We start from the raw sequence: 57,671 nt of genomic DNA, 5'->3' as shown, positions 1-57,671 counted from the left end.
GAACTTGCAACCCGCTTTCCGCATCGCCACCGGCGAACAGGTTTTCCGCGTGCTCCAAACGGAGCAGCGGTATTGCGTTTTCGTCTACAGCCCAGAAAGCCAGGAGTTCGTCTACATTTGGGTACTCTGTGAGCTCGACCGAAGCCCGAGCAAGGCAGTACCGCAAGTGCTCTGTGACCTCTTCGAGATCAGCCTCGTGAGGAGAATGACGATTTTCGTGCTGCAGCCCCGTCAGGTAGTCCTTCAGGGTTGTGACAAGCGAGGAACGATCCATGAAGCGCACGGCTCGTCGCGCCCACTCTAATGCGGCTCGGTCTTCGCCTCGGGTATGCACATTCAAACTGGCGAATGCTCCCCCGAAAAGGTCAGCCTCTTCGAACAAATCCCTTGCTTGATCGAGCCGCCCTTGTTCGAGGAGGGCATCCACCACCAGCCATTCCTTCCCTGCCGGATGGGTGTGACGCAACTGCTCAATCGCCGTATCAAAAAGCCCCGCCGCAAGGTAGGCATCGATCAGCGGGTCGACGCCCTCAAAAACTTCAGACCGGCGAGATACCTCATCGTCGGCAAGCATGAGATCAAAGAGTTTTTCCGGATCACGGTCATTCTCGACCAACCGATAGGCATCAGAGATATCCCCGTGAACATCGTATGGAGACCGTCCATCCAGATACTGTTGGACAAAAAATTGCCGCCCCGACATCGCCAGTGCTCGCCCATGTTCACCGGCAAGAAAAAGATATCGAAATGCGAGCCATCTCTGTGGGCTGGATTTCATTGCTCTCCCAGAGAGTTCCGCGAGAGTTGAGTAGACCTTTGGAGCGCGGAAGGCTTCGTCCGGTTTTCCAAAACGGAGTACAGCCTTTCCTCTCAAGAAAAGGCGAAAACTGTTGTGGAATACGTCCCAATCATCGCGACTTTTCTGAAGCAGGTGACCCGCGTATTTGAGCGCCGTTTCCACGGCTTCGTCGCAGGTGGCTGATGCAAGAAGGTCTGGCTCGATCCCTCCCTGGGCAAAAGCGATCAAGAGCAAGACTTGCTGAACGAGCGTGGCACCGTCGGAAGACGACGCGCCAAGCCAAGCGGTTTCGTAGACCTTTTCGAGATCGCCGTCGAACACGAAGGCCCCGCCTAGCAGCTCATCCGCTTTGGTGGGGTCTTGTCGGAGAAGTTCGACCAAATATCGAGTGACCAAGGGGTGCCCTTGCCCGACGTCATGAACCGATCGTCGGTCTATTTCAATTGGAAGACCGAGTTGATCGGACATACGTTTTGTAGCGCCGAAGTTCAGAGGCTGCACGCTGACTTGCCGCCCTTTTTTGCTAGCTTGGTTCCTCACCGCTACGGGCATGTCTGATAGATCGATCCGCTGCGTTCCCAACACAAACACGACACCATCCGGCACAGTATCGGGTAACGGCAACGCGGAGAGAAGAGACCTATCGGGCATCTCTTCCCTTGGAATGTGATCCAATCCGTCGACCACAACAATGAATCTGGTGCCGTTCTCGCTGAACTCCTTGCCCGCACGGAGCAAAGAACCTTCAAAGGCACGTTGGCGTCCGAGCCGACTAGTTTCAAACAGCCGTTTACTCCCGCCGAGGATTTCCGAAAACTGAGCGTTCAGGTCGTCAAAAAAGTTGTCTGCTTCCCCGCGTCCCTGCCCCTGAGCGCTACCGGGTACGAATGCGAGGTAACGAAGCACTTGAACGCCAGGTTTTCCTTTGAGGGCTCGCTGAAGTAACGTCGATTTCCCAGAGCCGGGCGGGCCAACTAACCCAAGATACCCGGACGAACAGTTATCAATTGCCGTTTGCAGTTCGGCTTCCGTTTGTTCGTTCTTTTGGACAAAATTCCCTAGCGGAAACCGGTGGTCAAAACGAAGCCGGTAGCTATCAGGCCAGTTGAGTGCTTGAAGGAGCTCTTGCCGCGACCATCGGCTCTTGTGATCGTTTTCCACGATCAATGCCGGAATTCTGTCACGCAGATCTAGGATTTGTTGCTCGACCTGAACATCGTCAGAAGATGGGACCAAACGCGAAACGGAATTTCCGGCGACCACTTCAAAACAGGTGAAGAAGTCGACAAACTCCGATTCATTTAGTTCCGAAACCTGACGCAGCTGATCAAGTAGCGGTTTCCATTTGGTGTTTTTTAATTTCTCAAATAGGAAACGGTTGGCATTCCAGTCTCGCATGAACTGCTCAGTGGATGCTTCGTCCTCATCCTTCAACAAGCAATCATTTTTGGTGAGAGGATCGTCGGTTACATAGATCAGCCGCAGTTTTTCATCTGGAAATTGCTTTCGAAGCATTAGAAAGGATGATGCGAGCCGCTTGACCTCTTCACCTCTTCCCAAGAGCAGTGCCGTTACGCCTATACCTTGAGGGTTCTTTGAACTCTTAATCTGGTGCGCCAAAACGCCGTCAGTAGTACCTAGGACAAGATCATCCAGAACACCTGCATCTCGATCCGCCCATCCAACCCAGGCGAACGAGCGTTCAAGAAGCAATGAGTAGATGCGGCGCGCGGAAAAATCATCTTGACGCAAGTAGCCACGACGGGCGGCGCGTTCGCCTTCGCTTGGAGGTTTTTGCGGATCAATGCTCAATTTTAGCAAACCTAAATCACTCCTCGGCGTCAGGTTGAACGTAAACGTCCGTTGAACCCTACCTAACCCCTGCGTTTGGCGGAGGCTCAGTGTCCACCATCGATAGTGGTACTATGCGGCACTCCTTGAGAGGGCGGAAGAAGCGTTTTTGGGCGGATGAGGAGAAATGGGAGATCTAGAGACCGTCTATGGCTAGCCGTCTCGGCATCGCTGAAGTCAGAGTGAACGACTGCTTTCAGCGTTACGCCATGCGGTCATCGCACCCGCAGCGAATGGCTGTTTCCCGCCCCTTGTATCAAAGCCTGATAATGTCGTCAGCCCAGTACCATCTCATTCGTCTGTCCTTTTTAGACTAGCGAACGGCCCCGGAAGAAATCCGAGGCCGTATTCTCATATCACCAGCCAAAATGATCTATTGAAACGTTTAGGTCATGTCCTATGAAACGCCACAACAACAAAGATACATTTTATACCAGCTAACCACACTTCGAATGACCACAACTGCGACAGGTCATGCAACCTTCGATCATCACCATGTCGAACTGGCCACAGGACGGGCACGCCTTGCCGCGTGGAGTGTCCAAGTTTACCACCTGCGCCTGAGGGTCCGATTTCAGACCCATCCCTTCGCCTTCAAGAAATCCTATGGCAACCATGTGTTGCTCTATCACTCCGCCGATCGCAGCAAGAATGGATGGTATGTATTTGCCCTTAACCCAGGCCCCGCCGCGCGGATCGAATACAGCCTTGAGCTCTTCGACCACGAAGGACACATCTCCACCACGCCGGAACACAGCCGAGATCATCCGTGTCAGGGCCAAGGTCCACGCGTAGTGTTCCATGTTCTTCGAGTTGATGAATACTTCAAAGGGACGACGCCGACCGCCTATCACGATATCATTGATCGTCAGATAGATTGCGTGCTCGCTATCGGGCCATTTCAGCTTGTAGGTTGACCCCTCCAGCGATTGCGGGCGGTCCAGCGGTTCGGACATGTAGACCACCTCGCCACCATCCACTTCGTGCGGGGCGTCAGCGCTTTCGCCCGGCGCGGTATCCGCACTTTCAGAAACCGAAAGAACCGACCCGGTCACGTCATTCGGGCGATAGGTTGTACATCCTTTGCAGCCCTGATCCCAAGCCTGCATGTAAACATCTTTGAACTCCGCAAAGCTAATGTCCTCGGGGCAGTTGATCGTCTTCGAGATCGAACTGTCGATCCATTTCTGCGCCGCAGCCTGCATTCTGACGTGATCCGACGGGGCTAATGTCTGTGCATTGACAAAATAATCCGGCAGTTCCTTATCGCCAAACTTGTCGCGCCACATCTGAACGGCGTAATCAACCACCTCTTCTTCGGTGCGAGAGCCGTCTTTCTGCAACACTTTGCGCGTGTAAGCATAGGCGAAGACGGGCTCGATCCCCGAAGACACGTTGCCTGCGTAAAGAGAAATCGTTCCCGTCGGTGCGATCGAAGTCAGCAGCGCATTGCGGATGCCGTGATCACGGATCGCGTCGCGCACATCGTCATCCATCTGCAGCATGGTACCGCTGGCCAGGAATTTCTCGGCATCAAACAGTGGGAACGCCCCCTTCTCCTTTGCCAAATCCACCGACGCCAGATACGCGGCGCGGGCAATACTATGCAACCAGCGCTCGGTTTGACGCGCCGCCTCGTCCGAACCATAGCGCAGGCCCAGCATGAGCAAAGCATCGGCAAGCCCTGTCACGCCCAGCCCAATGCGTCGCTTGGCCTGCGCTTCCGCGGCCTGCTCTGGCAATGGGAACTTGGATGCGTCAACGACGTTATCCATCATGCGAACCGCCGTGGCGACAAGGTCCTGCAATGCGGCCTCATCCAGATGAGCTGCATCTTCGAATGGTTCTGCCACCAGACGTGCAAGGTTAATCGAGCCCAGCAAGCAGGCACCGTAGGGCGGCAGAGGTTGTTCTCCGCATGGATTCGTCGCGGCAATAGTTTCGACGTAGCTCAGGTTGTTGGCCTTGTTGATACGGTCGATGAAGATCACACCCGGCTCGGCATAATCATAGGTCGCCTGCATGATCTTGTTCCAAAGATCGCGTGCCTGAACGGTTTGAAAGACTTTGTTCCCGAAAACCAAATCCCACGATCCATCCGCCTTGACCGCTTCCATGAATGGATCAGTCACCAGCACAGACATATTGAACATGCGCAGGCGGGCCGGATCGGATTTTGCAGTGATAAACTGCTCAATATCTGGGTGATCACAGCGCATCGTCGCCATCATCGCACCACGACGCGACCCGGCCGACATGATCGTCCGGCACATCGCATCCCACACATCCATAAAACTCAGGGGGCCCGAGGCATCCGCCGCAACACCCTTCACATCCGCCCCACGAGGGCGAATGGTCGAGAAGTCATAGCCGATCCCTCCCCCCTGTTGCATGGTCAGCGCGGCCTCTTTCAGCATGTCAAAAATGCCGCCCATGCTGTCGGGGACCGTGCCCATCACAAAGCAGTTGAACAGGGTCACCTGGCGTGCCGTCCCGGCCCCGGCCGTTATGCGGCCTGCGGGCAGGTATCTGAAATCCTCCAGCGCCCCATAGAATTTTTCTTCCCAATGCCCCGGATCTTCTTCAACACGTGCCAAATCACGGGCGATCCGCCGCCAGCTGTCTTCGATTGTCTGGTCGATGGGCGTACCATCCGCCTGTTTGAAACGGTATTTCATGTCCCAGATCTGCTCGGCGATGGGGGCGGCAAAGCGGCTCATTGGTGATTCCCTGTGCTGAAAGAGGCACCCAGATTACCTCAAATCACATCTTAACCACAACACCTTGATAGCGATTGTACGAAAGCTACAATATAAAGACCTGCCTCGGGACGACTCTGTGGGAAAGCTGTGGATAAGTACATAAACCTCATAAAACTCTCTGTCGGAACAGACAGTGTCGACGATCTCATCGACTGGCAAGAGACACATCGCCTGCGCTTCGATGATAATTTACCGCGCCATGTTACCCGCATGTGGCCAAAGCGCGACGCCGAGATTCTGAAGGGCGGATCAATCTATTGGGTGATCAAAGGCGTGGTCCAATGCCGCCAGCGTATCCTGCGGTTAGACGAGGTTCGCGGTGAGGATGGCATCCGTCGCTGCGCCATTATCCTCGACCCTGAGGTGATCCGCACACAAGCTGCCCTGAAACGCCCTTTTCAAGGCTGGCGGTATCTCAAACCCGAGGACACGCCCCCCGATTTGCCCAAAGGGCGCGCGCAGGACGATGCCCTGCCTGACGATCTGAACCGCGCCCTCGCGGAAATCGGGGTGCTTTAGATCAACCGCTCCATAAGCTCGTTCAGAACCGCTTTTTCGCCCGCATCGTATTTCGCGACACGGCTGCGCCATAAGGTCGCCTGCGATTGCAGGATCAACCCATCCGACAGAATCTTCAGGTGGTTCGCCCTGAGCGTCTCGCCAGTCGAGGTGATATCAGCAATCGCCTCGGCAGTTTCATTCACCACCGTGCCCTCGGTCGCGCCCTGGCTGTCGACTAGCGTGTAGTCGGCAACGCCTGCGTCCGTCAGGAATTCGCGGACCAGACGGTGATACTTGGTGGCGATACGCAGCCGGTGCCCGTGCGCCTTGCGAAAGCCTGCCGCTGCCGCGTCCAGATCATCCAGCGTCTCCACGTCGACCCAGCAGGCAGGCGTTGCGATGATCAGGTCAGCCTTGCCAAACCCCAGCGGTGCGACCTCTTCAACCTGCTGTTCCCAGCGCGGTAGTTTCTCGTGCACCAGATCAATGCCGGTCACACCCAGATGAATACGCCCGGCGGCAAGCTCGCGCGGTATCTCCCCGGCGGACAGCAAGATCAGCGAGACACCTTCAATCCCCTCGACCTTGCCCGCATATTCGCGATCCGACCCACTGCGCGACAGGGTAATACCGCACTTTTCGAACCACGCGAAGGTCTTGTCCATCAACCGACCCTTCGAGGGCACGCCCAACTTCAGGCCCATTGCGCACTCTCCTCAATCTCCAGCATCAAGTCTGGGCGGATCACACCGCCGATGGCCGGGATCTCAGAGCCATCACCCAACTGTCGGGTCAGCGCATCATAGCGCCCGCCGGTTGCCACGGGCGGCAGATCAGGACGACCTTCAGCATAGAAACCAAAGACAAAACCGTCGTAATATTCCATCGAAGTCCGGCCGTACGAGGCTTCGAAATCCAGCCGGTTTACATCCACCCCTCGCGCCTGCAAGGCCGCGATCCGAGCCTCCAGTCGATCCAGAGCTGGAGTGATCTGCGGCAAGTCGACGGCCACATCGCGCAGTTGTTCCAATGCGAAAGGCATGGTTTCGCGCACGTTCAGCAACGTCTCGAGCCCGGCCAATTCATAATCCGAGATCGGCGGCGCGGCACGGTCTTCACGCAACGCCTCGATCCGCTCAAGGATTTCGGGCGCGCGGCGCTTACCAATCAGCGGTGCATCGATCGACAGAGGATCATCCGCATCCAGCAGCGCATCGCGATCCTCGGGGCCCTGTTTACGTCCGGCATAACGGTCCAGCAGTACACGGAACCGACGTGGCCTCCAGAGATGCCGCATCAGTGCGACCTTGCGACGATCGGTTGTCTTCAGCCCTGCCACGGCAGCGGTCAGAATACCGATATCGCCCGTCGCCGCCCGCAGGGGGAGACCGCGCAGTTGCAACGCAAACAACGAGAACACCTCGGCATCGGCCCCGGCAGGATCCTCGCGGTCAAACACCTCATAACCGACCTGAATATACTCATTGGCCCGGTCCGGATCATGTTCCTGACGGCGGAACACCTCTCCCGAATAGGTATATCGCGCAGGCTCCGCCCCTTCAGACATGTGCATCTGCACAACCGGCAGAGTGAAATCCGGACGTAGCATCTGCTCGCCCCGCAATGCGTCCGAGGTGACATAGGCGCGGGCGCGGATATCCTCACCATAAAGGTCCAGCAGCATTCCGGCCGATTGCAGCAGAGGTGTATCCACCACATGCGCGCCCGCAGCCTCGAACCGGACACGCATCATCGCAGCGCGGGCCTGTATCTGGGAACGGTTGGGCATGGCCTAGTCCTGATTGTCCAGAATTTCACGCACCTTAGCGACCAGATCACCACGCGGCACTTCAAACTGGCTGGGGCGTTCTTTCCATTCCTCAAGCGTGGCGCTTTCGGCGATCTTGGCGCCTAGGATCAGGTCTTTGATCTGCACGATGCCCTTGTCTTTTTCATCACCGCCTTCGATCACAGCGATGGGAGAGTTCCGCTTGTCCGCGTATTTCAACTGGTTGCCAAAGTTCTTGGGATTGCCCAGATAAACCTCGGCCCGGATACCTGCATTGCGCAGCTCAGCCACCATGGCCTGATAATCTGCCATGCGGTCGCGATCCATCACGGTCACAACCACGGGACCAGTGGCTTGCGCCGCGATCCGACCCTTTTCGCGCAAAGCGGCCAGCAAGCGGTCAACACCGATGGAGATTCCAGTCGCGGGCACTTCCTGCCCGGTAAAGCGTTTGACCAGATCGTCATAGCGACCGCCGCCTGCGACAGAGCCGAACTGCCGCTTGCGCCCTTTTTCGTCGAAGATTTCAAAGGTCAGCTCGGCCTCGTAGACCGGTCCGGTGTAGTAGCCGAGGCCACGAACGACCGATGGGTCGATAACAATGCGGTCAGGACCATATCCTTGGGCTTCGAGCAAATTGGCTATTGCTTCGAGTTCCTCAATCCCCTCTAGGCCAGCATTGTAAACGCCATGTTCCTTGTGGGCAGCCAAGCTCTCTTCACCCATCAGGCTTTTTAGGTTCGACAAAGTCTCTCTGTTGTCTTTGCCTTTCGACTGCATGAACCGCACAACTCGAGAGGCATCTTCCTCTGAGAGACCAACCCCATCAATGAAGGCTCCCGATTGATCTTTCCGACCAGTAGTTAACAACTCCAAGACACCGCCAGCGCCAACTTTGTCAAACTTGTCGATAGTGCGAAGAACCGCATCCGGATCAATGAACTCTAAGTCGGTCACTTTTGTATCCAACATTTCGGGAAAACTGGTTGGCAACGAACGTGCTTTGTCGTTATCGGCAGTCAAACCTTCAAGAATTCCATTCAAAACCTTACGGTTATTCACCCGCACCAAATAGTCGCCCCGGGGAATGCCGACGGTCTCCAGAGTATCCGACAGCATCGCGCAAATTTCAGCGTCGGCAGCCATCGAAGCCGTGCCAACCGTATCTGCATCACACTGATAAAACTGACGATACCGCCCCGGCCCCGGCTTTTCGTTGCGCCAGACCGGACCCATCGCATAGCGGCGATAAGGCGTCGGCAAGTCGTTGCGGTGCTGCGCGTAAACGCGGGCCAAAGGCGCGGTCAGGTCATAGCGCAGGGCCATCCAATCGCCCTTGTCGTTTTCATCAACTTCCTGCCACGCAAACACGCCTTCGTTCGGGCGATCCACGTCTGGAAGAAATTTGCCCAGCGCCTCGACGGTTTCAACCGCGCTGCTCTCCAACGCATCAAACCCGTAACGATGATAGACACCCGCAATCTTCCGCAGCATCTCAGTGCGCTGCGTGACTTCCTCGCCGAAATAGTCGCGGAACCCTTTTGGCGTTACGGCCTTGGGGCGGGGCTGTTTCTTGGGCTTGGCCATTTGGGGCGTCCTTGGGGCTTAGTGTTCCGCGCGCGGTCTATCCCATGGCCTGCATCGGGGCAAGGCGGGGTTTCACTGGTCATGGGCTGCCGGGGTCGCTAAGAGACGCACAAAAGGAGAGCCCCATGCAGCATCTGGAAGAACAGATCGCCCATCTGACACGCACGGTTGAAGATCTGAATACGGTCGTCACAAGCCAACAGGCCGAGATCGACCGCCTGACCCGCCGCGTCGAGATGTTGCTGCAGCGCGAGGGTGAGCGGGCGCAGGAAGGCTCGGGCGGGGTTGTGCTCGGCGACGAACGCCCACCGCATTACTGAGGGCTGATTGATGGCGAATGATGACAGCGACGCGCCTTGCGTGTGGATTGCCACGACAGTCAACAATATCAATGTGATACAGGGTGTTTCGCGTAGAGAGTACACTGACAATTGGCGAGCCAGACAGCCTGCCGAGAGAGTTGAGTGGTCTAAGAGTGTTCTGCGGCAAGCATCACAAGCTTGGAAAAGTGGAGAGATCCTGACCGCCGAACAGGTGGGGGATGTTTGGCACTACAATTCCAAGGCAGAGTACTACACAGCTCCGTTTATCAGCGGCGGAGGTTGGCCGTTGGTCTCTGAAACAGCCAAAGGCATTCTGGAGCAATTCGATCTGCGTGAAACGGTATTTCATCCGTTGACGCTTATTGATTCCACTGAATCCTACCTCACAACGCCTGAACCATATTATCTTTTGAATGTGGGTAACAAACGATCCGTGGGGAATTATGACGTGTTGGGGCCAGAAGGTGATGTTAGGTCGCCGCTGAGCAACCGCTATGGAAAGACATACCTTCCCAGAAGCAATCAAGAGAAAGCGCTTGTGGTTGTGCCCGAGGCACTGGGGGGTCCTGATATCTGGTTAGACCCAAAAGTGCCAAACCTGCTCTTCCTGTCTGATCATCTTGTCTCTGGTCTCAAGTCGAATGGAGTGGATAAAGGCTGGGGGCTCATTCGATGCCCTGTCGGCACCCTTTCGCCACCAACGACCTAGTAAATCACAACCCCAGCGTCGATTTCACCGCGTTATCGACCACACCGCCCAGAAGCGCGTTCTTGTCTGCAGCGCAGCCCTCGGACAGCGCAGCGATGAAAGCTTCGCGCAATTGGGCCTTTTCCTCGTCAGTGGCTGCGTGATCTTCGATATTGATCTGGCGATTATGGAGCGACAGGGCCGTCATCTTCCGAACAACGATCACGACAAATTCTTCGTCGCCATCCGCCTCTTCGGCGATTGAGGCACAGGTATAGTGCATCACGGGCAAGGCGTCCTGCACCATCTGGTCGGCATCCTCATCCGCCAAAGCAAATGTCGGAGCAGCCAGTAACGCAGCGCAGACGGTAGATTTGAAATGATAAAGTTGCATCGCGTTCACTTCCAGTTATGTCCGATAATCGCTCCGGCCACACCGCCGATCGCCGCTCCTTTGCCGTCGCCAACCAGCGCACCAACGCCAGCGCCGACCAATGCGCCGGTCAGAGTATTTTTCTTTTTCTTATCGTCCGCGTGTCCGGCCGAGGTCAGTGCCAATGAACATGCCATCGCCAATGTAAATATCTTGAAAACACTACCTGAACTTGTCATTTCGGAGCCCTCCTGTGAAATGACTTTTAAGGATGTTCACCCAGCCTAGCCGGGCTGGCCGCATGTGGCAACAATGCGGTGCGGGATCAGACTTCTTCGATCTCCGATATCCCCTCAAGCGACTTCAACGCGCCTTTGATCTCCGGGTTGATCGCGAAGTTTCGCCCCAGATCCATCTCGACCTCACCCGGCAGGCCCGGATCGAACAGGCAGACATAAACCGGTCCTTTCGCGGCCCTTTTGGCCGAGGTTTCTGCATCTTCCAGCACCTTTGCCATGCTTGGTAAAACTTTGGAATCCTCGACAAATACACGCAGACCCGTGGCCCCTGCCTCGGCTACCACCACGTCGACGGGACCAACAGAGCGGCCCAACAGCTTGAGCTGATCCGCCTCCATCGTTGCCTCGGCGGTCAGAACTACTTGCGAGCCAGTTTCCAGAAACTCGCGCGATTTCTCCAGTGTATCCGAGAACAGCGTAACCTCGTATGCGCCTGTAGGGTCTGAGAGCTGTGCAAAGGCGAACCGATTGCCGCGCGCTGATTTTCGTTCCTGCCGGCCGGCGACGACACCGGCCATTTTGGCGATAAACGGGCCAGAGCGTGCCTTTTCAGTCACCTGATCCAGCGTCAACACCTGTTTGCGCTTCAATGCAGGCATATAATCGTCCAGCGGATGGCCGGATAGATAAAACCCGATGGCCTTGAACTCTTCGCTCAGGCGTTCGGCGGGCAGCCAATCGGACGCGGGTGACAGGCGGGGTTCCGGCAAGTCATCCCCTGCTTCACCAAACAGCGACACCTGGTTCGAATTCTTCTGGTCATGAATGGCAGCCGAATACTGCACCAACGGGTCCAGACTTTCGAACACACGACGACGGTTCTTATCGAGCTGATCGAAGGCCCCGGCGCGCGCCAGCATCTCTAATGGGCGCTTGCCGACTTTCTTCAGGTCAACCCGGCGGGCAAAATCGAACAGATTGACGAAGGGCTTCTCGCCACGTCCGTCGACGATCAGATTCATTGCCTCTACGCCCACGTTCTTGAGCGCGCCCAGCGCATAAACCAAGTGCCCGGCATCGACATCAAAAGTGGACTGAGACCGGTTCACACACGGTGGTACGTAAGGCAGCTCCAGCCCTTTGCGGACCTCTTCAAAGTATACAGCCAGCTTGTCGGTCAGGTGGATATCGCAATTCATGACACCTGCCATAAACTCAACCGGGTGGTTCGCCTTCAGCCAGCCGGTTTGATAGCTGACCACCGCATAGGCCGCCGCGTGGGATTTGTTGAAGCCATAGTTGGCGAACTTATCCAGCAGGTTCCAGACCTCAGTCGCCTTGGCCTCGTCCACGTCATTCTCGGCGGCACCTTTGAGGAATTTGGGGCGTTCGGCATCCATCGCCTCTTGGATTTTCTTACCCATCGCGCGGCGCAGCAAATCCGCACCGCCAAGGCTATAGCCCGCCATTTCCTGAGCGATCTGCATCACCTGTTCCTGGTAGACAATGATGCCTTGGGTTTCGTCAAGGATATGGTCGATGGAAGGGTGCAGCGTGTCCCGTTCGCTCAGCTTGTTTTTGACCTCGCAGAACTTGGGGATGTTCTCCATCGGGCCCGGACGGTACAGCGCGACGAGAGCAATGATATCCTCGATGCAATCCGGCTTCATCCGCTTGAGCGCATCCATCATGCCCGAAGATTCCACCTGGAACACCGCAACCGTTTTGGCCGCCGAATAGAGCTTGTACGTCTCTTCATCATCCAACGGGATGGCGTTGATCTGGTTCTTGGCGCCTTCGGCCGGTTCGTAAAGTTCGGTACCGTCGGCGGCGATGTGCAGATCGCGCCCGGATTTGAAGATCAAATCCATTGCGTTTTGAATCACGGTCAGCGTTTTCAGACCCAGAAAGTCAAACTTGACCAAACCGGCCTGCTCGACCCATTTCATATTGAACTGGGTTGCGGGCATATCGGATCGCGGGTCCTGATAGAGCGGCACCAGCGCGTCCAGCGGCCGGTCCCCGATCACCACCCCAGCCGCGTGGGTCGAAGCATTCCGCAGCAACCCTTCGACCTGTTGGCCATAGGTGAGCAGACGCTCGACAACCTCTTCATTGCGTGCCTCTTCGCGCAGGCGCGGCTCATCCTTTAGTGCTTTTTCGATGGAAACGGGTTTCACGCCTTCAACCGGGATCATCTTGGACAAACGGTCAACCTGCCCATAGGGCATCTGCAGCACTCGCCCGATATCGCGCACAGCAGCCTTCGAAAGCAACGCACCAAAAGTGATGATTTGCCCTACCTTGTCGCGCCCGTATTTCTGCTGCACGTAACGGATCACCTCTTCGCGGCGATCCATGCAAAAGTCGATATCGAAATCGGGCATCGAGACCCGTTCTGGGTTCAGGAATCGTTCGAACAGCAACGAATAGCGCAACGGGTCAAGGTCGGTGATCGTCAATGCATAGGCCACCAAGGACCCCGCGCCCGAGCCCCGGCCCGGTCCAACCGGAATATCCTGATCCTTCGACCATTGGATAAAGTCGGCGACAATCAGGAAATAGCCGGGGAAACCCATGCCTTCGATGATGTCGAGTTCGAATTCCAGCCGCTCCTGATACTCTTCTGGGGTCACCGCGTGAGGGATCACGGCCAAACGCTTCTGCAGGCCTTCATTTGCGATACGCCGCAGTTCCGCGACCTCGTCATCGGCGAATTTCGGCAGGATCGGATCTCGCCTGTAGGCCATGAAGGCGCACCGCTTGGCGATCTCGACCGTGTTCTTAATCGCTTCGGGCAAGTCGGCGAACAGGGTCACCATTTCCTGCTGCGACTTGAAATAGTGCTGTGCCGTCAGGCGGCGGCGGCCTTCCTGCTGATCTACATAGGCCCCCTCAGCGATGCAGATCAGCGCGTCATGCGCCTCGTACATATCTGAGGTCGGGAAGTAGACGTCATTGGTGGCAACCAGCGGCAGATTCTTGGCATAGGCCATCTCGACATGCCCACGCTCGGTCAGGCGTTCAGCCTCGGGCTGGCCGTCCTCGCCAGGGTGGCGCTGCAATTCGACATACAGGCGATCTGGGAACATCCGGGCCAGTCGATCCACCAATACATCTGCCGCCGGGCGCTGACCCTGTTGCAGAAGCATCCCAACAGGACCATCCGGCCCGCCGGTCAAACAGATCAGACCCTCAGACCGATCCGCCAGTTCTTCCATGGTGACCTGCGGCAATTGCCCACCCTTGTCCACATAAAGGCAGGAACTGAGCTTCATCAGGTTCTCATACCCGACCTCAGATTGTGCCAGCAGTACAAGCGGCGCGGGCGCCTTGGGCTTTTCACCCGGTTGCGCCTGCAGATAGGTCAGATCAACCTGACAACCAATGATCGGCTGCACCCCTGCCCCGCTGGCGGTCACGGAAAACTCCAGCGCCGAAAACATGCTGTTCGTGTCCGTGACAGCAACGGCGGGCATCTCTATTTTCTCGCAAAGACCCGGCAGCTTTTTCAGCCGGACGGCGCCTTCCAGCAGGGAATATTCGGTGTGTACGCGGAGATGGATGAATCGGGGATTGCTGCTCATATCGGCAAGCTATCCCAGCAATCGAGAATGCAAAAGCACGAACCTGCCCCGCAGATTCGACAAAACAATCACCACTGATTATTCGGATATTTCTGAAGGTGCTTCAGCACTTGTATGCGCACAATTTGGAAAAGTACTTTACTTTCAATCGGGTGAATGGAAAGTCGATGCGACAATACACCGCCATTAACGCTTAATGGTACATCACAGGGGCAGTTTTTCTTGCCAGATTGCCCATGCTGTTTCTAACATCTAACGGCAAGCTATACGCCCGCTACTCTTTCTACGTCGCATCGAAGGAGAGCACCCAAAGGGCGCAACCGGGTAACGCGACGGGTTTCACACATGAATATCACGTTTCTTCTGAACGGAGAGACTGTGGAGCTGGCGGATGTTGATCCAACAGTGACCCTGCTGGATTGGCTGCGCGAGGATCGCGGTCTGACCGGTACCAAAGAAGGCTGCAACGAGGGCGATTGCGGAGCCTGCACCGTTATGGTGACAGATGAAGGCGGTCACAAAGCGCTGAACGCCTGCATTCTGTTCCTGCCGCAATTACATGGCAAAGCCGTACGCACGGTCGAGGGCGCATCGGGCCCGAATGGTGAGGCGCACCCGGTACAACAGGCCATGGTCGATCTGCATGGTTCGCAATGCGGTTTTTGCACCCCAGGTTTTGTCATGTCGATGGTCGCAGGCCACACCAATGGCGCGACGGATCACGACACACAGCTTGCCGGTAATCTGTGCCGCTGCACTGGTTACGCTCCGATTGTTCGCGCAGCTCAGGCTGCCGAGGATAAACCCGTTCCGGTCTGGGTCAGAGACACACCCGTGGCATCACGGGTATCTTCGCCGATGTTACCGGAATCCTCGGATGAGCTTGCTTCTGTTTATGCCAAACACCCCAATGCCACGTTGGTTGCAGGTGCTACTGACGTCGGACTTTGGGTCACCAAGCAACTGCGTAACCTCGACACGGTTATTTTCCTGAACCGCTGCGACGATCTCAAAGATATCAAGGTGACGGATGATGAAATCCGTTTCGGCGCCATGGTCGACATGAACCGCATGGGCGATGCACTGGCCGATCTGCACCCCTCGTATGCCGAGATGATCCGCCGCTATGCCAGCGTTCAGGTCCGCCACGCGGCCACCGTTGGCGGCAATATCGCCAACGGCTCACCTATCGGAGACAACCCGCCCGCGCTGATCGCGCTGGGTGCCACGCTTCACCTGCGCAAAGGAGATGATCGCCGCGCGATCAAACTGGAAGAATTCTTTATCGACTATGGCAAGCAAGATCGCACCTCTGGTGAATTTGTCGAGGCCGTCAGTATTCCGCGTCAGGTTGACCGACTGAAGACCTACAAGCTTAGCAAGCGGTTCGATCAAGACATCTCGGCGGTCTGCGGATGCTTCAACATCACGGTTGCAGAAGGTGTGATTAAAGATGCTCGCATTGCATTTGGCGGCATGGCCGGAATCCCGAAACGCGCAAGGCATGTCGAAGACGCGCTGGTTGGCAAACCATGGACACACCAGACCATCAAAGCCGCGCAACCCGCGTTCGCAACGGACTACACGCCGATGACGGACATGCGCGCCTCGGCCACTTATCGGCTGGAGACTGCCAAAGCGCTGCTCGAGCGGTATTTTCTGGAGGATCAGGGCGAGGTGACCAACGTATTGGAGGTGTCGGCATGAGTGTGACCAAACCTCTCCCGCATGACGCCGCACCTCTGCATGTTTCCGGGTCGGCACGGTATGTGGATGATATCCCGACGCCGAAGGGTACATTGCATCTGGCGTTTGGTGTCAGCCCGATCGCCAAAGGCAGGATCACATCTATGGACCTGTCGGCGGTGCAAGCTGCCGAAGGCGTCGTGCTGGTAATGACGGCCGAGGACCTTCCCTTTTCCAACGATGTCTCGCCGTCGATTCATGACGAACCGTTGCTATCGGACGGCACCGTCAATTACATCGGCCAACCCGTTTTTCTTGTCGTCGCAACAAGCCATTTGGCGGCCCGCAAGGCGGCGCGACTGGGCAAGATCGAATATGCAGAAGAGACACCGATCCTGACGGTCGAAGACGCCCTTGCCGCCGACAGCCGGTTCGAAGAAGGCCCCCGCATCTATACCAAGGGTGATGCGGATGCGGCCATTGCTGGTTCAGCGCACGTGATCGAGGGCAGCTTCGAACTTGGCGGGCAAGAGCATTTCTATCTGGAAGGACAGGCTGCGCTGGCCGTACCAAACGAAGGTGCGGATATGCTTGTGCATTCTTCGACCCAACATCCGACCGAGATTCAGCACAAAGTGGCGGATGCGTTGGGTGTTCCCATGCACGCCGTGCGCGTGGAAACCCGCCGTATGGGCGGAGGGTTTGGAGGTAAGGAAAGCCAGGGCAATGCTTTGGCCGTTGGCTGTGCCATAGCGGCCCGTATCACCGGTAAAGCCTGCAAAATGCGCTATGATCGCGATGACGACATGATCATCACCGGCAAACGCCACGCATTTCGAATTGCCTATCGCGCCGGGTTTGATGAGAATGGTCATATTCAGGGCGTCTCATTCCTGCACCACGCCATCTGCGGGTGGGCGCAGGATCTGTCCCTGCCCGTCGCGGACCGGGCGATGTTGCATTCAGACAATGCCTATCTGCTGCCAAATGCCCGGATCGAGAGCCATCGGCTGAAAACCAACACCCAATCCGCCACTGCCTATCGTGGCTTTGGAGGCCCGCAGGGCATGGTCGGGATCGAGCGGTTGATGGATCACGCCGCACAAGCGTTAGACCTTGATCCAGTCGAATTGCGCCGCCGAAACTATTATGAACCGGCTCATCCGGTTGCGGAACGCGCTCCGGCAGAGAAACCTCTGGGGCAGCCCGATCCGCACGAAGATCTGACCAGCCGGGGAGCGGTGGAAACCGGCTATGCCCCGGTTCGTCCCCTGCCCTCAGGCGGCAACACCACGCCCTACGGCATGGAAGTCAGCGATTTCGAGTTGCACGGCATGACCGAGGCACTGCTTAAATCCAGCGATTATGCCGCTCGAAAAGCTTCTATTGAGAAATGGAACGCCGAAAACACAGTGATCAAGAGGGGCATCGCGTTCTCTCCGGTCAAGTTCGGCATCTCCTTCACGCTGACCCACCTAAATCAGGCCGGAGCATTGGTGCACGTCTATCAGGACGGCTCGGTTCATTTGAACCATGGCGGTACCGAGATGGGTCAGGGGTTGTTCCAGAAAGTGGCACAGGTCGCGGCCTCGCGGTTCGGCATCCCACTTGAAATGGTTAAGATCACCGCAACCGATACAGCCAAAGTGCCCAACACCTCGGCCACGGCGGCATCTTCAGGCAGTGATCTGAACGGCATGGCGGTGAAGGCCGCATGTGACACGATCCGTGACCGGATGGCTGACTATCTGGCCGAGCGGCATCAGGCAGATCCGTCCTCAGTGGTATTCGCGGATGGCCATGTTTCGGTCGGCGAGGAACGTTATGCTTTCGCCGAGGCGGCTGCACTGGCCTATCAGGGCCGCATCAGCCTGTCGGCAACCGGATTCTACAAGACACCCAAGATCGAATGGGATCGGATCAAAGGGCGCGGTCGACCGTTTTTCTATTTCGCATATGGCGCGTCAATCACCGAGGTGGCCGTCGATACCCTGACGGGTGAAAATCGCATCTTGCGCACGGATATTCTGCATGACGCAGGCGCGTCGCTGAACCCAGCGCTGGATATTGGACAGGTCGAAGGCGGTTACGTGCAAGGCGCAGGCTGGTTGACGACCGAAGAGTTGGTCTGGGACGATAAGGGCAATCTGCGCACGCACGCGCCGTCGACCTATAAGATCCCTGCCTGCTCGGACCGGCCTGACATTTTCAATGTCGCGCTTTGGAATGGCGAGAATCGAGAGGACACGATCTATCGCTCAAAGGCAGTAGGGGAACCACCGTTCATGTTGGGCATATCCGCTTGGCTGGCACTGTCGAATGCCGTGGCCGCCTGCGGGGACAGCTATCCTGCGTTGGATGCGCCAGCCACGGCTGAAGAGGTCTGGCGCGGCGTCCGAAGGATGAAGGGAGACATCTGATGGGATTTGACCTTGAGGCTTTGAGGGAGGCGGTCAAAACCCACGGCAATGTGGCTCGCGTGGTCATCGCCGCAATCAAGGGATCGTCCCCCCGCGAAGTTGGTGCTGCAATGCTGGTTTGGAAGAACGGGCAATCGGGCACTATAGGCGGCGGCACGCTGGAATTTCAGGCAGCTAAGGCTGCGCGATCCCAGACTGCACACGCCCGCCAGACACAACATGCGCTTGGCCCTGATCTGGGCCAGTGCTGCGGCGGGGCAGTGACCCTGCTAAGCGAAATCTATGATCTCGATGCGGTCGACAGCTTGGATGACACCGTTGTTGCACGATCAGCGTCGAACACCGAAATGCCTCTGGCGGTTAAGAGATTGCTGGCTCAGGCCCGCGGTCAGGGCCTGACGCCCGAGCCGCAGTTGCTTGACGGGTGGATGATAGAACCGGTTCACAAACCGGCCCGCAATCTTTGGATTTGGGGTGCGGGTCATGTCGGTCGAGCGCTGGTTGACGTTCTGTCGCCTCTGCCTGATCTGGCAATCACATGGGTCGACACCGGGCCGGAAAGGTTCCCTGAAACTATTCCGGCCGGTGTAACAAGTATACCGACAGTCAAACCAGCCGAACTGGTTCGGCATGCACCGCGTGACGCAGAGCATCTTGTGCTGACTTACTCTCATACACTGGACTTGGAACTGTGCAACAGATTGCTTTCACACGATTTCCGCTTTGCGGGTTTGATTGGTTCGGCTACGAAATGGGCGCGGTTCCGATCGCGGCTTGCCGCCCTCGGGCATTCGCCTGAAAGAATAGCCCGTATCACATGCCCGATTGGCGACCCGTCCCTGGGCAAACACCCACAAATGATCGCCGTTGGTGTCGCAGCACAAGTTCTGCACCCGGCCCGACAAAACGAATTGAAGAAGGACCTGAGCGCGTGACCACTCCACTTCTGAGTTTGCAAGGGCTGACCAAAGCCTACCCCGGCGTCGTGGCCAATGATCAGGTGTCTTTTGACATCGGAGAAGGCGAAGTTCACGCCCTTCTGGGCGAAAACGGCGCTGGAAAATCCACGCTTGTTAAAATGATCTACGGGTTGGTGAAGCCGGACAGCGGCACCATGTTGTTGCGTGGCCAGGCCTTTGCCCCGCCCGAACCGCGCGCGGCACGGGCTGACGGTATCGCGATGGTATTCCAGCATTTCTCGCTGTTCGACGCCCTGAATGTCGCCGAGAATATCGCGCTGGGGATGGAGAACCCACCGCCAATGGGCGATCTGGCCTCGCGCATCCGCGAGGTTTCGGAAACCTACGGGCTGCCGCTGGACCCCTTCCGCATCGTGGGCGATCTGTCGGCTGGTGAGCGCCAGCGGGTCGAGATCATCCGCTGCCTGTTACAGGATCCCAAGCTGTTGATCATGGATGAACCGACTTCGGTCCTGACCCCGCAGGAAGTCGATATCCTTTTTGAAACGCTGAATAAGTTGCGCTCCGAAGGCACTTCGATCCTGTACATCTCGCACAAGCTCGAAGAGATCAGGACGCTATGCGACCATGCCACGATCCTGCGTCTTGGTCAGAATGTTGGCGAGTGCATACCCGCCGAAACCTCGGCCAGGGATATGGCCGAGATGATGGTGGGCTCGACCCTTCAAACTCCGGAACGCTCGGGGCGTGAGTTTGGTGAAGTTGCATTGGATGTAAGTGGCCTCTCGGTCCCATCACCTTCTGAATTTGGCACTGCGTTGAAGAACGTTCATATGACGGTTCGCAAAGGCGAAGTTCTGGGCATCGGCGGCGTCGCCGGTAATGGTCAGGACGAACTTCTGGGCGTGTTGTCCGGTGAGATTCCAACCGCTGCCGACGCAATCAAGTTCAACGGACAAGCCATTGGCAAGAAGGGGCCCACCGCTCGCCGCAAGCTGGGCGTGCTGACCGCACCCGAAGAACGGCTGGGCCACGCTGCCGCGCCAGACATGAGCCTGACTGAAAATGCTTTGCTGACTGGATCGGTTCGCGAAGGGTTGGAGAGCAACGGATTTCTAAAATGGAACGAAACCAAAGGCTTCGCTGAGAAAATCATCGAAGAGTTCGATGTGCGCACACCAGGTCCCGAGAATGCGGCAAGGTCGCTTTCCGGTGGGAACCTGCAGAAATTCGTGATCGGACGCGAGGTGTTGCAAAACCCTGACGTACTGGTGGTGAACCAGCCGACATGGGGCGTGGATGCTGCTGCGGCGGCCTCGATCCGGCAGGCCATTCTTGACCTCGCAGCCAAAGGTACAGCGGTGGTCTGCATAAGTCAGGATCTGGATGAGCTGATGGAGATTTCAGACAGTTTTGCCGCGCTAAACGAAGGGCGGCTAAGTGCCCCGCGTACAACCATTGGTCTGACGGTTGATGAAATCGGCCTGATGATGGGTGGCGCACATGGCATGGAGGTGGCGCATGTTTGACCGCCAAATCCGCCTTCGGCGAGAGTATTTACAAAAAGATGAAAAAAACGGGGGGATGCGCAGATGATTGTGTTGGAGAAACGGCCTCAGCCGTCGAAGGCGTGGTCATACGCGACCCCTTTGGTTGCGGTGATTGCAACTATGATCTTTGGCGGCATTCTATTCGCACTTCTGGGTAAGAACCCGGTTGAGGCAATCGGAACGATTTTCTGGGAACCGCTGTTCGGTGAGTTTGCCTTTTATTACCGCCCGCAATTGCTGGTGAAAGGCGCGCCGCTGGTGCTGATCGCGATTGGCCTGTCTTTGGGCTTTCGCGCAGGCATCTGGAATATCGGTGCCGAGGGACAGTACATCATGGGTGCCATCTTTGGCGCGGGTGCAGGTCTGGCCTTTTATCCTCTGGATGCGTGGTACATCTTTCCGATCATGGTACTGGCCGGTGCTTTCGGGGGCTGGCTGTGGGCGATGATCCCGGCCTTTCTGAAGGTCAGGTTTGGCACCAACGAAATTCTTGTGTCGCTGATGCTGGTCTATGTGGCCGAGCAGTTTCTGGCTTCGGTATCATTGGGTTTGCTGAAGAACCCCGAGGGGTTCGGGTTTCCCGGATCACGCAATTTGCAGTCTTATGAAAGTGCGCATAACGCTGAACTGATCGCAGGGTCGGGAATGCACTGGGGGGTGGTTGCGGCATTTATTGCAGTGATCTTCTCATACGTGCTGCTGAACCGACACATGCTGGGCTTTCACATCCGGCTGACTGGCGAGGCGCCGCGTGCCGCAAAGTTCGCGGGTGTAAATCCGGCGCGACTGATACTGTTTTGTCTGGGCATATCCGGTGCACTGGCCGGGCTGGCAGGGATGTTCGAAGTAACGGGTCCTTCGGGTCAGGTCAGCATCGACTTCAACGTGGGCTATGGCTTTACCGCGATCATCGTTGCCTTTTTGGGCCGTTTGCACCCGGTGGGCATTCTGCTGGCAGGCGGGTTGATGGCGCTGACATATATCGGTGGTGAAATCGCGCAATCTCAGCTGGGTCTGCCCGCCGCAGCCATTCAGGTTTTCCAGGGGATGCTGCTGTTCTTCCTGCTGGCCTTCGATCTTTTGACCAACTACCGCATCCGTGCGGCCCGTAGCGAGGTAGCGTGACCCATGGACCTAGGTGAAATCAATCCCGTACTTCTGGTCGCCTCGTTGATGGTGGCCGCAACCCCCCTGCTTTTGGCCGCGATCGGCGAACTGGTCGTCGAAAAGGCAGGTGTTCTAAACCTCGGCGTTGAAGGCATGATGATCATTGGTGCGATCAGCGGTTTTGCGATTTCGGTCGAGACCGGCTCACCATGGCTGGGTTTCATCGCCGCCGCTATTGGCGGCGCGATACTATCGCTGCTGTTTGTCCTGCTAACGCAGGTGGCGCTGGCCAATCAGGTGGCAAGCGGACTTGCGCTGACGTTATTTGGTTTGGGATTCAGCGCATTGTTGGGTCAAAGCTATGTGGGCGTCAAACCGCCCAGCATGGGTGAAATTAACATCCCATTCATTAGCGACATCCCGGTGATCGGTCCGATCCTGTTCCAGCACGACCCGATCTTATATCTGGGGATCGCTCTCATTGCTGCCGTCTGGGCAGTGCTGAAGTACACGCGTATCGGCTTGATCCTACGCGCGGTGGGCGAAAACCACGATGCAGCACATGCCTTGGGTTACAAAGTCATCAAGATCCGCATCATGGCAATTATGTTCGGTGGCGCATGTGCCGGGCTGGGTGGCGCCTATATCAGCCTGATCCGAGTTCCACAGTGGACCGAGGGCATGACTGCTGGTGTCGGTTGGATCGCTCTGGCACTGGTGGTGTTCGCCAGCTGGAAGCCGTGGCGTGTCCTGTTGGGTGCCTACTTGTTCGGCGGCATCACCGTGTTGCAGCTTAATTTGCAGGCGGCAGGCGTTGCCATTCCAGTCGAGTATCTGGCAATGTCGCCCTATATCATCACGATCCTTGTGCTTGTGATCCTTTCGGCCGACAAAAGCAGCGCACCTGCATCACTAGGCCGGATTTTCCACGCCTCGCATTAGACGGGGCCAACTGAACCAACTTGGGGAGTAACTACATGAAATTCAAATCACTTCTGACAACGGCTACGATAGCGCTGGGTCTGGCGACCGGTGCTGTAGCGCAGGACAAAACCAAAGTCGGTTTCGTCTATGTCGGCCCTGTGGGCGATGGTGGCTGGACCTATGAACACAACAAGGGCCGTTTGGCCGTTGAGGAACACTTTGGCGATAAGGTTGAAACCGTATTCGTTGAATCAGTGCCCGAGGGTCCAGATGCGGAACGTGTGATGACGCAGATGGCTCTGGATGGCGCCGATCTGATCTTCACCACCTCGTTCGGCTACATGGATCCGACCATCAACGTGGCCAAGAAATTCCCGGATGTGAAATTTGAACACGCGACCGGTTATAAGACCGCCGACAACGTCTCGGTCTACTCGGCCCGCTTCTACGAAGGTCGCGCGGTTCAGGGTCACATAGCCGGTAAAATGACCAAATCGAACACCATCGGCTATATTGGTTCTTACCCAATCCCCGAGGTGATCCGAGGCATAAACTCGGCTTATATCCACGCCAAGAAGGTGAACCCCGACGTCGAATTCAAAATTGTCTGGGCCTACACCTGGTTCGATCCGGCAAAAGAGGCTGACGCTGCCACCGTTCTGATCGAACAAGGCGCCGATGTGATCCTGCAGCACACCGACTCGACCGCACCTCAGGCCGCCGCACAAGAGGCTGGCAACGTGATTACCTTCGGTCAAGCGTCGGACATGGGCGAATACGCTCCGATGCCTCGCGTCAGCTCAATCATCGACAATTGGGCACCCTACTACATCGCGCGGGTTCAGGCTGTCGCGGATGGCACTTGGTCAACCGCCAACACCTGGGACGGCATTGGCCCGGGCATGGTTGAGATCGGAGAAATCTCGGATGCGGTTCCGGCTGACGTCAAGGAAGAAGCCCTGGCCCTCAAGGCGGCGCTTGCCGATGGCAGCTATCACGCCTTCACCGGTCCGCTGAAAAAGCAAGACGGCAGCGACTGGCTGGCCGATGGCGAGACCGCAGATGACGGCACGCTGGCTGGCATGAACTTCTACGTCGAAGGTCTGGAAGGTGAAATACCGCAGTAAGACCTGACCCCAAAATCATCAACGAGGCCCGCATGTTTTTTTGTGGGCCTTTTTTTCTCGCTTTTGAACCCTAATCCGCTCTTGCCGTTCTGCCTAGATGCTGCAGGCGTATTCGGCAGGTCGAAGCCCCTTGCCGACCTTGACCCACAGGTGCCCGTCAATTGCCTGAGTGAAATGACCGAATGTCGGCTGCGAGTCCACTTCAACCAATGCTGCGGTTCGAACAAACGGCAACTATTTGTCCAAAGCCGCCTTCGAAGTTCTGGTTTGCTGTAAAGTTAAATTGCGAAAATTTCGGTGTGGGTTTTTTGCTTGCAGTGTCTTTTGGTGCGCCTCATTGCTTACTCCCTTGCTGCCACACACGATGAGGATGACTATTGTTAGCTTCCCTAAGAACGTGGAATGTTTTTGAGGTGCGATCAGCAAGAAACAGCCCCCTTATGTGACCCAGAAGGCCACTTTGGATACTTCCCGATTGCCGTCATACACTGGGTCCGGAACGTATAGAACGATGCTCAGCGAAAAGTTGCTTTTTTGCGCGCGACAAGAAATTATACAATTGCGGAAAATTCAATTCTTAACGCAGAAATGTGACGGAGCGACCAGTGATGGCGGACGATAAAATTCGAAACATGGAAGAATTTGCCCGAATGAGTGGTATCTCTCGTCCTACAGTCTCGAAGTATTTCAATGACCCAGCCAGTGTCCGAGCCAGCACACGTACGCGGATTGAGGCTGCATTAGAGCAGTATGATTATCGCCCCAACATCTATGCGATGAACCAGAATCGGAAGTTGACAAAGAATGTTGGGGTTGTGGTGCCCCTATTGTCGGATCCCTATTTTGCGGAGATTGCGCGAAACCTTGAACAAAGATGTATCGCCGCAGGGTATCGCCCAACACTGTTCAGCTCACACGGGGATCCCGCATTTGAGGTCGAGGTTCTGGAGACGCTCCGGTCTCTCAAACCCGCTGGTGTCCTGTTGGCTCCACTGGGGCGCGCGTCGGACCGGAAGGCACTGGAAAAGTTTTGCGAAGACGTCCCCACTTTGATTTTCGACAGTAGCGTCGATGAGATTGGTCTTGCTTTTGTAGGCTCTGATAACTTTCAGTTCACAGCCCATATCACAGACTACTTGTGCAGGACGGGCGAACCGCCCTGCTTTTTTGAGATGAAAACCCCCGCAAACCCGAACGCGCACCGGCGTCGTCAAAGCTATCTGAATGCGATGGAGGAATTCGGTCATTCTCCGGACGTCATTTCTGTTGAAGGTGAAGGTTGGGGGTTCGAAGAAATTGGTCGCCTAGGCGGGCATGAGGTGCTGGATCAGGGGCGCTTTTCGACCAATACGATCTTGTGCAGCAATGATCGATTGGCAATTGGCCTGCTGACCGCCTGTTATGAAAAAAATATCCGCGTAGGGCGTGGCGACGACTGCGCGATTCGGGTCGCCGGACAAGACGGTCACCCCCATTCGCGCTATACTTGCCCGCCGCTTACGACGATTTCACACAACTACGACGCGGTATCTCAGACCGCGGCCGAGGCACTTTTCACAGCGATTGAGGGGCAGGTATCACCTTGGAAAAGCACGAGACTTGAGGGGAAGTTGATTTTGCGGGACTCCGCGTAGACTCCGAATAACTTTACGCGCGTAAAATTTACATTGACGCCGCGTTGCTTATCCGATTAGCCTTGTTGCACAACATCCAATCAGGGAGGAAACCGGATGTCCTTGAAGAGCACGCTTTGTGCTGCAACTGCGCTATCGCTGATTACAGCAACTGGTGCTTTCGCAGCCGACCCTTCCGCAACGATCACAATCGCCACAGTTAATAATGGCGACATGATCCGTATGCAGGGTTATACCGACAAATTTACCGAAGATACCGGCATCGCAGTCGAGTGGGTCACACTGGAAGAAAACGTACTGCGCCAGCGTGTCACGACCGACATCACCACCAAAGGTGGGGCGTTCGACATCATGACAATCGGCATGTACGAAACCCCGATCTGGGGCTCGAACGGGTGGCTGGTTCCGCTGGACGATCTGTCCGAAGACTACAATGTTGGTGACATCCTGCCTGCAATGGCAGGTGGCCTTTCCCATGACGGAACGCTCTATGCGGCACCGTTTTATGGTGAAAGTTCGATGATCATGTACCGTACGGACCTGATGGAGGCTGCGGGCCTCGAGATGCCGGACGCGCCAACATGGGACTTTATCGCTGAAGCTGCCGCTGCAATGACCGACCGCGACGCTGACATCAACGGCATCTGCCTGCGTGGTAAGGCTGGTTGGGGCGAAGGTGGTGCGTTCATCACTGCTATGTCCAACTCGTTCGGCGCACGTTGGTTCGACATGGACTGGAACGCGCAGTTCGACACAGAGCCATGGGCCAATACGCTTACTTTCTACAAGAACATGATGGATGCCTCCGGTCCGACTGGATACGCGACTAATGGGTTCAACGAAAACCTGTCGCTGTTCAATCAAGGCAAGTGCGGCATGTGGATCGACGCGACTGTTGCGGCGTCTTTCGTAACCGGTGACGATTCCACAGTTGCTGACAGCGTTGGCTTTGCACTTGCGCCCGACACAGGTCTGGGCAAGCGGTCAAACTGGCTGTGGGCATGGGCATTGGCAATTCCGGCTGGCACCCAGCAGGAGGCAGAAGCCAAGCAATTCATCGAATGGGCAACCTCGACGGGCTATATCGATCTGGTCGCCGAGAATGAAGGCTGGGCCAATGTCCCTCCGGGCGCGCGGACGTCCCTGTATGAAAACCCAAACTATCAGGCTGTCCCGTTCGCTCAGATGACGCTCGACTCGATCCTGTCGGCTGATCCGAATGATTCCACCGTGGAACCAAGCCCCTATGTTGGCATTCAGTTCGCGGCAATCCCGGAATTTGCAGGCATCGCAACCGAAGTAAGCCAGGAATTCTCAGCCGCTTATGCTGGTCAGCAGACCATCGAAGAAGCGCTTGAGAAAGCTCAGGCCATTACAAACGACGCAATGGAAGCCGCAGGTTACCGCTAAGCGTCCTGATATCAGGGGGCGCATCCGCTGCCCCCCGATCCCCACGACTTTCAAAATTACCTTTGTTACGATCCAGTTCGGTACACCCGTCCACAGGAGAGGACCGTCCAATGGCCACCAAAGCCTCCAGATCCGCCGCCCGCTTTATGATGGCACCCGCAGTGGTCCTGCTTTTGGGTTGGATGCTGGTCCCCCTGATCATGACCTTGTGGTTCTCGTTCACCAAATACCTGCCCCTACGCGGTGACAGCATTGACCGAGGACTGGATTGGGTTGGGTTTGCGAACTATTCCCGGTTCCTGTCGTCCAGTTCCTTCTGGCCCTCTGTGCAAACAACGCTTGTGATGGTGGGTGGCGTGCTGTTGATCACACTCGTGCTCGGCATATTGCTGGCGATCCTTCTGGATCAGCCGATGTGGGGTCAAGGCGTTGTTCGCATCCTTGTAATTGCACCGTTTTTTGTCATGCCTACCGTGTCTGCGTTGGTTTGGAAAAATATGCTGATGGACCCGGTCAATGGTATCTTCGCCCATCTCTGGCGGTTCTTTGGGGCCGAACCGGTGGCCTGGCTGCAAGACGCATCGCTAAGCTCGATTATCATGATCGTTTCCTGGCAGTGGTTGCCATTTGCCACACTCATTCTTCTGACAGCCATTCAGTCACTTGATAGCGAACAACTTGAAGCGGCTGAAATGGACGGCGCACCCGTGCTGAAACGTTTTTGGTTTATTGTGCTGCCGCATCTGGCCCGCGCCATCACCATCGTTGTTCTGATCCAGACGATCTTTCTATTGTCGATCTTTGCCGAGATTTTCGTGACCACAGGCGGCGCTTTCGGCACCCGAACCCTCACCTACCTGATTTTCCAGCGTGTCATCGACAGCCAGAATATCGGGCTGGGCTCTGCTGGCGGTGTTTACGCCATCATCCTTGCCAACATAGTCGCCATCTTTCTGATGCGCATCGTCGGCAAAAATCTGGACGCCTGAAGGGGTTGATCACATGTCACGCACTGTCACAAAACAACGCAAGATGATCACCACCGCTGCCGCCTGGACAATTGGCCTGATTATCTTTTTTCCGATCTACTGGACCATCCTGACCAGCTTCAAGACCGAGGCACAGGCGATCAACGATCCACCGCTGTTCTTTGCCTTTGACTGGACGCTGGAAAACTATGCGCTCGTGCAGGAACGGTCTGACTATATGAAGTTCCTGTGGAATTCGGTGATCATTGCCGGCGGGTCCACAATACTTGGCATCCTTGTGGCAATTCCCGCAGCCTGGTCCATGGCCTTTGTACCCTCCAAACGGACCAAAGACGTCCTGTTGTGGATGCTCTCGACCAAAATGCTGCCCGCAGTAGGTGTGCTTTACCCGATCTCGCTGATTTTCGTTCAGTTCGATCTGCTCGACACCCGTGGAGGTCTGGTGGTTGTGCTGATGCTCATCAACCTGCCGATTATCGTCTGGATGCTATACACCTACTTCAAGGAAATCCCCGGCGAAATCCTTGAAGCCGCGCGTATGGACGGTGCAACGCTGAAAGAGGAAATCCTCTATGTGCTGACCCCAATGGCAATCCCCGGTATTGCGTCCACGATCCTTCTGAACTTCATCCTTGCGTGGAACGAAGCGTTCTGGACACTCAACCTGACGGCGGCCAATGCGGCCCCGCTGACGGCCTTCATTGCCAGTTACTCCAGCCCCGAAGGCCTGTTTTTCGCAAAACTCAGCGCGGCCTCGACTATGGCCATCACTCCAATCCTCATCCTTGGCTGGTTCAGCCAGAAACAACTGGTCCGCGGCTTGACGTTTGGCGCGGTGAAATAGGGAACCTGTACTATGGGACAGATACAACTCAAACAAGTGACCAAGAGCTTTGGCGATGTACAAGTCATCCCGCCCTTGGACCTGATCATTCAGGACGGAGAGTTCACTGTTTTCGTCGGCCCCTCGGGCTGTGGGAAATCAACACTCCTGCGTCTGATTGCAGGGCTTGAGGACATAACGACAGGTCATATTGAGATCGACGGTCAGGATGCAACAGATGTTGTGCCTGCAAAACGCGGTCTTGCGATGGTGTTCCAATCCTATGCGCTCTACCCGCATATGTCAGTGCGTAAGAACATCGCCTTTCCGTTGCGGATGGCCAAACTGAATCAGGTTGAGATTACCAAGCGGGTCGAACGGGCCGCATCAGTTCTGAACCTGACCGACTATCTGGACCGTCGTCCGGGGCAGTTATCAGGGGGTCAGCGTCAGCGGGTCGCCATTGGTCGCGCCATTGTCCGTGATCCGGCAGCGTTCCTGTTCGATGAGCCGTTGTCAAACCTCGATGCCGCACTGCGAGTCGGTATGCGTCTTGAAATCAGTGAACTGCACAAACGTCTGGAAACAACGATGGTCTACGTGACCCATGATCAAGTCGAAGCCATGACGATGGCCGACAAGATCGTTGTGTTGCAGGCCGGTGTAATTGAACAAGTGGGCACCCCGCTGGAGCTCTATCATACCCCACGCAATACATTTGTAGCGGGTTTCATCGGGTCGCCCAAGATGAACCTGATGACCGGAGGCGAGGCCGCAAAACACAACGCCCATACCATTGGTGTGCGTCCCGAACACATCGATGTCGTCGAAAGTGGCGGTCAATGGCAGGGGACAGTGGGCGTGGCTGAACATCTTGGTTCTGACACGTTCTTTCACATTCACAATACCGGCTTGGCCGAGACATTGACGGTCCGTGCCATCGGCGATGTGAACCTAAAGCACGGCGATACCATTCATTTGGCGCCAAGGGTTGACGAAATTCATCGCTTTGATGCTGACGGGTTGCGGATCGCATGATGCGACTGGCTGGAAAATCAGCGCTAATCACCGGTGCGGCACGTGGTATCGGGTTGGCCTTTGCCAAAGCCTATGTGGCCGAAGGCGCGCGGGTCGCGATTGCCGATATTGATCTGGATCGTGCCAAGACGGCCGCTGCTGACATGGGTCAAGCAGCAGTAGCGGTGCAGATGGATGTGACCAGTCAGACCAGCATTGATGCGGGTGTCGCAGCCACCATAGATGCATTCGGCCGGATCGATATTTTGATCAACAACGCCGCGCTGTTTTCCGCGGCGCCGGTCGTTGAGATCACGCGCGCAGATTACGCCCGCATCTTTGACGTCAATTTCAGCGGCACGCTTTTCACCCTACAGGCGGTCGCCAAGCATATGATCGAAAGCGGCATCAACGGGCGTATCATCAACATGGCGAGTCAGGCCGGGCGGCGCGGCGAAAGCCTTGTGGCGGTTTATTGCGCCAGCAAGGCGGCCGTCATCTCATTGACGCAATCGGCCGGGCTGAACCTGATCCAGCACGGTATTAACGTGAACGCCATCGCGCCCGGCGTTGTGGACGGCGAACACTGGGACGGCGTCGATGCTTTCTTTGCCAAATACGAAGGCAAAGCCCCGGGTCAAAAGAAAAAAGAGGTCGCTGAAGCAGTGCCTTTCGGGCGGATGGGTCAGGCCGAGGATCTTACCGGAATGGCCGTGTTTCTTGCCAGCGATGATGCCTCATACGTCGTGGCGCAGACTTACAATGTCGACGGCGGAAACTGGATGAGCTGATGATGCATCAAACAAATGGTATGCCCGCTGTGGAACTCTCGGATGCGACGCTTGGCGATTTGCCAGACGGCGTCTCAACCCCGAGCTACGACCGCACAAAACTCAGCCCCGGCATCGTCCATATCGGTTTGGGAAACTTCCACCGCGCGCATCAGGCGTGGTATTTGCACCGTCTCATGCAGCAAGGTCTGGCCTTTGATTGGGCCATCATTGGTGCCGGAGTGCGCCCCAGCGATGCGGCAATGCGCGCGCGATTGGTGCAGCAGGATTGCCTGACAACCCTGGTTGAGCTGGACCCTGACAGCGCGTCGGTCGAGGTCATCGGGTCGATGATCGATTTTGTTGAAGTCCACCCTGAAAACGCCCCCCTGATCGCTGTGATGTCTAACCCATGCATCCGCATCGTGTCCCTGACGGTCACCGAAGGCGGTTATTATCAATCTGAGGCGGGCGGGCTTGAGGTCGATCATCCTGACATCGCGCACGACATTACCAACCCTGACCGCCCCGTCACCGCGTTCGGTGCGATGATCGCGGCCTATCGCGCCAGACGTAATGCCGGATATCCGCCCTTTACCGGCCAAAGCTGCGACAACCTTCAGAACAATGGCGACGTATTGCGACGTACCGTTGTTGAACTGGCGCGATTGACAGATCCGGACCTTGCCCAGTGGATCGACCAAACCGCCCGCTTCCCCAATGCAATGGTTGACTGCATTGTTCCCGCAACAGGCGATGCGGAGCTGTCCTCAATCAGACGGCTCGGAATCGACGATCATGCGCCCGTCACCCATGAAAACTATCGCCAATGGGTCATAGAAGACCAGTTTTGCGCAGGTCGTCCGCCATGGGAACGGGCAGAGGTCACGATAATTGACAATGTGCACGCTCATGAAAGCATGAAGATCCGTATTCTGAATGCAGGACATCAAGTATTGGCCAACGCGGGTGAAATACTGGGCATCAAGACGATCACCGATTGCATGGCTGACCCGCTGACGCGCGCGTTCTTCCACAACGTCCAGACCCAGGAAATATTGCCCTATGTGGAAGCCGTGGAGGGGACCACCCCGCAGGATTACCTTACCTTGGTTGAAAAGAGATTTTCGAACCCCAAGATCCGCGACACCACGCGCCGAGTGGCCTTTGATGGCTCATCCCGGCATCCCGGTTTTGTTTTGCCAATATTGCGGGATGCACTTGCCTCCGGTGGCCCCGTTGAAGGACTGGCGCTGGTTGAGGCCCTGTGGGCCCGCATGTGCGCAGGTATTCGCGAAGACGGTACGATCATTGATTCAAATGATCCACATTGGGACCAGTTGAATAAGGCCGCTCTGCGCGCGAAATCACGCCCTTCTGCCTGGCTGGATATGCATCAAACTTACGGCAATCTGTCAGACCATACACGGTTTTCTGACGCTTTTTCGCGTTGGCTGAACCTGATCTGGAGCGATGGCACCTATGCTGCTCTGAAAACATATTCCACCTAAAGGAAAATACACTTGGATCAGGTCACCTACACTATGCTGGACATCACATGACCCATCCGCAAAACACGGTTGTGCTGAAAGAGCTTGCCGTCGAAATTGCAGCGCGCGCAACGGGGTCACGTATCATCGTTGCACTTGCAGGCGCGCCCGGCAGCGGCAAATCCACCTTGGCAGAGCTATTGCAAAATGAACTCCGGAAATCTCATGATCAAAAAGTACAAATTGTCCCGATGGATGGGTTCCATTTTGATGATGCGATTCTGGCTCAATTGGGCCGTTCCCAAAGAAAAGGCGCGCCCGATACATTTGACGTAGAGGGCTTGGAGGTGACCTTGAATCGGTTGGCATCGACTTATCTAACCGCGGACGTGGCAGTGCCAGTATTTGACAGAACGATGGAGTTGTCCCGAGCCGGCGCCCGTCTGATCGACCGAAACACTCGCATCCTACTGGTCGAAGGGAACTACCTACTTCTTAAGGACTCACCATGGAAGCGGCTTCACCAGTTTTTTGACCTGGCAGCAATGATTACCTGTCATGAGCTAACTTTACGTAAGCGGTTGCAGAAACGATGGAACGACTTTGGGTTCAGTCAGTTGGACGCGATCATGAAATTGGAAAACAATGATCTCCCCAATGCGATGCGGGTCATCGAGGGCAGTGTGCATGCCGAATTCATCCTTTTGAATGAATAGATGGCGCTCCGATTTCACCTGTTGACGGGTAAATTTAGCTGCCAGAACTAGGCTATGTGTTCTTGCACCGGTCACAACGATGGATAAGCTGCCCTTGGTGCGCTGGTAGGGAATGTAAGTAAAGTCCGCAAACTGTGAACAGCGGCGGTTCTGTTTTTTGCTCCCGCAGCGAATGGCTGCAAAGCGGGCTGCGAATGCAGCATTCAGACGGGGTGCCCAATGTCGGCTTTGGGCCGAACTCGCAGCGCTAAGTGCTACTCAGGGTTTGGATGCTGCACCGCCTCCGAGGTCTGCATTGAGCCCAAACCTACGGTTCCTCTGCCTCACCTATCGGCTCGTACCAAACCAGAAACCGGTCATCTAGTTCCGCTTGAATTGCTTTCAAAACGCCGCATGCTTCGGTCTCGAAGTTGTCAAAGTCCTCCTTTGACCAGAGACTGGGTCCACAGGGATCTGCCCAGTCTAACGCTCTATCGTGAATTTCTGTTAGTTCAACTAGTTTGGCCTTTATACCTTCCGACAACGGCAAGGTATTCTCTAAGCTTGAATAGCCGCCAAAGGCGGATTTCGTCGCCTCATTCATACCCCACAAACAAGGTCCTCCCCACTCAAACATTAGCCTAATTTCAAATTGCGCCATTGTGTTGGTCAAGCTCTAGGTTGAATATTGTGCCAGCTTTGTTACCGCCACGGCTGCAGCTTTGTCAAAGTCAGCTTCGTCCCGCAAAGCTACCCTTGGTCAGACCCAATCTTGCAAGGGCAACGAGCGGCATTTGCGCGGCCAGCTTTACCAGCGACCAGACTGCATGTGCCTGCAGGCAACTAATTCCACGCGGGTTTCAATTCCCTGTGCCTGCGGGCCAGCTCCTCTGGCGACTGACCCGCTGTAATGGCGACGGTAATAGTACGCTGAAATTAGTGCCCACTCAGCACCAGCGTGTTTACCGGCATCAGGATCAGACGCAGGCGCAAACCTGCGGCATGGACAACCCCAATGGTGTCCACAACATGCAGGAATGATTTCTCCCAGAACCCAAGGTTTTCGTCTTCCAGCTTGGCATGGTTGTCGGTGTAGATATTCGCCAGACAGTTGCTGCCCGGCGGCACGTCATCCGCCATGCTTTTGTAGAGCGGTTCAAGATACACAAGGATCGAACCCGGTTTGGTATTGGCCTGCACATCCCGCAATTCATCGGACGGCCTTATCTGTCCCGAAGGGATCACATCCTGCACTTCGACGACAACAACAGGAATCACAGTGAAAGGTTTGGTCATGCAACCAAGCTCGCCGATCATGCCCGGTTTGATCACTTGCGCCGAAAGTTGGTTGAACGCGGCCTGAAACCGGTCGTGCCCCGACGATGACGGCACCAAAATGCCAGCCGGCCGCAACAGAGGGCTGACGTAATCCCCGACCTGAAGGCCAAATTGCTCAATACGGCCGGTCACGCCTGCACTGACAATGGTCTTGTCCAACTCGGTCAAAGCCGCATCAAGCTGGGCGTTAGCACTAGCAAGCTGGGCCGGGATCAGTTCTTCGATCTGCTGCACCACGGCCGCCCGCCGCGATGTGGCCGCTGTGAGCTGTGCCTCGCGTTCAGCTACAAGGTTCTCCAACCGGTCAATTTCGGCCAGCCGTACGGCGCTGGATCCTTCGTCGCGCAACGTGGTGTTACGTTCAAGATCTTCAAGCCCCTGATCCAATGCGGCCTTGGCACCTGCAATACCAGCTTCGGCCTCGGCCAAATCGGTCTCGGCTACCTTCAGCGAAGCCTGAACCTGAGCGATCTGTGCATGTGCCGCCTCGACCAGTGCGGTTTGGGTGAAATCTTCGATCCGGAAAATCGGCTGACCCGCGTTCACATGTTCATTGTTGCGAACATACACTTCGGACACGCGGCCCCCAAGTTGCGGCAAGATCGTAACAGTTCGGAAATATGAGGCCGCTGTTTTGCTGGCCGGATGGAAGTAGAACAAAGTGGTGATCACAGTCAGCGCCAGAATAGCGCAGGTCGTCAGCCCCCAGCGCAATTCGTACCACATGGTGAATAGGGTGATCTCATGCCCAATCCGTTTGCCTTGAACAAAGCGACGGAACAGATAATCGGGAAGCACGGTGATCAGTGCACACAGCATCGTCTCAATCATGGTTCAGTGCCCCTGCGCTGCCGGTTCAGATGGTTCGAGTTCTATTTCCGGTTCAGGTGGATCAGGAACCACTTCTTTGTCTTGACCCGGTGCCAATGATCGAATGGCATCCGCAATCGATCGCAGCGGAGCAGCAAAATCTGGGAACTGGAAGCCAGCAACCAGAATTGCCGCGATCCAGAATATCCCATTGTGGGTAAACAAGGCTAAAAGCGCCAATATCCCAACCAATTGGAATTGCGGGTGATTGTTTTCATGTGCCATTTTTTCCGGGATCGAATGCAGCGTGAAATACGCGACCCCAATCAGCACAACCAAGCCGATCGTGAACACGACCATAAAGGTGAAGAGGTAATCACTCCCGTCCGCCTGGGTGACATATGACGGAATGTGCCCCGTCGCCATCGGGTGAATTTCTGCCGAGTTCACGTTCATCTCCGAATCTTGCGTTGTTTGCACTAAAAGCAGGCTGACCGCATCCGATCAAGTTTCCATTGTTGTTCGCTTGAACCTTTTCGTTCGGTAAGACCCATGGCATGGTCGACCCAAGACTCGATCACCGACCTAACACTCCACTGCGCTGACGGCGAAAGACAAGAGAACATCCATGATTGATTTCCTGATTATCGGTGGGGGCATTGCCGGGCTGAGTGCGGGCGCTCGCCTGTCCGAATACGGCATAGTCACCGTGTTAGAGGCTGAAGACGCGCTGGGATATCACACATCAGGTCGCTCTGCCGCACTGTTCGAGAAAGGCTACGGCCCGGCCTCGGTCAAGACCCTGAACGAAGCAAGCGCCGAGTTCTTTGAAACAAACGCCTACCTGACTCCACGCGGTTTGGTGCTGGTAGGCGGACAGGATCAGGGGGAGTTGTTTGAAAAGGATGCCAGCGACCTGGGGGTACAGCGGATTACGCTAGAGGACGCCTCGGGCCACATCCCGATTCTGAATCCTGACACAGTTGGTTACGCAGGCATCAGCAACAGCGCCTTTGACATCGATACGGATCGGGTGATGCAAGACTTTGCCCGGGTCATCCGGCGAAATGGCGGTTCGGTTCTGACCCGGCAGAAGGTCAGAGGCTTACGTAAATCCGATCACTGGATCGTCGATACCTCTGAGACATTCGAAGCACGCAACCTGGTAAACGCTGCTGGTGCTTGGGTCGACGACGTGGCCCGGCTGGCAGGGATCACACCGATTGGGATCACACCCTATCGTCGGTCTATGGCTCGCCTTCCTGCACCGGGGGGCCATGACTTACGAAACTGGCCCATGATGTTGGGGGTGGGCGAGACCTGGTATGCCAAGCCCGATGCAGGCAAGCTGCTGGTCTCTCCTTGCGAGTCGGACCCGACCACACCTCATGACGCCTATGCTGACGACATGGTTCTCGCCGAAGGATTGGCGCGATACGAAGATATGGTTACCGAACCCGTGACACGGGTGGAAACCAATTGGGCGGGACTACGGAGTTTTGTCGCCGATGGTACGCTGGTGCTTGGGCCCGATCCGAGCGACTCATCATTCATTTGGTCAGCCGCTCAGGGGGGATACGGGTTTCAGACTGCGCCAGCCGCGGCGCAACTGGTGGCCGATCTTGCAACCGGCAATGCCCCTCGGCTGGATGCGGCAACCGTGCAGGCACTGTCACCCGACAGATTGCATCGATGACCGCGCGCAAACTGCCACCAAATGCCAGCGTCGCCACCGAAGGAGAAGGCGATAAGCTCATCGCCCCGGCTGCGAGCCGAAATGCGGCGGTGCTGTGCGATCTTCTGGAACGAACCGCCCCGCCATCAGGCCGCGCCTTGGAACTGGCCAGCGGTACCGGGCAACATATCTCGGGTTTCGCCCGACGGATGCCCGGTTTGCACTGGCAACCTAGCGAAGTCACCGTCGAGCGGCGTGCAAGTATAGATGCCTATACCAGGGATCTACCCAACATCTCTTCGGCGGTTCATCTGAATGCAACCGCGCCGGACTGGCACAAGACCATTGCCCGACAGGATCTGGTGGTGCTGATCAATCTCCTGCACCTGATCAGTTTGCCCGAGGCAGAGACCCTTATTGCCGAGGCCGCGTATGTTCTGAATGCAAATGGACGTCTGGTGCTATACGGCCCCTTCAAGCGTGATGGGCGATTGACCAGCGATGGTGACCAGCGGTTTCACGATGCATTGGTTCAAAAAGACTCGGAAATTGGTTACAAGGACGATGCTCAGATACTGGCGGTGCTGAAGGATCACGCCCTCGAACCGATCGAGGTCGTTGAAATGCCCGCCAATAACTTGGCATTCGTCGCGCAAAAAAGCTGAAATCTGATCAGGATCAAAGTCTGCCCCGCCTTCCATCATTCATATGCAATTTATCATATGTATTTGAAGGGATGTTGATATGAGCTGGCAGGATTCACTGAATGGAACGCGTAGTAGTTTGCGTAATCTTAACGGTGCCATTCCCGATACCACGCGCGCATTTGGGGCCTTGGGAAAATCGGTCAAGGAAGGCGGGACACTGGATTACAAAACTAAGGAGTTTATTGCGTTAGGCATGTCGATCGCCATTCGGTGTGAGCCTTGCATTACTCTGCATTCCGAAGCGTTGGTCAAAGCAGGCGCCACGCGCGATGAAGTTTCGGACGTTCTGGCTATGGCCGTGCAGATGGGTGGCGGTCCATCCATGATGTATGCGGCGAAAGCTTTGGATTGCTTTGATGAATTGAACGTCTAAAAAACCCACCAGAGGCGGGCTTTTTAAGGCGGTACTGATAAGTACCGCCTCGTTATTTTATATCAGCCGTCTTTACGGATGGTCTCATTCTTCGGATCATAGGGGCTGTCGCAGGTCACGACCGCATCCCACAACTTATCCTGAATTTTGACCTGCAGCTTGGTGCCTTCAACCGCCTGCTCGGGCTTTACATAGCCCATGCCGATGGATTTCTCGAAGGCTACCGAGTAACCGCCCGAAGTCAGACGGCCCACGCGTTCACCTTCCGGTGTGTATAGCACCTCACGGCCCCACGGGTCGGCATCGTCCGGCCCATCGATCAACAGGGTGCAGCACTTCACGCGAACACCTGTCTCTTCCAGCTTCGCCTTGCCATAAAAATCCTTGGACAGGTCGACAAAGCGCGGCAGATCGGCCTCCAGCGGGGTCGCGTCGCGGCCCAGTTCGGTGCCAAAGGCACGATAGGATTTCTCCTGACGCAGCCAGTTCTGCGCGCGCGCTCCAACCAGCTTCATACCGTGCTTCTCACCGGCTTTTTCCAGCAGGTCGAACAGGTAGTTCTGCATCTCGATCGGATGGTGCAGTTCCCAGCCCAGCTCACCGGTATAGGCCACACGGATCGCGTTCACCGGGCACATGCCCAATTCGATCTGGCGCGCCGACAGCCATGGGAAGCGTTTGTTGGACAGCGCAGTTTCCGGATCCGCGTCTTTGATAACCTCTTTCAGAACGTCACGCGACTTGGGACCGGCGATGGCGAATACGCCCCACTGGGTGGTTACGTCCTGGATCTCGATATAGCCGAACTCCTCCATCTTGTCCTCGGCCGCCTTCCGCAGATAGTCGGCGTCATACTCGGTCCATGCCCCGGCAGAGACGATGTAGTAGTTGTTCTCACCAATACGGACGATGGTGTATTCGGTGCGGGTGGTGCCGTGTGAGGTCAGCGCATAGGTCAGGTTGATGCGACCGATCTTGGGCAGCTTGTTGCAGGTGAACCAATCCAGGAACTGGGTCGCACCGGGGCCTTTGACGACGTGCTTGGTAAAGGCCGATGCGTCGATCAGGCCAACGCCTTCGCGGATCGACTTGGCCTCTTCGACAGCATATTGCCACCAGCCGCCACGGCGGAAGCTCCGGCTTTCATTGTCAAAGTTATCTGGCGCGTCAAGCGGTCCAAAATAGTTGGGACGTTCCCAGCCGTTAACCCAGCCGAACTGTGCGCCACGCGCTTTCTGGCGGTCATAAGCTGGAACAGTCCGCAGTGGGCGGCAGGCTGCACGTTCTTCGTCGGGGTGGTGCAGGATGTAGACGTGCTCATAGCACTCTTCGTTCTTGCGTGCCGCGAACTCGGTGGTCATCCAGTTGCTGCTGTAACGTTTGGGGTCCAGCGAAGCCATGTCGATCTCGGCTTCGCCATCGACCATCATCTGTGCCAGATAGTAGCCGGTACCGCCCGCAGCGGTGATGCCAAACGAGAACCCCTCGGCCAGCCACATGTTGCGCAAGCCCGGAGCGGGACCAACCAGCGGATTGCCGTCGGGTGTGTAGCAGATCGGGCCGTTGAAATCGTCCTTCAGGCCGGATTCGGCGCACGAAGGAACGCGTTCGGCCATCGCCATGTACTGATCCGCAATCCGGTCCAGATCCAGCGGAAACAGGTCAGCACGGAAGCTGTCCGGAACACCGTGTTCGAACTGCGCGGGCGCGCCGTGTTCGTAAATGCCCAGAATCCAGCCACCGCGTTCTTCACGAGCGTAGGATTCGTTGTCGGCATCTCGCACAACAGGGTGTTCAGGATTACCCGCCTCACGCCATTTGACCAACTCGGGGTCTTTATCCATGACGATGAAGGTATGTTCGACCGGGATCGCGGGCATCTTGATGCCCAGCATCTTAGCCGTGCGCTGCGCGTGGTTGCCCGATGCGGTGACGACATGTTCGGCGGTGATAACCACCTGCTCGTCCGAAGGGATGAGGTTGCCGCCCTTCTCGACCATCTTGGTGCAGGTGACTTCCCAGTGGGTGCCATTCCAATGGAAGGCGTCGGCCTGCATCTTGCGCACAATATCAACACCGCGCTGGCGCGCACCTTTGGCCATCGCCTGTGTCACGTCGGCGGGGTTAATATAGCCATCCTCGGTGTGATAGATCGCGCCTTTCAGGTCCGAGGTTTCGATCAGCGGCCAGCGTTCCTTGATCTGGTCCGGGGATAGCCATTCGTACGCCACATCGCAGGTTTCTGCAGTAGACGCATAAAGCATGTATTCGTCCATACGCTCTTGCGTCTGCGCCATACGCAGGTTGCCAACGACAGCAAAGCCCGCGTTCAGGCCGGTCTCTTCTTCAAGTTGCTTGTAAAAGTCGACCGAGTACTTGTGGATGTGCGTCGTCGCGTAGGACATGTTGAAAAGCGGCAGCAGACCCGCCGCGTGCCATGTCGATCCGGACGTCAACTCGTCCCGTTCGATCAACATCACATCATCCCAGCCCGCTTTGGCCAGATGATAGGCAATCGAGGTCCCAACGGCGCCGCCGCCAACGACCAGTGCTTTGACTTGGGTTTTCATAACCGGGCGTCTCCCCTTGAATTCAGCTGCCACCATATGGCGCATTTGCGGGGCCCGGCGCGACATTCATCCGACCAGTGATAATAGAAAAACGACCCGCAATTGATGCCGGCCGTTGTTTGCGCGTAATAATCCGATCAGTTTTTGCCGAACGTACAGCGTTTGGTTCTGCCAGTTACCGCGCAGGACGAGCTTTCGCTTCCTTTTCGAACACGGACGTTGGAGCCACCTGCATTTGCTGCTGAAGCAACCTCTCCACCTCCGCTTAACGCTCCGAAAACGGGAAGTTTCTGCAGAAAACCCTTGATCAGACCGCCACCCGACCCAGAGGGCTCAGCATCGGCCTGGCGCTGATCCGAGAGCAAAATCATCTCAAGCGCCTTTCCGTAGGCCATCTGCAAATTGTCCTGATTCTCGAAAACCTTGCCGCCTGTGATGTCCGCCAGACCTTCTGCGTTGAAATCTGTCGCAGTCAGCGTATTCAGCATCATCGCGCCAATATCCATATTTTCGATTTTCTGCTGTGTTACCTTGTCCTGCATGGCAATCATCTTGCCATAGAGGGTCAGCATTTTATCGGCCATTTCAGGTTGTTCCTTAAGTGGCACATAAATATCTTGCCCTGTCGCGACCGAGGGGAATTCCAACAGTGCATTCAGTCCCGCCAGATCGACTGTTTTCAGAAACTGCCGGATTGTTGCATCGTTTCCGTTGGTGTGCAGACGCAGCACGACTTCTTCATCAAATCCGATGCGGCCTTTGATCTTACGAATGTCGCTTTCTTGAACACCGCCAGACAAACCCCCGGTCACTTCTGCAAACGCCACTCCATCAATGACTGCAAATCCATCAGAGACCTCCATCGCATTCATAACGTCGGCCTGTCTCCCCAGCGCCAACCCAACCATTGTGTTGCGTGCCTTCTTGGGCTTCAAAGTGATGTCAAACCAGGCGATTTCACCATCTTTTTCATAAACATACCCTGACCGAGCCAGTTTACGTATCAGACCATCCCGCCCTTCATTCGTCAGGCGGAACAATTCCTCCTGACTGGAAATGGAGCTGATTAGCGGGGAAAGCTCAAGCTCGGACAATGCCTTCTGAACCGGTTTGCTCTGGGTATCTGTCAGATCGTATCTGGCCCATCCTTCTGGCGGTGTTGGCAGATATGATTTTGCGCCAGCGTCCCAGCTTTTCTTGCGTTCACGTTCGGTCTGTTTTGCAACTTTCTCGGCCTGAAAAACACCGAACCGATCATTGATCGTGTCGATGTAACTGCCAAAGGACAATGTGCCGTCGTGCTTTTTGTCCTGTTGGTAATAGTCAAGACCCGCGACAACAATCGCCGCGATCAGCAAAAACCCAATGAAACGCAGCGCGCCCATAAATCAACCTCAGAATCAATTACTGCTCTGAAGAGATTCAGTTCCATAAAATTGGGGCGCGGGTATGACAGATTTTTGGAATTATCTGTTCGTCGGCATTCAATCTGGAAGCGAAAGAATCTTTCCCGGATTCATGATGTTGTCAGGATCCAGCGCAGCTTTGATCACCGCCATATAGGTGGTCGCAGCGCCAAGTTCTTTCACCAGATAGGGGCGTTTTCCTTGCCCGATCCCATGCTCTCCGGTGCAGGTACCCTCCATCGAGATTGCAAGATCGTTCAGCCATCCCACAAATTCCTCTGCGCCTGAAACCTCGGTCGCGTCGTCCATGTCGATCAACAACAGAGTATGGAAATTACCATCTCCGACATGGCCCACAATCGGGGCCAGTAATCCCAACTCGGCGGTTTTGTCCTGCGCAGCCGTCACGCAGTCGGCCAAACGCGAGATCGGAACACAAACATCCGTAGAAATCCCCTGCGCACCCGGGCGCAACTGCAGGCTGGCCCAATACATATCGTGCCGTGCTTGCCAAAGCTTGTTGCGCTCTTCTGTTGTTGAGGTCGCGGTGAATTCGGTCCCGCCGAACTCTTCCGCGATCTGCCCAAAGGTTTCGGCCTGTTCGACGGCCCCGCTGTCAGAGCCATGAAACTCTAGCAGCAACAGAGGCGTTTCGGGCAGGGCCAACCCCGAATAGGCATTTGCCGCTTTGACCGACATCTGATCCAGCAACTCGATCCGGGCAACAGGAATGCCATATTGAATGGTCATCATCACCGCCTGGCACGCCGCATCCACTGTGGGGAATGAACAGCGGGCTGAGCTGATGGCCTCGGGAATGCCGTGCAAACGCAGCGTGATTTCGGTGATAATGCCCAGTGTACCCTCGGCACCAATCAACAGGCGTGTCAGATCATACCCGGCCGAGGACTTGCGGGCCCGATGTCCGGTGCGGATCACTTGCCCATCCGGCATCACCGCCTCCAGGCTGAGCACATTGTCTTTCATCGTCCCGTAGCGAACCGCGTTGGTGCCGGATGCGCGTGTCGCGGCCATGCCACCTAGCGAAGCATTCGCACCAGGGTCGATAGGAAAGAACAATCCCTGATCTCGCAGATGGGTATTTAGATCGGCACGGGTGACACCTGGCTGTACGACGCAATCCAGATCGCCAACATTGACCGCAAGTATTTTGTTCATCTGGCTCAGATCGACAGATATGCCGCCAGCAGGCGCATTCACGTGCCCCTCAAGCGAGGTGCCGGTACCAAAGGGGATAACCGGCACTTTATGCGCCGCACAGGTTTTGACGATATCTGCCACTTCTTCGGTGGAATGTGGAAAGACAACCGCATCCGGGCTCTGGTTTTCGATCCACGTCGTAGTATGCCCATGTTGCTCACGGATCGCAGCACTGGCCTGCAGACGGTCCCCGAAACTTTGCTTCAGTATTCCTACAACCGTTTTGATCCCGGCTTCATTTCGCGGCAAAGCAGCTGCCTGCACCATCCCATCCCTCTTCGTTCAGGCAAAACAGCCTATAGCATCGCAGGTACAACCTGATCGGGCGGGCGATGACCATCCTCGAAGGTTTTGATATTAATGATTACCTTCTCACCCATCTCGATCCGACCTTCCAGCGTGGCCGAGCTCATATGCGGCAACAGCACCACATTTGGCAGTTGTCGAAGGCGAGGATTTACATTCGTGCCCTGTTCATAAACATCCAGACCCGCGCCAGCGATTCCCCCCGCACGGATCATCCGGGTCAGCGCGTTTTCGTCTAATACTTCACCTCGAGAAGTGTTCACGATCACCGCCGAGGGTTTCATCAATTTCAACCGCCGCGCATTCATCAGGTGAAAGGTCGAAGGCGTCGACGGACAGTTGATCGAGATGACGTCCATCCGTGCCACCATCTGATCCAGGCTGTCCCAATAGGTCGCTTCCAACTCTTGCTCGACTTCCGGGCGCAAGCGGCGGCGATTGTGGTAATGCACCTGCATTCCAAACGCGCTTGCTCGGCGCGCAACGGCCTGCCCGATCCGGCCCATACCGAGAATACCCAATCGGCGCCCACCTACCCGACCGCCCAATAAGGCGGTTGGTGCCCAACCGGTCCAATCACCTTTTTGCATCACGCCCAACCCCTCGGGGATACGCCGTGTGACCGCAAGGATAAGAGCCATCGTCATATCTGCTGTATCGTCGGTCAACACACCCGGCGTGTTCGAAACCAGAATGCCCCGCTGCCGCGCCGTCGCTACATCAATATTGTCGACCCCAGCACCATAATTCGCAATCAGGCGCAAATTCTCGCCTGCCTGTCCCAGAATACCGCCATCAATGATATCGGTGATGGTTGGAACCAATACATCTGCCTCTTTCATGGCGGCGGTAAGTTCTTCGCGTGTCATGGGGGCATCATTGTCACGTAGCTTTACATCAAAAAGCTCGCTCAACCGGGTTTCCACCGCTTCAGGCAACCGTCGCGTAACGACAACACTCAGACGTTCTCTTGGCACTTCGACCCTCCTACTGCTTTGCAAACAGCCGCGCGTCATGTCATCGTGGCGCAGGATTACACGGGGCACAAGAACCCCTTGGGCATCGTCTCAACCTTTTTTACACACGAACTACAGGCATAAGAGCAGACAGGCAGTGAGTGCTAGTTTTTCAGTGAACCGCCATCTTGTGGCGTTGATCTCGATATTTCTTCTCGCGTTCGGCACCATGACCGCATCCGCGCAGGAAAAGCGCGGCCCGGTGACGAATCTGCCACTTCCCCGATATGTCTCGATGAAAGCAGCTGAAGGCAATGTCCGGCGTGGTCCCTCACTGACGCATCGAATCGACTGGGTGTTCAAGAGACGCGGCATGCCATTGCAGATCACAGCCGAATACGGAAACTGGCGCAAAGTCCAGGACCGCGACGGTGCCGGGGGCTGGGTGCACTACGCGCTGCTTTCAGGCGTGCGGACAGTTCTCATCGAATCCGACTTGCTACCGGTTTACGCCACGCCCGATCCAAAATCGCCGGTGAATGCGCATTTCGAAACCGGAGTTGTCGCCCGGCTGGAAAAATGCACGCCCGATTGGTGTCGCGTCTCGGCTGGAGGCTATCGTGGCTGGACCCTCAAGAACAATCTTTGGGGGGTCGAGCCTTCTGAGATTCGAGAGTAACTGACGCCCCCTGTACCCGGTTGCTTCGCCGTTTACGCCTCAGACTGACCGCCGCCACGCTTGGCCAGTTCTTGATCCAGCAGCAAGAGATTCCAGCGATCACCGCTGGCCGCCTTGGCCTTATCCAGAATCGACGTGAACAGGTCTTCTTCTTCTATTTGCTCGGCCAGAAACCAGTTCAGCATATTTTGCGTGCTGTATTCCTTGACCTCATGCGCCAGTTCGAACAGAGCGTTGATCTGCGCCGTGACAGTCTGCTCTTGCGCCAGCGCCTGTTCGAGAACATCAACAGGCGATTCATATTCCGTTTGCGGCTTGGCGATCCCATCCAGATTTATCCGGGCGCCACGCTTGGCGATAAAGTCGAAAATACGCATCGCATGTGTATCCTCTTCAGCGGAATGGCCGCGGAACCAACTGGCGAAACCGGGCAGGTCCTGAGCCTCGAAATAGGCTGACATCGCCAAATAGGTGTATGAGGCATGAAGCTCGTTGTTGATCTGCTTGTTCAGCGCTTCGACGACTTGCGGATTCAGTTTCATCGCTTGTTCCTTTTTGTCTGGATAGCGGACAATTGTTAGCTATGCCTGCAAACGGATAAATGCAACTGGCAAGAACCTTATTTACCAATATTTATCAATAATTTACACATCTTTTAGTGCAATTGAAACGCAATCGCAGATGGTCGAAGCAATGGGCATTGCGGGCAGACGATTTTAGCTATGAACTCTTTGAACGTTACCTATTTTTACACCTTGGAAACCAGCTCAACCCTGATCGTTCACATCGCCAACACGGCGCAGCACTTACCGCCAGACCGCTATCGAAATAATTTTCAGATCGATATCATTTTTGTCCAAAAAAGCCCTTGAACCCCGAAAGCAACAGTCGTAGATAGCCGCTCATCGTTGGGGTGTAGCCAAGTGGTAAGGCAGCAGTTTTTGGTACTGTGTATCGTAGGTTCGAATCCTACCACCCCAGCCACCTTTTCCAGAAAAGACAGGAAAATAAGGGGCAACAGAGCCTCCGGAAAATCCGATGTGACACAGCCAGCCAAAAATCGACACAGCAGTCGGTTGCGCAAACACCGTTACCATGCCGGCCCCTACCTCATGCGCCGTGGCCGTATTTTCTATTTCCGAAAACGCCTGCCAAAAAAACTATCAAACCAGGTCTCAAACCTTTTTCTTTGCCTGTCGCTGCGAACCGACCTCCCGCTCGACGCCGTGAAGCGCGCAGCCGCGCTGCTCACCGTCCTCGAGCAGATGGAGAAAACACACGTGGACGCACTGATTAAAGATTCGCTTACCGACGCTCTGGACAAGCGTATTTCTGAACTTGTCGCGACCAAGGAAGATCGGAAACGAGCTTGGCTCGAGGAGCACGCGGAAGCTCTTGAGGAGCACGCGAAATACCACCGCAAGAAACTCGATTGAAAGCCTTCCGGTCACAGTTTTTCGTCAAGGTAAGCGAACGCGCAAAACCACCACATGCCTGAATTGAAGATTAGTTTGTACAGGTCCGAAACGTAACAAGTGTGGAGAAACTGAAATGGCGATTTGGGAAATCACTTTCAATGTAGCAGCCGCCTAGGCGACGATCACGCTGCTTCTTTTCGTACGTCATCTTTTGAAAACCTGTGGGCGGGATCGATTGAATTACGCTGAACTCGTGAAACAGTTTCGGGAACCCCAGTACTCGGCAGAGCTTATCCGGGCAGATTGCTTCTGCGCCATCGATCGCGAACATCCGCTTTCTTCGCGCCAGAGCCTGACTTTATCGGACCTGGATGGAACGCCAATGGGAGGTCTGCATCCTTCACACCCGTTTCAACGAAAAATCCGGCAGGAGTTTGAAAATGTCGCCGCTGAATACAATCCGACAGTAATCTGCCAGTACTTTCTGCCACTAATCCCCTTTGTGAGTTCAGGACAGTGTTGCAGTATCGTTGATCCGCTGACTGTTGCGACCGAACGTGAGCTTAACTTCTCGAATGGCAAAGTGGTTTTCTTACCCTTCACGAAACCGCTCAGTTATGAATATGCCATTCTCGAACCAAACCACCGACCACCGTCCCAATTGGCATTACAGACCAAAGCGGGATGGAAGGCGGAAGTGTTGAGGATGTTGGATGGTGTAAAGGCAAACCCTCTTTCCTTTTGGATAGATGAAGCTGGGACAGAATAGATCACCATAGAACTTACGATCTGAAAACCAATTTTTGTGTTTGGCTACTGTGTGACCAAAAGCCGGTATTCATGCATGTTGCGGCATCCGTTACTCTGGGCTCTTCGCGGCCATCAGAGCCGGTGCAGCATTGCCCATTGCCCCACATCACACAGACCTTACGAACGGCCCAAACCTGCCATTCAATCACCGATAGGCATGCCACGGTGCGGCCCGTCAGGCCGGCCATTCGCTGCGACTGCAAGATCAGAGGGTGGGCGGACTCACAGTTCGCGGACTTTGCGGCCATCCGCATTTTCACTCCAAAGGACCGTAGTCAGCCCCAAGCGGACATTCGTAACAAGGATTTGCAGCTCCTGCTTCGGACCATAGGCCGTCAGAGATTGATAGGAGGTGTCGTCACACTGGTTAGCGTCGCCGTTGCAAACAGGATCAGGACAACAGCCAACATCTCCATTGAAATCGACCGCCGGAGAGCAATTTCCGCGCCACGCTTCTCAGCCCTGAGAGCCGGAACAAATCTCAGCTTGTTCAGCGCCGCCAGGCCAAGAAGGGCAGAAACGATCACGACCTTGGCCAAAAGTACCAATCCATAGGCCGTTCCGAACAAGGCGACCACAGAGCCCGAAAGCAGCCATGCGAGTGCTGCGCCAGCAACAATCAGGACGGCAACTCCGTAAGCAGCGACATTGCCAAAATGGTGCAGTAGATCGGCCCCAGTGGGAGTGAGCGCCGCTTTGTGCAAGGGCAGAAGAGCGCCAACCCAAAAGGCGACTGCCAGAAGATGAAGAAACAGTAAGACTGCGAGAGGCGCCCTGGGCTCTCCAAGCGAGTGTCCCACCTGAGCAAAGGAAATCGCTATGGCAAGGCTGCCCGCCAAAGCGACCCACTGCCCTACGCGGGGGAGCAGGATTGCCAATATCGCGAGTTCACCCACCCCTCGCCAAATCGCAGCGGTGCCAAGCGGGCTGTCCCAGACAATGCCAAGCATCATTGGGTCCGTCGCGCCCTCAAAGCCCATTCCGGATATCCGCGCCGCTCTGATGCCGAAACGTAGAGCCAGAACGGCGAGACCGAGAAGCGCCGCGCCGACCGCGAGGTGACGTGCAAGGCGCAAAACGGACGCCTCGGCGCGCGTGGCAAAGAGAACGGTGAACAGGATGCTGCCCATCGCCAGCAGCGCCGCGCCGTAGCCAAGTGCTTTCGCCAAAATGGCCAAGACGACAACACCGTCAATGGGGGCCAGTCCGGTCACTCAGCGACCGTGAAAGAGAAGCTGCCCTGCATCGGGTGACCGTCTGACGCCATACCTCGCCAGTCGAAGCGGTAGCTTCCCGGTGCAAGCTCTTCCAACGGCATGGCCCGGAATTCTGTGGCGGGGTCCATACCTGTCTCGCGTTCAATTTCGACGTCGCCATCTGGGGAGGTCAGCGTAATCGAAATGATGCGCATCGGATCATCGAACCGCATGGAAATCTCCGGCGCGTTCGTGACAGTCGCGCCGTCAGCCGGTGTCGTTGCTTCAGACTTTGAATGCGCAGCCGCAAGCATCGGAGCCATTGCAACGGCCAAACCGAAAAGAGTTTGTTTGATCATCTGAGTTGTTTCCTATTCGGACTGGGTATTCAGTTCGTCATGATACTCACGAAGGTCATCGGACCAGGTTGATTTGATAAAGGATAGCACCGCAATGATTTCGTCATCGCTGAGCACTCCTTCATAGACCGGCATACCAGTTGCGGGCGCATTCTCTATCAGCCCGGCCAGGCCAAATTTGGTCAGGGTGAAAAGCGTTTCATCATCGTGGTGCCACGTATGCCCTGTGGCGTCATGCGGAGGTGCCGGTAGCAAACCATCCTCGCCGCGTATCCGCCAGTTTGGCTGTCCTTCCAGGCGTGCTCCGTGGCAGGCAGCACATTGTTCCGCGTAAATTATTTGGCCAATGGCGACCAATTCGGCGTCATCCGGTGTCAATAGACCGACCGCTTTGGTGGGCTGGGCCAGAACGAATGCTACGGTGAAACCGGCGAGCGCAAGGCCACCGGTGACCAATAGTGTTGTGCGCCCAGCCATCAGGTGTTGAACGGCTGCGCGGTGCCCGCGCGGTAGTACACCGTTCCGGATCCAGCCTTTCCCCCAAATGCAATGACGTCATAGCGGGCGGACGGATCGTCGCCCATACCAGGGGAGCCCATTGGCATGCCGGGAACAGCAAGCCCTGTGATGTCAGGCCGATCCTTCAACACGGCTTCCAGTGCTTCAAACGGCACATGGCCTTCAATGACATAACCATCGGCTTCTATGGTGTGACAGGATGCGAGGTTCAACGGGATACCCCGCGCTGACTTCTGTGCCTCGGGGTCGGTCAGTTCCTCAACGGTAACGGCGTAGCCACGTGCGCGAGCCAAGTCGGCCCATGCGTGACAACATCCGCAACCTGGTGAGCTGAGCACGTGCATTGGGGTGCCTGCACGAACGGGAAGAGCGGTCGCGATGAGAGCAGTTGCAGACAGTGCTGTGAAGTAACGACGTGTGATCATGTCTGTCGGTCCTTTGAAGTGAAATTTGAACGGATTGCGGGCGAGCGCCCGTAGCCATTCAGGCTTTCGGAGGACCGGTGGGGACACCCAGTGCGAGGCTCGAAAAATCGGAACCAGCGTGCGTCACACCACCCACTGAGATCACCAATGGAGCAATCGGCGAAATCCCCGCCGTGGCGACAAAATCACCAAAACAGGATGTTGAACCCATGCCGCTACTGGTGTCGCAACAATCCGCAGCAGCTTTTTCGGCATCAGCCAACGGACCGTCGCCCGCCATTTGAGCATTATGACCAGAATGATCCGATCCATGGGTCAAGCCATGCTTCGCGGACGCTGCGGATGCGCCAGAGAATGCAACAACTAGAAGTATCGACAGGACCAGGCGAAACATACCAATACCTACTGGGGGTATGTGGTTTTGACAAGTTACGAGGATGGGTCGCCATATACATCCTAGTTGCACTCATTATGGGTGCGCCACATCTCTGGATCATGCCCGTCCGGAACAGTGGAACATAGATCACCTGAAATTCCGGTAAGACTGATTACTGACTGACTTGCGCATTAGTTGGCAACGGCAATGTCAGCAGGTAGGCGTTTAGCCCAAGGTGTTGCCGGTGATGAAGGTGTACGAACTTTCCACCAGATCGATGACGACATCCAGCTCTTCTGGTGTGGCCGGAGTATAGATCATGACAAAGCCACTCCATCCGGGACGTTGATTGGCCCAAGGGTGTCCTACGGCCCAGCCAGCCTCAATTGCCCGTCGCGCCATTGCAGGGTGCAGCGAAGCGTGCAAGCTGCCATCAGGATGCATATGAGCAAACTCAAACCCACCAACGATAGAGCTCGGTTGGGACAACAACATGTCGGGATCAAGCTGAAAACCAATTGCGCCAGGAAGCGATATGCGTGTCGGGCCAAGTGTGACACCTGGGAATTGCGCAACTCGCTCCAGCAATAGCTGGGCCAAATCGACATCAATTTCGACACCAATCTGTGTATGGGGTACTCCGCTTGTCGTTTCGGGACTGGGCGAGGTGCGCTCCGGCAAGGAGCGCGCTTGTGCGAATGCCAGCGGGCACGTCAATGCCACCGTTGTCGCGGCAGCCGCCAGTAGATTCAGGAACACATTCATTTTGTTGTCAGCCGGTCAAAAGTTAAGAATGAGCGCTCGGCACCATATCAGTTCCCTTGCACACATCATTCAGCCTTTAACGCTTCGACATTGATCAAGACCGCTATTTCGTCGCTCACCGCTGGTGCAAAGGCCCCAAGTCCGAATTCAGACCGCACGATAGTCGCCGTGGCTGCCAGCCCCAAGGTCGGCGTGCCCTCCTTTTCGCCAAAAGGGTATGGCGCTGACTTGTTAAGCGTTGTTTCCAGAACAACAGGTTTGGTGACGCCATTCATGGTCAGGTCGCCAGAAATATTCGCGGAATTGTCCCCGGTCACTTCAATGCTGGTTGAGGCGAAAGTGACCACGTCATCGTCACTCGCGCTGAAAAAGTCATCGGACATGAAGTGTTGCAGACGGGCGTCCCAGCCCGTGATCATGGATTTTACAGGCATAGACACTGTGACAGATGACGCAGACGGATCATCTTCGTTGAAATCTATCTCGCCGCTAAAACCTGAGAACATTCCAAACGTTTCTGAGAACCCGATGTGGTTGTAGCTGAACAAAACCTGGCTGTGTCCAGGATCCAGCTCGTAAGTGCCACTCTCGGACAACGCGGTTGTCGCGCCCATCGATAAGAGTACCGCCAGCGGGGTTGCTGCCACTTTGAACATTGATACGCTCCCATTTTGACAAGACGTGTTCGCGGAATTGAGTATTGAGCTTTAGCTTTTAGCTGGCCATATTTTTAGTACAAAATGCTCTACTGCGCAACAATGTGTTCTATAGGAGGGGCGGTTGAAAGAAGATCCTAGGCTGATCGCCACACGGCAGGCCGCGCTTGATGCGGCGCAAAGGATACTAGTGGATGAGGGCGTGCTGCACGTAACTCATGGCGCAGTTTCAAAGGCAACTGGCATTTCGCGCAGCACACTTTACAGGCACTGGCCAGATGCGCGTTGTCTGCGTGATGCAGCGTTCAGGCGCATCGCAACACCGCCGAACATACCGCCCAAAACCGATGGCCCGATGCGATCTGACCTGCGCTGGTTGCTCGGAGTACTGATGGGAGCCTTGAATGACACACCATGGGGCCAAATCGCACCTCAAGTGGTCGCTGCTGCGTCCACCGACGAAGAGGCGCGGTTAGTGATAACTGAATTCATGAAAGACAGGTTCGCAAGTGTAGAAGCAGTATTTGCAGCCGCAATCGGTCGCGGTGAGATCACCGACGACGTTCCGGTTGACCAGCTCATAGAACTAGCAGTCGCTGCACCTTATTTTCGCAAGCTCATACGTCACGAGGCCCTGGACGAAGATTGGTTGGATCGACATGTCGATCTGCTTTGCAGTTATGCGAAAACCAATTCTGGACGGTGAGAACCGCCTGAAATTGCAAACAAAGCGGCCAATAAAAATAACAGTTTCCAAGATCGCAGTATGGCTACGTTCGCCGCTTGACATCAGCACGTCGCAGGGTCAATTCGAACCGCTCCCCACAACGTTGACGACTTCACCCTGATTTGTCGCTGCCGCTAATTCACAATGCAACATGAACACCTTTGGGTTCAGTGTCGCCCACGGCAATGTCGACTTTCGGGAACCGGCCAAACATTGCAATGTCCAGTATCCTCCTCGGATGCGCCGTTCGCTGACTTGCACTTAAGTGACTTGAAGCAGCCCAAACTGAACCTTCTCACCCAAGCATTGCAATTTAGTAAACTCGCAACGAAGCGGCATTTAGACTATTTCCGCCCAAAAACCGCTTCCAAAACGCGATCCCCCAAACTGACTTGGTAATGTCAGGTTCAATGCGGGCGTCACGCGCACCAATGCTGCCCGATTAGTCCGTTGCGAAGCAATAAAACAGACCTGCCCCGCCTGAACGTGGCAGATGTTCCTCTCCGCAACCGCGCGAGCCGTGCGATGAGTTCCAGGACACCATGTTTCGGGCATCGTTGAGACCGATACGGTCATGATGCCCGACAATCGCAGATCCATCCTCGCTGTTCGAAGTCCAGTTACTGCATGTTGTGTCACCACCTGCCGTAGAGAAGTATCCCGCAGAATCGGAGCCGGTCAAAATGTCATGTTTGTTCGGCTGACTGCCACGCCCATTGACAGGGTTGCCATTTTCGTCGAGCGCGGTCTGTAGATTAATGTTCACGCTGTCGCTATGCAGGTCCTCAACATTGTTGGCGATGAACTCTCCGTTGGCATTATACCACGGACCCGATCCGATCCGGTCGCGTGCAGAAACGCCATTGGTAATGGTCATTGGGTCGGTGCTGCGATCAATGGACATTGAGGTGCTCAGATAGGCCGCAAAAGTCTTGGAAGAACCGGTCGCGGAGGCAAGCGCATTACAATGAGCATCGGCTCCTTCGAGGCCGCCTAGATTGGCACCGTCGCCCTTGCCGACGCTAGTGATGAAGAACGACATCTCTTCGCCTGCCGATTGCGCGTGTCCGGTTGCCGCGATACAGCAGATAACGAGTGCAGCAACCCCATGGACAGTTGTTCTTTTGATGAACTTCGACATGTGTGTCTCCCTTCGTGCTGTGTAATCACAGATGCTAGTCGTATGTAACCATCGGGTCCGGATGTATGGCACTATGGTGCTGGCGCCATTCACTACAGCCGGTCATGCATGACCGACCCAGTGGCCCTATTCATTATTACACTAGTCCTGTCTTACGTGTTAAGTACGGTCGCTCATCTGTTCCCAGGATTATTTGTAACGATTGACTGAGGGTCGTGACGGAATGACACAAAAAATCGCTTTTTGGACCATACCAATATCCCTCGCGGTTCTGGCCCTGAAACTGCTGGCCTGGTGGCTGACGGGCTCGGTGGCGTTGTTGTCAGACGCAATGGAATCTACTGTAAATGTCGTTGCGGCGCTGCTGGCGTATTTTGCAGTTCGGATTTCCAATATACCCCCTGACAAAAACCACCCATTCGGTCACAAAAAGGCCGAGTATCTTTCCGCCGTCGCCGAGGGCGTACTGATTGTGTTGGCGGCGTTCTTGATCATCAGAGAAGCTGTGCTGGCGCTCCCAAACCCGCATCTTGAGGATGCACCACTTCTTGGAATTGCCGTCAATGTCATTGCAACGGGCGTGAATGGCGCATGGGCCTACCTATTGCTCAAAATCGGCAGGCGCGAGGGTTCGCCTGCATTGGAGGCAAGCTCCCGGCACGTTTTCACAGATGTCATGACCTCAGTTGGTGTGATCTCAGGTCTGATACTGGCGCTTGCCACCGGCTGGTTGATCCTCGACCCGATCCTGGCAATTCTTGTTGCGTTGAACATCTTGTGGGAGGGCTGGAAAGTCATTCGGGCGTCTGTCGATGGACTGATGGATGTGACCCTTTCGGATCATGACTTGCAGACCGTTTCTGATGCAATCGAAGCAAATCTCGGCGCAGCCTTAGAGTACCACGACCTCAAAGGACGCAGATCCGCAAATGTCATCTTCGTCGAGTTTCATCTTGTTGTGGACGGCACAATGCCAGTCAGCGCAGCACACGATATATGCAATGACATCGAGGAAGAATTGGAGCTCTTGTATCCGGGTTCTGTCTTTGTAATTCACCTCGAACCTGATGACGAGTTGAAGGGTGACGGGGTTGGCGCCCACTAAACTGGTCAAATTGATCTGCAAAAACTCTATTGGTTTGACTGATCTGACTAAGACGTTCGGCTTGAAATTCGTCAGACCTAAGCCCGCTGTGGGAAAGCCGGACCAGAAGTAACCTGTTCCCGCACGCCGATCCGTGAAGCCCTTCGCAAATTGGCTGCCGCCGGACTCGTGACCATTCGGCCTCGTTCAGGAGCTACGGTGAGCCACCCAACTATGGCGCAGATTGTCGATCTTTTTGAGGTCGTCTCGGAACTTGAAGCTTTCGCTGCGCGTCTCGCCGCAACCCGTGCCACGGACGCGCAGATGGCGGCCATCCAGATTGCACATGATCAATGCGGTTTTTTGGCCCGAACTGGTGATGCCCGGGACTACTTCGAAGCAAACAACGTTTTTCACAGTGCGATCTGGGCAGCGACGAATAATCAGGCCTTAATCGAGCAGATCAGAGCCGCTGACAAACGCCTCACCCCATATCGCCGCCAAATCACCTTTTATCCCAGGCGCAAGCAAGACAGTCCGTCTGAACACAAACAAATCGCCGAAGCCCTTGCCCTCCGTCAGCCTGACATCGCGCAAAGTGCAATGCGGGATCACGTGATGATCCTGGCGGACGACGCTCTTCAAATGGCGCGCGATTTGAGACTTTAACCCAAAAGGACCGCATACATGGAATTAAACCTTGATGGCAGGACAGCCCTCATCACTGGCGCGTCAATGGGCATTGGCGAACATATCGCAGAAACACTTGCGGCGGAGGGGGTGAATTTGCACCTCACAGCACGCAGCGCAGACAAACTGGAAGACTTGAAGGCTCGGATCATCGGCTCACACAATGTCTCCGTCACGTTACATCCGTTTGACCTAATGACACAGGGTACACCTAAAAAATTAGCGCAGGCCATCACCGACGTTGACATTCTGGTCAACAACGCAGGGGCCATCCCCAGCGGCGATTTGTGGGATGTGGATGAAGACGCTTGGCGCGCGGGCTTTGATTTGAAGGTCTTCGGCTACATCAATATGTGCCGCCTATTCTACACTAAGATGAAGGACGCCGGCGGTGGGGTTATCATCAACATCATCGGAAACGGTGGTGAAGTTCTGGACCGCGACTATATCGCCGGAGCCACGGGCAACATTAGCCTGATGGGGTTTACCCGTGCTTTGGGCGGCTACGCGTTGGATGACAACATGCGTGTGGTTGGGATCAATCCCGGCCCGGTGAACACGGACCGGATCTATAACATGCTCAAGAAATGGGCCGAAAAAGATCTCGGCGATGCGGAACGTTATCAAGAACTGGCGTCAGGATACCCCTTGGGGCGCCCAGCCCATTGCAGCGAAATTTCCGACCTTGTGGCGTTTCTGGCCTCTGACAGAGCGGGCTACACAACCGGCACGGTCTATACTGTCGATGGCGGCATATCTGCGCGGACATCCATCGTATGACGCGCCTCGGATTGCTGATCCCCTCTTCGAACGTGGTGATGGAGCCCTTGGCGGCACGGCAACCTGACGTGCAGGTGCATGTAAACCGCCTACCTGTCCTCGACGTGCCCCTTGACCCTGCTTCACAGGCGCAATTTGCGTTGGACGGCCAAGTCGCGGCGGCCAAGCTGTTGTGTGATGCGAATGTCGACAAAATCGTCTGGGGCGGGACATCCGCCAGTTGGCTGGAGTTTGTGCACGACACCGTCTTTGCCAAGCGGGTCACAGCCGAAACCGGAGTGCCAACAACCACAACAGTCTTGCAAATCAACGAAGAATTGTCGCAGCGCAGGATCAAAAGGATCGGTATGGTGACGCCTTATACGGCTGACGTCGCGCGACAAATAAACCGCAACTATGATGCAGAAGGCTTCGAAGTTTCAGCGTGGCGAAACTACGGCGGGAGTATGAGCCATGACTTCGCTGCGATCCCCAAATCAGTGATAAAAACGATGATCTGCGAGGTAGCTAAATCCGATGTGGAGGCCATCATTGTCATGTGCACCAACGTCGCTGCGGCCGACTTGTCAGATGAATTAAGCCAAACCTTGGGTCGTCCCGTCATTGACAGTGCGCTGTCGAGCTTTCGCAAATAATCGAATGAAAAAATCTTCTAGGTAAACTTACAGGGCACCTACACGACCTCGTTGCACAAATCGGCTTGAGGAATCACTCCATGAAACCAGCGTGATAGCTGGGAAGCATGAGCAGTTGGGTCCCTACGAAGTACAAGGGTTCTGTCGCAAAGATCTTCGTAGTTGGAGAGTACCGCAAAGTGTGGGGCAGTTGTCTTTCGGGATTGATGTTGGCAAGGATTTTGGATGTCCGCCGCTCCGCAAGCCTACCAACTGAAAGTCCGCCTTTTGGGGATCAGCCCGATGATCTGGCGGCGTGTTTTGGTATCGGAATCGACGACACTGCGTGAACTGCACGGCATTCTTCAGGTCGCGATGGGCTGGGAAGGCATTCATCTGTTTGTGTTCGATATCCACGCAGTACGGTACGGTTCGTCCGAGTTGCAAGCAGGAAATCCGGATGTGCCCTTGTAGCTGATCGGCGATGATTTCATCAAAATCACCTACGATCAACGTCTGGCGTGAGCAACCGAAGAACAGTTAACGTGACAACACCCTTTCCAGACTTGCTGGGCGCAGGCGACGTTAATGTGAAGGTCTTGGGCGTTGAGCGCACATTCTGGGAAAAAGCAACGATCCTGCATATGCTCTATTATCAGGACGTCACCAAACATCTGGCTGACCGCATGTCGCGCAATTATTACGATATGGCCCAGCTGATCACACATGAAACCCATTCTCGCGCTATCGAACAGATCGACTTGTTGGATCAGGTTGCGCACCATAAATCCGTCTTCTTCAAAACGGCCTGGGCCAACTACGAAAATGCCAAGCCCGGATCTTTAAGATTGCTACCGAATCCTGAGCTGAAAGCCGCGCTGCGCCGGGACTATGCCGGGATGCAGGAGATGATAAGGATCTGTTGCGAAGTTTCTGGCTGAACGAAGAGTTTACACCGAACCTGCGGCTTAAACCGCTAGTTCAGCGAATTGACGAAACGGACAGAGTC

At 55.6% G+C, this 57,671-nt stretch carries 54 protein-coding genes, 1 tRNA gene and 1 pseudogene (1 of these 56 running past the window's edge); 33 read left to right on the top strand and 23 right to left on the bottom strand.

The genetic code is table 11. The features are described from left to right. Both BLU89_RS16900 and BLU89_RS16895 read right to left on the bottom strand, forming a co-directional pair. Positions 1-2,611, bottom strand: the 5' portion of a protein-coding gene (locus BLU89_RS16900; protein ID WP_143030598.1) for an ATP-binding protein. Its footprint begins 3,434 nt before the window's first position; 2,611 of the gene's 6,045 nt are visible here — the first part of the coding sequence; the start codon lies at positions 2,609-2,611; its stop codon lies beyond the left edge, outside the window. A 476-nt stretch (positions 2,612-3,087) separates the two neighbouring features. After that, the gene (locus BLU89_RS16895; protein ID WP_074738204.1) at positions 3,088-5,370 is read right to left on the bottom strand and encodes an adenosylcobalamin-dependent ribonucleoside-diphosphate reductase; all 2,283 of its coding nucleotides are present in this window, start codon (positions 5,368-5,370) and stop codon (positions 3,088-3,090) included. 129 nt (positions 5,371-5,499) lie between these two features. Here BLU89_RS16895 and BLU89_RS16890 point away from each other — a divergent pair, with 129 nt between their 5' ends. Further along, positions 5,500-5,931: a DUF1489 family protein gene (locus BLU89_RS16890; protein WP_074738202.1), complete on the top strand. Its 432-nt coding sequence runs from the start codon at positions 5,500-5,502 to the stop codon at positions 5,929-5,931. Here the strand turns inward: BLU89_RS16890 and hisG are convergent. Genes hisG through hisS form a run of 3 tightly spaced genes read right to left on the bottom strand, consistent with a single transcriptional unit; the run spans position 5,928 to position 9,289 of the window. Further along, on the bottom strand, positions 5,928-6,617 hold the full coding sequence (gene hisG / locus BLU89_RS16885; RefSeq protein WP_074738200.1) for an ATP phosphoribosyltransferase: 690 nt from the start codon (positions 6,615-6,617) through the stop codon (positions 5,928-5,930). The genes BLU89_RS16890 and hisG overlap by 4 nt on opposite strands. Further along, positions 6,608-7,702 (bottom strand): ATP phosphoribosyltransferase regulatory subunit, encoded by a 1,095-nt coding sequence (locus BLU89_RS16880; RefSeq protein ID WP_074738198.1) that lies wholly within the window; start codon positions 7,700-7,702, stop codon positions 6,608-6,610. Before BLU89_RS16880 ends, hisG begins: the two co-directional genes overlap by 10 nt. 3 nt (positions 7,703-7,705) lie before the next feature. Beyond that, positions 7,706-9,289, bottom strand: coding sequence for a histidine--tRNA ligase (hisS, locus tag BLU89_RS16875; protein WP_074738196.1), 1,584 nt, complete (start codon positions 9,287-9,289; stop codon positions 7,706-7,708). A gap of 125 nt (positions 9,290-9,414) precedes the next feature. On the opposite strand from hisS, the gene BLU89_RS16870 reads away from it, so the two are divergent. Continuing rightward, positions 9,415-9,609, top strand: coding sequence for a SlyX family protein (locus BLU89_RS16870; RefSeq protein ID WP_074738194.1), 195 nt, complete (start codon positions 9,415-9,417; stop codon positions 9,607-9,609). Between the two features lie 10 nt (positions 9,610-9,619). After that, positions 9,620-10,321 carry an imm11 family protein gene (locus BLU89_RS16865; RefSeq protein ID WP_074738192.1) on the top strand — a complete coding sequence of 234 codons (702 nt, stop codon included), beginning with the start codon at positions 9,620-9,622 and terminating at the stop codon, positions 10,319-10,321. A 4-nt stretch (positions 10,322-10,325) separates the two neighbouring features. Here the strand turns inward: BLU89_RS16865 and BLU89_RS16860 are convergent, their stop codons facing one another. From BLU89_RS16860 to dnaE, 3 genes are all read right to left on the bottom strand, one after another. After that, a complete protein-coding gene (locus BLU89_RS16860; protein ID WP_074738190.1) occupies positions 10,326-10,694 on the bottom strand; it encodes a hypothetical protein in 369 nt (122 codons plus the stop codon). A gap of 5 nt (positions 10,695-10,699) precedes the next feature. Next, positions 10,700-10,912, bottom strand: coding sequence for a YMGG-like glycine zipper-containing protein (locus tag BLU89_RS16855; RefSeq protein WP_245709776.1), 213 nt, complete (start codon positions 10,910-10,912; stop codon positions 10,700-10,702). 86 nt (positions 10,913-10,998) lie between these two features. Beyond that, entirely contained in the window at positions 10,999-14,499 is a 3,501-nt protein-coding gene (gene dnaE, locus BLU89_RS16850) for a DNA polymerase III subunit alpha (RefSeq protein ID WP_074738188.1), read from the bottom strand. Between the two features lie 345 nt (positions 14,500-14,844). Here dnaE and xdhA point away from each other — a divergent pair, with 345 nt between their 5' ends. From xdhA to BLU89_RS16775, 15 genes are all read left to right on the top strand, one after another. Then, on the top strand, positions 14,845-16,206 hold the full coding sequence (gene xdhA / locus BLU89_RS16845; RefSeq protein WP_074738186.1) for a xanthine dehydrogenase small subunit: 1,362 nt from the start codon (positions 14,845-14,847) through the stop codon (positions 16,204-16,206). After that, entirely contained in the window at positions 16,203-18,605 is a 2,403-nt protein-coding gene (gene xdhB / locus BLU89_RS16840) for a xanthine dehydrogenase molybdopterin binding subunit (protein ID WP_074738184.1), read from the top strand. The genes xdhA and xdhB overlap by 4 nt, the downstream gene beginning before the upstream one ends. Then, a complete protein-coding gene (gene xdhC / locus BLU89_RS16835; protein WP_074738182.1) occupies positions 18,605-19,540 on the top strand; it encodes a xanthine dehydrogenase accessory protein XdhC in 936 nt (311 codons plus the stop codon). The genes xdhB and xdhC overlap by 1 nt, the downstream gene beginning before the upstream one ends. Beyond that, positions 19,537-21,054, top strand: a complete 1,518-nt coding sequence (locus tag BLU89_RS16830) for an ABC transporter ATP-binding protein (protein WP_074738180.1) — start codon at positions 19,537-19,539, stop codon at positions 21,052-21,054. The genes xdhC and BLU89_RS16830 overlap by 4 nt, the downstream gene beginning before the upstream one ends. A gap of 63 nt (positions 21,055-21,117) precedes the next feature. Then, complete coding sequence (locus BLU89_RS16825) at positions 21,118-22,200, top strand: ABC transporter permease (RefSeq protein WP_074738178.1); 1,083 nt, start codon at positions 21,118-21,120, stop codon at positions 22,198-22,200. Positions 22,201-22,203: 3 nt separating this feature from the next. Continuing rightward, positions 22,204-23,124: an ABC transporter permease gene (locus BLU89_RS16820; RefSeq protein ID WP_074738176.1), complete on the top strand. Its 921-nt coding sequence runs from the start codon at positions 22,204-22,206 to the stop codon at positions 23,122-23,124. 35 nt (positions 23,125-23,159) lie between these two features. Continuing rightward, positions 23,160-24,233, top strand: coding sequence for a BMP family ABC transporter substrate-binding protein (locus BLU89_RS16815; RefSeq protein WP_074738174.1), 1,074 nt, complete (start codon positions 23,160-23,162; stop codon positions 24,231-24,233). Positions 24,234-24,841: 608 nt separating this feature from the next. After that, entirely contained in the window at positions 24,842-25,867 is a 1,026-nt protein-coding gene (locus BLU89_RS16810; RefSeq protein ID WP_074738172.1) for a LacI family DNA-binding transcriptional regulator, read from the top strand. Between the two features lie 96 nt (positions 25,868-25,963). Further along, a complete protein-coding gene (locus tag BLU89_RS16805; protein WP_074738170.1) occupies positions 25,964-27,277 on the top strand; it encodes an ABC transporter substrate-binding protein in 1,314 nt (437 codons plus the stop codon). A gap of 110 nt (positions 27,278-27,387) precedes the next feature. Beyond that, positions 27,388-28,266, top strand: a complete 879-nt coding sequence (locus BLU89_RS16800) for a carbohydrate ABC transporter permease (protein WP_074738168.1) — start codon at positions 27,388-27,390, stop codon at positions 28,264-28,266. A gap of 13 nt (positions 28,267-28,279) precedes the next feature. After that, positions 28,280-29,110, top strand: coding sequence for a carbohydrate ABC transporter permease (locus tag BLU89_RS16795; protein ID WP_074738166.1), 831 nt, complete (start codon positions 28,280-28,282; stop codon positions 29,108-29,110). A 12-nt stretch (positions 29,111-29,122) separates the two neighbouring features. After that, entirely contained in the window at positions 29,123-30,127 is a 1,005-nt protein-coding gene (locus BLU89_RS16790; RefSeq protein WP_074738164.1) for an ABC transporter ATP-binding protein, read from the top strand. Beyond that, a complete protein-coding gene (locus BLU89_RS16785) occupies positions 30,124-30,897 on the top strand; it encodes an L-iditol 2-dehydrogenase (protein ID WP_074738162.1) in 774 nt (257 codons plus the stop codon). Before BLU89_RS16790 ends, BLU89_RS16785 begins: the two co-directional genes overlap by 4 nt. Beyond that, positions 30,897-32,387, top strand: a complete 1,491-nt coding sequence (locus BLU89_RS16780; RefSeq protein ID WP_074738161.1) for a mannitol dehydrogenase family protein — start codon at positions 30,897-30,899, stop codon at positions 32,385-32,387. The genes BLU89_RS16785 and BLU89_RS16780 overlap by 1 nt, the downstream gene beginning before the upstream one ends. A gap of 47 nt (positions 32,388-32,434) precedes the next feature. Beyond that, positions 32,435-33,082 carry a P-loop NTPase fold protein gene (locus tag BLU89_RS16775; RefSeq protein ID WP_074738159.1) on the top strand — a complete coding sequence of 216 codons (648 nt, stop codon included), beginning with the start codon at positions 32,435-32,437 and terminating at the stop codon, positions 33,080-33,082. A gap of 915 nt (positions 33,083-33,997) precedes the next feature. On the opposite strand, the gene BLU89_RS16765 is transcribed toward BLU89_RS16775, so the two are convergent. Both BLU89_RS16765 and BLU89_RS16760 read right to left on the bottom strand, forming a co-directional pair. Then, positions 33,998-35,230, bottom strand: coding sequence for an HlyD family secretion protein (locus BLU89_RS16765; protein ID WP_074738155.1), 1,233 nt, complete (start codon positions 35,228-35,230; stop codon positions 33,998-34,000). Between the two features lie 3 nt (positions 35,231-35,233). Next, the gene (locus tag BLU89_RS16760; protein WP_245709775.1) at positions 35,234-35,665 is read right to left on the bottom strand and encodes a hypothetical protein; all 432 of its coding nucleotides are present in this window, start codon (positions 35,663-35,665) and stop codon (positions 35,234-35,236) included. Between the two features lie 172 nt (positions 35,666-35,837). Between BLU89_RS16760 and BLU89_RS16755 the strand changes: the two genes are divergently transcribed. The 3 genes from BLU89_RS16755 to BLU89_RS16745 all read left to right on the top strand — a co-directional run bounded on the left by BLU89_RS16755 (position 35,838) and on the right by BLU89_RS16745 (position 37,964). After that, on the top strand, positions 35,838-36,905 hold the full coding sequence (locus tag BLU89_RS16755; protein ID WP_074738153.1) for an NAD(P)/FAD-dependent oxidoreductase: 1,068 nt from the start codon (positions 35,838-35,840) through the stop codon (positions 36,903-36,905). Continuing rightward, positions 36,902-37,549, top strand: coding sequence for a DUF938 domain-containing protein (locus tag BLU89_RS16750; RefSeq protein WP_074738151.1), 648 nt, complete (start codon positions 36,902-36,904; stop codon positions 37,547-37,549). The genes BLU89_RS16755 and BLU89_RS16750 overlap by 4 nt, the downstream gene beginning before the upstream one ends. Positions 37,550-37,628: 79 nt before the next feature. Next, positions 37,629-37,964: a carboxymuconolactone decarboxylase family protein gene (locus BLU89_RS16745; protein ID WP_074738149.1), complete on the top strand. Its 336-nt coding sequence runs from the start codon at positions 37,629-37,631 to the stop codon at positions 37,962-37,964. 62 nt (positions 37,965-38,026) lie between these two features. Here BLU89_RS16745 and BLU89_RS16740 read toward each other — a convergent pair whose 3' ends face one another. From BLU89_RS16740 to BLU89_RS16725, 4 genes are all read right to left on the bottom strand, one after another. Beyond that, a complete protein-coding gene (locus BLU89_RS16740) occupies positions 38,027-40,534 on the bottom strand; it encodes a GcvT family protein (RefSeq protein ID WP_074738147.1) in 2,508 nt (835 codons plus the stop codon). 137 nt (positions 40,535-40,671) lie between these two features. Then, positions 40,672-41,919, bottom strand: a complete 1,248-nt coding sequence (locus BLU89_RS16735) for a hypothetical protein (protein WP_074738145.1) — start codon at positions 41,917-41,919, stop codon at positions 40,672-40,674. Between the two features lie 99 nt (positions 41,920-42,018). Further along, positions 42,019-43,428: an FAD-binding oxidoreductase gene (locus tag BLU89_RS16730; RefSeq protein WP_074738134.1), complete on the bottom strand. Its 1,410-nt coding sequence runs from the start codon at positions 43,426-43,428 to the stop codon at positions 42,019-42,021. A 29-nt stretch (positions 43,429-43,457) separates the two neighbouring features. Next, the gene (locus tag BLU89_RS16725) at positions 43,458-44,444 is read right to left on the bottom strand and encodes a 2-hydroxyacid dehydrogenase (protein ID WP_074738132.1); all 987 of its coding nucleotides are present in this window, start codon (positions 44,442-44,444) and stop codon (positions 43,458-43,460) included. A gap of 208 nt (positions 44,445-44,652) precedes the next feature. On the opposite strand from BLU89_RS16725, the gene BLU89_RS16720 reads away from it, so the two are divergent. Continuing rightward, a complete protein-coding gene (locus BLU89_RS16720; protein WP_245709780.1) occupies positions 44,653-45,102 on the top strand; it encodes an SH3 domain-containing protein in 450 nt (149 codons plus the stop codon). A gap of 32 nt (positions 45,103-45,134) precedes the next feature. Here the strand turns inward: BLU89_RS16720 and BLU89_RS16715 are convergent, their stop codons facing one another. After that, entirely contained in the window at positions 45,135-45,644 is a 510-nt protein-coding gene (locus tag BLU89_RS16715; protein ID WP_074738128.1) for a ferritin, read from the bottom strand. A 367-nt stretch (positions 45,645-46,011) separates the two neighbouring features. On the opposite strand from BLU89_RS16715, the gene BLU89_RS16710 reads away from it, so the two are divergent. From BLU89_RS16710 to BLU89_RS16700, 3 genes are all read left to right on the top strand, one after another. Further along, positions 46,012-46,086 (top strand) — tRNA-Gln (locus BLU89_RS16710). Positions 46,087-46,142: 56 nt separating this feature from the next. Then, entirely contained in the window at positions 46,143-46,538 is a 396-nt protein-coding gene (locus tag BLU89_RS21585) for a DUF6538 domain-containing protein (RefSeq protein WP_176797718.1), read from the top strand. A gap of 217 nt (positions 46,539-46,755) precedes the next feature. Further along, complete coding sequence (locus BLU89_RS16700; RefSeq protein ID WP_074738124.1) at positions 46,756-47,289, top strand: LysR substrate-binding domain-containing protein; 534 nt, start codon at positions 46,756-46,758, stop codon at positions 47,287-47,289. Positions 47,290-47,665: 376 nt separating this feature from the next. Here BLU89_RS16700 and BLU89_RS16690 read toward each other — a convergent pair whose 3' ends face one another. The 7 genes from BLU89_RS16690 to BLU89_RS16660 all read right to left on the bottom strand — a co-directional run bounded on the left by BLU89_RS16690 (position 47,666) and on the right by BLU89_RS16660 (position 51,626). Next, positions 47,666-48,544 carry a CopD family protein gene (locus BLU89_RS16690; protein ID WP_074738120.1) on the bottom strand — a complete coding sequence of 293 codons (879 nt, stop codon included), beginning with the start codon at positions 48,542-48,544 and terminating at the stop codon, positions 47,666-47,668. Then, positions 48,541-48,885: a copper resistance CopC family protein gene (locus tag BLU89_RS16685; RefSeq protein ID WP_074738118.1), complete on the bottom strand. Its 345-nt coding sequence runs from the start codon at positions 48,883-48,885 to the stop codon at positions 48,541-48,543. The genes BLU89_RS16690 and BLU89_RS16685 overlap by 4 nt, the downstream gene beginning before the upstream one ends. A gap of 12 nt (positions 48,886-48,897) precedes the next feature. Further along, positions 48,898-49,362, bottom strand: coding sequence for a c-type cytochrome (locus BLU89_RS16680; protein WP_074738116.1), 465 nt, complete (start codon positions 49,360-49,362; stop codon positions 48,898-48,900). Beyond that, on the bottom strand, positions 49,362-49,829 hold the full coding sequence (locus BLU89_RS16675) for a DUF411 domain-containing protein (protein ID WP_074738114.1): 468 nt from the start codon (positions 49,827-49,829) through the stop codon (positions 49,362-49,364). The genes BLU89_RS16680 and BLU89_RS16675 overlap by 1 nt, the downstream gene beginning before the upstream one ends. A gap of 58 nt (positions 49,830-49,887) precedes the next feature. Further along, the gene (locus BLU89_RS16670; RefSeq protein WP_074738112.1) at positions 49,888-50,223 is read right to left on the bottom strand and encodes a hypothetical protein; all 336 of its coding nucleotides are present in this window, start codon (positions 50,221-50,223) and stop codon (positions 49,888-49,890) included. A 207-nt stretch (positions 50,224-50,430) separates the two neighbouring features. Beyond that, the gene (locus tag BLU89_RS16665; protein WP_074738110.1) at positions 50,431-50,970 is read right to left on the bottom strand and encodes a luciferase domain-containing protein; all 540 of its coding nucleotides are present in this window, start codon (positions 50,968-50,970) and stop codon (positions 50,431-50,433) included. 65 nt (positions 50,971-51,035) lie between these two features. Next, complete coding sequence (locus BLU89_RS16660; protein ID WP_074738108.1) at positions 51,036-51,626, bottom strand: YceI family protein; 591 nt, start codon at positions 51,624-51,626, stop codon at positions 51,036-51,038. Between the two features lie 124 nt (positions 51,627-51,750). Here BLU89_RS16660 and BLU89_RS16655 point away from each other — a divergent pair, with 124 nt between their 5' ends. Further along, on the top strand, positions 51,751-52,332 hold the full coding sequence (locus tag BLU89_RS16655; protein WP_074738106.1) for a TetR/AcrR family transcriptional regulator: 582 nt from the start codon (positions 51,751-51,753) through the stop codon (positions 52,330-52,332). Between the two features lie 463 nt (positions 52,333-52,795). On the opposite strand, the gene BLU89_RS16650 is transcribed toward BLU89_RS16655, so the two are convergent. Next, positions 52,796-53,494 (bottom strand): hypothetical protein, encoded by a 699-nt coding sequence (locus tag BLU89_RS16650; protein WP_074738104.1) that lies wholly within the window; start codon positions 53,492-53,494, stop codon positions 52,796-52,798. A 223-nt stretch (positions 53,495-53,717) separates the two neighbouring features. On the opposite strand from BLU89_RS16650, the gene BLU89_RS16645 reads away from it, so the two are divergent. The 7 genes and pseudogenes from BLU89_RS16645 to BLU89_RS16620 all read left to right on the top strand — a co-directional run bounded on the left by BLU89_RS16645 (position 53,718) and on the right by BLU89_RS16620 (position 57,603). Then, the gene (locus tag BLU89_RS16645) at positions 53,718-54,599 is read left to right on the top strand and encodes a cation diffusion facilitator family transporter (protein WP_074738102.1); all 882 of its coding nucleotides are present in this window, start codon (positions 53,718-53,720) and stop codon (positions 54,597-54,599) included. Between the two features lie 126 nt (positions 54,600-54,725). Further along, positions 54,726-54,788, top strand: a pseudogene (locus BLU89_RS21890) (hypothetical protein); the annotation flags it as partial. Positions 54,789-54,812: 24 nt separating this feature from the next. Then, positions 54,813-55,247, top strand: coding sequence for a GntR family transcriptional regulator (locus BLU89_RS16640; protein WP_281241187.1), 435 nt, complete (start codon positions 54,813-54,815; stop codon positions 55,245-55,247). Between the two features lie 18 nt (positions 55,248-55,265). After that, positions 55,266-56,048 (top strand): short-chain dehydrogenase/reductase, encoded by a 783-nt coding sequence (locus tag BLU89_RS16635; protein ID WP_074738098.1) that lies wholly within the window; start codon positions 55,266-55,268, stop codon positions 56,046-56,048. Then, positions 56,045-56,683, top strand: coding sequence for a maleate cis-trans isomerase family protein (locus BLU89_RS16630; RefSeq protein WP_074738096.1), 639 nt, complete (start codon positions 56,045-56,047; stop codon positions 56,681-56,683). The genes BLU89_RS16635 and BLU89_RS16630 overlap by 4 nt, the downstream gene beginning before the upstream one ends. Before the next feature lie 225 nt (positions 56,684-56,908). Further along, positions 56,909-57,136: a plasmid pRiA4b ORF-3 family protein gene (locus tag BLU89_RS16625; protein WP_074738094.1), complete on the top strand. Its 228-nt coding sequence runs from the start codon at positions 56,909-56,911 to the stop codon at positions 57,134-57,136. Positions 57,137-57,207: 71 nt separating this feature from the next. After that, entirely contained in the window at positions 57,208-57,603 is a 396-nt protein-coding gene (locus tag BLU89_RS16620; protein WP_074738092.1) for a nucleotidyl transferase AbiEii/AbiGii toxin family protein, read from the top strand. The last annotated feature ends 68 nt before the right edge of the window (positions 57,604-57,671 follow it).

It is taken from the genome of Ruegeria halocynthiae (assembly GCF_900106805.1).
Lineage (GTDB): Bacteria > Pseudomonadota > Alphaproteobacteria > Rhodobacterales > Rhodobacteraceae > Ruegeria > Ruegeria halocynthiae.
This window is presented reverse-complemented; position numbering and strand designations above follow the sequence as displayed.

What these genes read in the sequence shown, in the direction of transcription:
- BLU89_RS16895 (WP_074738204.1), bottom strand. Translation starts at nt 5,370, where the DNA reads ATGAGCCGCTTTGCCGCCCCCATCGCCGAGCAGATCTGGGACATGAAA.
- hisG (WP_074738200.1), bottom strand. Translation starts at nt 6,617, where the DNA reads ATGGGCCTGAAGTTGGGCGTGCCCTCGAAGGGTCGGTTGATGGACAAG.
- BLU89_RS16880 (WP_074738198.1), bottom strand. Translation starts at nt 7,702, where the DNA reads ATGCCCAACCGTTCCCAGATACAGGCCCGCGCTGCGATGATGCGTGTC.
- hisS (WP_074738196.1), bottom strand. Translation starts at nt 9,289, where the DNA reads ATGGCCAAGCCCAAGAAACAGCCCCGCCCCAAGGCCGTAACGCCAAAA.
- BLU89_RS16870 (WP_074738194.1), top strand. Translation starts at nt 9,415, where the DNA reads ATGCAGCATCTGGAAGAACAGATCGCCCATCTGACACGCACGGTTGAA.
- BLU89_RS16865 (WP_074738192.1), top strand. Translation starts at nt 9,620, where the DNA reads ATGGCGAATGATGACAGCGACGCGCCTTGCGTGTGGATTGCCACGACA.
- BLU89_RS16860 (WP_074738190.1), bottom strand. Translation starts at nt 10,694, where the DNA reads ATGCAACTTTATCATTTCAAATCTACCGTCTGCGCTGCGTTACTGGCT.
- BLU89_RS16855 (WP_245709776.1), bottom strand. Translation starts at nt 10,912, where the DNA reads ATGACAAGTTCAGGTAGTGTTTTCAAGATATTTACATTGGCGATGGCA.
- dnaE (WP_074738188.1), bottom strand. Translation starts at nt 14,499, where the DNA reads ATGAGCAGCAATCCCCGATTCATCCATCTCCGCGTACACACCGAATAT.
- xdhA (WP_074738186.1), top strand. Translation starts at nt 14,845, where the DNA reads ATGAATATCACGTTTCTTCTGAACGGAGAGACTGTGGAGCTGGCGGAT.
- xdhB (WP_074738184.1), top strand. Translation starts at nt 16,203, where the DNA reads ATGAGTGTGACCAAACCTCTCCCGCATGACGCCGCACCTCTGCATGTT.
- xdhC (WP_074738182.1), top strand. Translation starts at nt 18,605, where the DNA reads ATGGGATTTGACCTTGAGGCTTTGAGGGAGGCGGTCAAAACCCACGGC.
- BLU89_RS16825 (WP_074738178.1), top strand. Translation starts at nt 21,118, where the DNA reads ATGATTGTGTTGGAGAAACGGCCTCAGCCGTCGAAGGCGTGGTCATAC.
- BLU89_RS16820 (WP_074738176.1), top strand. Translation starts at nt 22,204, where the DNA reads ATGGACCTAGGTGAAATCAATCCCGTACTTCTGGTCGCCTCGTTGATG.
- BLU89_RS16815 (WP_074738174.1), top strand. Translation starts at nt 23,160, where the DNA reads ATGAAATTCAAATCACTTCTGACAACGGCTACGATAGCGCTGGGTCTG.
- BLU89_RS16810 (WP_074738172.1), top strand. Translation starts at nt 24,842, where the DNA reads ATGGCGGACGATAAAATTCGAAACATGGAAGAATTTGCCCGAATGAGT.
- BLU89_RS16805 (WP_074738170.1), top strand. Translation starts at nt 25,964, where the DNA reads ATGTCCTTGAAGAGCACGCTTTGTGCTGCAACTGCGCTATCGCTGATT.
- BLU89_RS16800 (WP_074738168.1), top strand. Translation starts at nt 27,388, where the DNA reads ATGGCCACCAAAGCCTCCAGATCCGCCGCCCGCTTTATGATGGCACCC.
- BLU89_RS16795 (WP_074738166.1), top strand. Translation starts at nt 28,280, where the DNA reads ATGTCACGCACTGTCACAAAACAACGCAAGATGATCACCACCGCTGCC.
- BLU89_RS16790 (WP_074738164.1), top strand. Translation starts at nt 29,123, where the DNA reads ATGGGACAGATACAACTCAAACAAGTGACCAAGAGCTTTGGCGATGTA.
- BLU89_RS16785 (WP_074738162.1), top strand. Translation starts at nt 30,124, where the DNA reads ATGATGCGACTGGCTGGAAAATCAGCGCTAATCACCGGTGCGGCACGT.
- BLU89_RS16780 (WP_074738161.1), top strand. Translation starts at nt 30,897, where the DNA reads ATGATGCATCAAACAAATGGTATGCCCGCTGTGGAACTCTCGGATGCG.
- BLU89_RS16775 (WP_074738159.1), top strand. Translation starts at nt 32,435, where the DNA reads ATGACCCATCCGCAAAACACGGTTGTGCTGAAAGAGCTTGCCGTCGAA.
- BLU89_RS16765 (WP_074738155.1), bottom strand. Translation starts at nt 35,230, where the DNA reads ATGATTGAGACGATGCTGTGTGCACTGATCACCGTGCTTCCCGATTAT.
- BLU89_RS16760 (WP_245709775.1), bottom strand. Translation starts at nt 35,665, where the DNA reads ATGAACGTGAACTCGGCAGAAATTCACCCGATGGCGACGGGGCACATT.
- BLU89_RS16755 (WP_074738153.1), top strand. Translation starts at nt 35,838, where the DNA reads ATGATTGATTTCCTGATTATCGGTGGGGGCATTGCCGGGCTGAGTGCG.
- BLU89_RS16750 (WP_074738151.1), top strand. Translation starts at nt 36,902, where the DNA reads ATGACCGCGCGCAAACTGCCACCAAATGCCAGCGTCGCCACCGAAGGA.
- BLU89_RS16745 (WP_074738149.1), top strand. Translation starts at nt 37,629, where the DNA reads ATGAGCTGGCAGGATTCACTGAATGGAACGCGTAGTAGTTTGCGTAAT.
- BLU89_RS16740 (WP_074738147.1), bottom strand. Translation starts at nt 40,534, where the DNA reads ATGAAAACCCAAGTCAAAGCACTGGTCGTTGGCGGCGGCGCCGTTGGG.
- BLU89_RS16735 (WP_074738145.1), bottom strand. Translation starts at nt 41,919, where the DNA reads ATGGGCGCGCTGCGTTTCATTGGGTTTTTGCTGATCGCGGCGATTGTT.
- BLU89_RS16730 (WP_074738134.1), bottom strand. Translation starts at nt 43,428, where the DNA reads ATGGTGCAGGCAGCTGCTTTGCCGCGAAATGAAGCCGGGATCAAAACG.
- BLU89_RS16720 (WP_245709780.1), top strand. Translation starts at nt 44,653, where the DNA reads ATGACCGCATCCGCGCAGGAAAAGCGCGGCCCGGTGACGAATCTGCCA.
- BLU89_RS16715 (WP_074738128.1), bottom strand. Translation starts at nt 45,644, where the DNA reads ATGAAACTGAATCCGCAAGTCGTCGAAGCGCTGAACAAGCAGATCAAC.
- BLU89_RS16685 (WP_074738118.1), bottom strand. Translation starts at nt 48,885, where the DNA reads ATGATCAAACAAACTCTTTTCGGTTTGGCCGTTGCAATGGCTCCGATG.
- BLU89_RS16680 (WP_074738116.1), bottom strand. Translation starts at nt 49,362, where the DNA reads ATGGCTGGGCGCACAACACTATTGGTCACCGGTGGCCTTGCGCTCGCC.
- BLU89_RS16675 (WP_074738114.1), bottom strand. Translation starts at nt 49,829, where the DNA reads ATGATCACACGTCGTTACTTCACAGCACTGTCTGCAACTGCTCTCATC.
- BLU89_RS16670 (WP_074738112.1), bottom strand. Translation starts at nt 50,223, where the DNA reads ATGTTTCGCCTGGTCCTGTCGATACTTCTAGTTGTTGCATTCTCTGGC.
- BLU89_RS16665 (WP_074738110.1), bottom strand. Translation starts at nt 50,970, where the DNA reads ATGAATGTGTTCCTGAATCTACTGGCGGCTGCCGCGACAACGGTGGCA.
- BLU89_RS16660 (WP_074738108.1), bottom strand. Translation starts at nt 51,626, where the DNA reads ATGTTCAAAGTGGCAGCAACCCCGCTGGCGGTACTCTTATCGATGGGC.
- BLU89_RS16650 (WP_074738104.1), bottom strand. Translation starts at nt 53,494, where the DNA reads ATGTCGAAGTTCATCAAAAGAACAACTGTCCATGGGGTTGCTGCACTC.
- BLU89_RS16645 (WP_074738102.1), top strand. Translation starts at nt 53,718, where the DNA reads ATGACACAAAAAATCGCTTTTTGGACCATACCAATATCCCTCGCGGTT.
- BLU89_RS16640 (WP_281241187.1), top strand. Translation starts at nt 54,813, where the DNA reads ATGGCGCAGATTGTCGATCTTTTTGAGGTCGTCTCGGAACTTGAAGCT.
- BLU89_RS16635 (WP_074738098.1), top strand. Translation starts at nt 55,266, where the DNA reads ATGGAATTAAACCTTGATGGCAGGACAGCCCTCATCACTGGCGCGTCA.
- BLU89_RS16630 (WP_074738096.1), top strand. Translation starts at nt 56,045, where the DNA reads ATGACGCGCCTCGGATTGCTGATCCCCTCTTCGAACGTGGTGATGGAG.
- BLU89_RS16625 (WP_074738094.1), top strand. Translation starts at nt 56,909, where the DNA reads ATGTCCGCCGCTCCGCAAGCCTACCAACTGAAAGTCCGCCTTTTGGGG.